Consider the following 57,671-nt stretch of genomic DNA (forward strand, 5'->3'; position numbering starts at 1 on the left):
GGGGGGGGGCGGGCTTGGCCCCTGGGGCTTTTTTTGGGGGGGGGGGGGGGTGTGTGGGGGGGGGGGGGGGGGGGGGGGGGCGCGCCCCCGCCCCCCCCCCCCCCGCCCGCCGGCGGAGCGCTGTTAGCCGCCGACCTGGGCCGCCGCCGGCTCCGCCTTCGCGGCGGCTGCCTCGGCGGCCGCGGTCGCAGCCGCGCCGCGGGCCCGGGCCCGCTTGGCGTAGGCGATCGTCCAGCCGATCAGCAGCGCGGTGACGCCGTACGAGAGCACGGAGTTGAGGGTCACCATCGTGCCGGTGTCGAGCGCGTACGACAGGGCGACCCGGACGACGGCCTCCAGCAGGTACGCCACACCCCAGCCGATGGTCAGGTGGCGCTGCACCCGGCGGAAGCCCGCCAGCTCCCACAGGCCGTTCCAGCGCTCGACGCCTTCGGGCGTGCCATCGGTGCCGAACTTCCGGCCGAAGTAGAACATCAGCGGCCGCGGCGCGGCCAGCGAGGCGAGGCAGACCACCCCGAACAGGCCGGTGATCAGCGAGTCCTTGACCAGCAGCAGACGCGCGTCCTGCGGGCCGACCAGGGTGACCACCAGGGTCAGGCCGAGGAAGAGCAGCGAGATCGCGGCGAACTCGTCGATCCGGCGGCGCCATGCCAGGTACACGGCCAGGTCGACGACCGGCCAGAGGGCCGAGGCCAGCAGGGCGGTGGGCTCGCTGAAGCCGTGCTCGGCGAGCTGATTGTAGGTGATGACCGGCGCGACGACGTTCAGGCCGATGGTGAGCACCCAGCCGAGTGCGGCAGAGCCGCCGCCTCGACCGGTCGCGGGCGTGTCCGACACGAATTCCCCCGATGATCTTGATGGATTGTCGAAACCGGACGATATCGGATCACCTGTCAGGCGCACCACACGCGAGCAAGGTTGAGCCGAAGGAGTGCGCGTCGACCTGGTCGCGCCCGAGGCCGACGCCGTCGAGGACCACCACCTGCCGAACCACCTGGCCGCGTTCGAGAAGAACCTCGCCAAGTCCGGCTGAGCCGGCGGCCTGCGTGGCCGTTCCGTGTGCGACCGTTCCGCCCGGCCATGCTGTGCTCGGCCGTTCCGTGCGCCACCGTACCGTGCCCGGCCGTGCTGTGCGCGGCTCTACCGGGCCTGGTGCCCGGCGACCGCCACCGGGCGGTGGCGCAGCGCCCAGGCGGCGGGCAGCGCCGTGCACGGCACGGCGATGAGCACGCAGGCGGCCGCGGTGCCGCCGACCGTGCTCCACGGCACGGTCAAAGAGGTGCTGACCCCGAGCAGCGCCAGAGCGCCGTGCATCCCGGCCAGGTTCACGGCCGTCACCACGCAGCCCAGCACCGTGCCGGCCGCCACCACCAGCAGCGCCTCGGCCGTCACCAGGCGCACCACCTGCCCGCGAGTGGCACCCGTGAGCCGCAGCAGCCCCAGCTCCCGCCGCCGGTCGGTGGTGGCCATCACCAGGGTGTTGGCCAGGGCGATGCCCGTGTAGGTGAGCGCGAGGCCCATCACCAGCACGCTGCGCAGCCAGGCCGTCCGATTGGTCGCCGGGTACGCGGCCGACAGCCAGGCGTCCCTGGTGGCCAGTGCCACGCCGTGGGCCTGCGCAGCCGTCCGCAGGCCCACGGCGGTCGCCGCCCGGTCCGCTCCGGGCAACAGCCGTACCTCGATGCGGTCCACCCGGGCGCCGGGTGCGTTGCGCGGGGTGACGTACAGGCCGTTGTCGCCCATCCCGTCGCGCAGTACGGCGGCGATCCTCAGGGTGGTCCGGCCGCCGTCGGGGCGGACGACCTCCACCGGCTGTCCGACGGTGTGCTGCTCCCACTCCTCGGCCAGGATGATGCCGTCGTCGTCCAGTGCGGCCACCGACCCCGCCAGCACGGGCAACCGGGAGACGACCGCCAGCGCTGCCGGATCGGCCGCCCGGGCCTCGGACCGCACCACGTTGCCGTCGGGCTCGACCACCGACAGCGTGGTGGCCGCTGTCGCCGACACCACGACCCCCGGCACCGCGCGCAGCGCGTCCACCAGCCCGCCGGCGCCCGTTCCCCCGTACGCGCCCCCGTACGCACCCGCGCTTGCTCCCGTACCCGCGCCCGGGCCCGGTGAGATCACGTAGTCCGCACCGCTCCGGGCCCGTGCCTCGCCGGCCTTCGCCGTGCCCACCGTCTCTACCGCCCCCGCGAGCGAGCCCGCCAGCGCGACCGAGACCAGCACCGGTGCCGCGATCGCGCCGGTGCGTCGCAGGCCCGCCACGGCGTTCGCGCGCACCAGCCGCCCGCTGTACGAGGTCCAGCGGGCCGGCAGCCACGCCAGGGCGCGCAGCAGCGGAGGCGTGAGCACCGGCGCCAGCAGCCCGCAGGCGGAGACCAGCAGCATCGGCTGGGTGGTGTAGGTCTTGCGCCTGAGCAGATCTCCCGGGTCGGTGGCCAGGGCCAGCACCACCAGCACCGCGGTGGTGAGCAGCAGCCCCAGGCCCCACACCCACCGCCCGGCGGTCATCACGCCCTCGTCGACGTCCGCCTCGCGCAGCGCGTCCAGCGGCCCGAGCCGGCCGGCCCGGCGTGCGGCGGTGGCCACACCGGACAGCGCCACCAGCAGACCGGTCCAGAAGGCGGCGTGCAGCGGCCAGGCCGCCGTGCCGGGCGTGAATCCCGGCGGTGCCATCCCGACGTGCACCAGCCAGCGCGCCAGCAGCGGAGCGCCCACCCGGCCCACCGCGCACCCGACGCCGGAGGCGACCACCCCCAGCACCAGAGCCTCCGTCAGCACGGTGCGCCGGACCTGCCTGCGGGTCGCACCCGCCAGCCGCAGCAGCCCCAATTCCCGTCGTCGCTGCGCGACCGCGTACGAGAAGGTGGAGGCGACGACGAACGCCGACACGAAGCCGCTCACCCCGCCGGCGGTGCCGAGCACCGCGTTCAGGACGATCGCGTCCTCCCCGCGCGGCAGCGCGGCCGTCCCGGCCAGCCCGAGCGTCATCGCGGCCATCAGTGCGACCCCGAGCGTCAGCGCGACGAACGCCCCGATCAGCGACACCCAGCGGACTCTCAGCGACTTCACCGCGAGCCTCGTCATCCTCATGCTCATCCTCATTCGCATGCCTCAAGCCAACCGCCGCCGCGCCGCGGGCACACCAGCCCTGGACCCACCGCCCGGGGTAGGGCCGGCCCTACCGCGCGGGGCGGCCGGGAGCCCTAGGGTTGCCCCATCCGGAGTACAGCGGCCGGTTGCGGTCCCGGAGTTCGGACCCGAGTACGGAAGGGGCAGGCCCGAATGAGTTCCCGCACCGCCTGGCAGGCGCTGAGCCGCCCGGGCTTCCTGCGCTCCGCCTGGCCCTGGCGGGCAGCCGGGTACCTGCTGGCGAGCGGCGTGGCGGGGCTGCTGCTGAGCGTCGGCCTGCTGCTCTGCGTGACCGTCGCGGGTGTGCTCGCCGTCGTGCTGGTGGGCCTGCCCCTGCTGGCCGCGCTGGCGCTGGCCGGGGTGCCGTTCGCGGCGCTGGAACGGCGGCTGCTGAGGCTGGTCGACGACACGTCGCTCAGCGACCCGCACCGGATGCCCGCCCGGCCCGGCCTGGCGGCCTGGCTGCGCACCCGCTACCGCGAGCGGGCGACCTGGCGGGAGCTCGGCCACGCGGTGCTCGCGGCCTTCGTGCTCTGGCCGATCGACCTGGTGGCCGTCGGCTTCGCCCTGGTCGTCCCCGGCCAGTTGCTGGCCTCGCCGCTGCTGCTGGCGCTGGACGGGGAGCAGGTGAACGTCCTGAAGGTCTGGCAGGTCGACTCCCCGGACACCGCCGCCGCCCTGGCCGTCGCCGGTGCCGCACTGCTGCTCGCGCTGGCGTACCCGCTGACGGCGCTGGCGGCCGGCCGGGCGACGCTCACCAGGCTGCTCATCTCACCCGAGGGCGACGAGCAGCGGATCGGTGAACTGGTCAGCTCCCGCGCGCGGTTGGTGGACGCCTTCGAGGCGCAGCGGCGCCGGATCGAGCGCGACCTGCACGACGGCGCCCAACAGCGCCTGGTGGCCCTCGCCATGACCCTCGGCCTGGCCCGGCTCGACGCCCCGCCGGGCAGCCCACTCGCGGCGCAGCTCGCCGTCGCACACCGGGAGGCCGGCGAAGTGCTCGCCGAACTCAGGGAGTTGATCAACGGCATCCACCCCCGGGTGCTCACCGACCGTGGCCTGCCCGACGCCTGCGCCGACGTCGCGGACCGCTCACCCGTCCCGGTCGACGTCTCTTTCGATCTCCCGGGGCGGCTGCCGCCGCCGGTCGAGTCGGCCGGCTACTTCGCCGTGTCCGAGGCACTGGCCAACCTCGCCAAGCACAGCGGCGCCCGCACGGCCCGCGTCGACGGGCGCTACGCTGAAGGCCTCTTGACGATCGAGGTGTCCGACGACGGCTGCGGCGGCGCCGACCCGGCCGCCGGCAGTGGCCTCACCGGACTGGCCGACCGGGTGTCGGTGCTGGACGGCGCCCTGACGGTGAGCAGTCCGCCCGGAGGCCCGACCCTGTTGCGCGTGGAGATCCCTTGCATCCCGATACGTCGAACCGGCTCCGCGTAGTCCTCGCCGAGGACGGCGTCCTGCTCCGCGAGGGCCTGATCGGCCTGTTGGCCCGCTTCGGCCACCAGGTCGTGGCGGCGGTCGGCGACGCCGACGCGCTGCGGGCGGCCGTCGCCGAGCACGCCCCGGACATCGTCGTCACCGACGTCCGGATGCCCCCGGGCCAGAGCGACGAGGGCCTGCGGGCGGCGGTCGCGCTGCGCCAGGAGCACCCGGGCCTGCCGGTGGTGGTGCTGAGCCAGTACGTCCAACGCTCCTACGCCGCCGAACTGCTGGACTCCGGGGACGGCTCCGCCGTCGGCTACCTGCTCAAGGACCGGATCGGCCAGGTCGAGGACTTCCTCGCGGCGATCGCCGCGGTGGCCGGCGGCGGCACGGTGGTCGATCCGGAGGTGGTCCGTCAACTCCTGCGCCGTCGCCGTGATCCGCTGCAACGCCTCACCCCGCGCGAGCGCGAGGTGCTCGCGCTGATGGCCGAGGGCCGCTCCAACGCGTCGATCTGCCGCGAACTGGGGGTGTCGGAGGCCGCGGTGGGCAAGCACATCGGCAACATCCTGATGAAGCTTGACCTGCCGCCCGCCGAGGACACCCACCGCCGGGTGCTGGCCGTACTGGAGTACCTCCGCGGCTGACCGGTGCCGCCTCGCGGCGAGCCCCACCCTTCCAAGCGCGTTCAGCACGCCGGGCGCCTGCTCGGCGGCGCTGCGGCCCCGGCTCTGCGGCAGGCGCGGCGAGGAGCCCGTCACGATCGGCGCAGGCACCAGGTACAGGTCACGGGGCGCGTTCGGATGGCTCATGCCTGCCCGGTCACGGCCAGCGGGACGCCTACTGCGGGGCGACCCCGGCGGCATCGGCGCGAACCCGGGTGAGCAGGCAGGTCGTACTGCCGTCGTCCTCCTTGATGTCACGGACGTGCCGGAAGCCGATCTTGCCCAGCAACGCCAACGAGGCGAGATTCGACTCCGCAACCGTCGCGTGCACCTCGGCCAGTCCCAGGGCGGTGAAGCCGTGGTCGACGATCGCGTCCGCCAGTTCGGTGCCCAGGCCGCGGCCCCACGCCTCCACGGCCAGCGCGTAGATGAGCTCGAAGCCGTCGACCTCCGTGGCGGGCTTGATCTCGGCGTGACCCACGAGACGACCGTTGTGCCGAACGGCCCAGACGTCGAACCGGTCAAGGCGTACACCTTCGTGAAGATGCGACCGAACAGGGCCCGATCCTCGGCCTCGGACTGCGGGCCGTCGCCCATCCACCGGGACACCTTCGTGTCCTGAAACAGCGTCACGAAGTCTTCTTCGTCCGCAGGGACGTACGGTTCGAGCAGCAGGCGCTCGGTACGCAGAGTCGGGGTCATGCCGGGCGACGGTACTCGCACGCCATTCGCCCGGCAACCGCTTTTGGGCAGTTCACGGCACCGATGGCCACCGCCATCGCGCCGCCCCACCCGCGGCGGCCGCACCGCGGGCTCGCGAAGGACCGACTACCCGGCCGAGGACCCGGGACGGGCTGCTCGGCGCAGGGACTTCGCGAGCCAGTGGTCGACGTGAGGGTCGTCGTTGAACGCGGGTACCTCCTCGTAGCCGTGCCGGGAGTACATCCGGCGGGCCTCGACCAGGTCGTCGCGGGTGTCAAGGCGCATCCGGGTCACTCCGAGCTCGCGGGCCCGGGCCTCCAGCTCGTGGAGGAGCAGCGAGCCGATGCCCTGCCCGCGGGCGGCCGGGGCGGTGTACACCCGGCGGACCTCGGCGGTGTCGGGCGGCAGCAGGAGCATGCCGGCGCAGGCGACCGCGGCCTCGCCCTGCCGCGCCACCAGGAAGACGCCGTGCGGCGGGGCGAGGCCGTCGTCGGGGGCGTTGTCCAGGGCGGTGTCGATCTCGGCGTCGGTGGCGCGGCGGCCGTGGGCCCGGCTGAGGATGTCCTCGAAGTACTCCCGGATCAGCCCGCTCGCCTGCGCGCACTCGGGGGACACGGCGGCGACGGTGACGGCGACGGCATGCGAAGACTGGATCATGCGACCAGTCTCGCCGGTGACCGACCGTCACCGGGAGCGGGGTACGCGCGAGAGCCGAGCCCTCGCGGCACCGTACGTGCGGCGCGCCGGCCGCCGCTGGTCCTCCCACCCGACCGGAGCGGGCACAGGATGTCGGGTACGGCAGGGTGGGCCCTTCCTAGGGTTGGTGATCAAAGGGAAGGAGGCCGGGGTGCTGGAGCTGCTGAACCGGGCCATGGAGCACATCGAGGACCGCCTCGACCAGGACATCGATGCGGCCGAGCTGGCGCGGATCGCGGTGACGTCGGAGTACCACTTCCGGCGGCTGTTCTCCGCGCTGGCCGGGATGCCGCTGTCGGAGTACATCCGGCGCCGGCGGCTGACCGTCGCGGGCGCCGAGGTGCTGGCGGGGGAGCGGACCTTGCTGGAGGTCGCGGTGCGCTACGGCTACACCTCGGGGGAGGCGTTCGCGCGGGCGTTCCGCGCGGTGCACGGCGTCGGCCCCGGCGAGGCCAGGCGGACCGGTGCCGCTCTGCGCTCACAGCCCCGGATGTCCTTCCGCCTCATCATCGAAGGGAGCACCACCATGCGATACCGGATCGTGGAGAAGGACCAGTTCAACGTGGTCGGCAAGCGGGCGCGCGTGCCGCTCGTCCACGAGGGGGTGAACCCGGCCATCGCCGCGCACATCATGGGCGTCGGACCGGAGACCGTGCAGCGGATGGCGAGCCTGTCCGACCAGCAGCCGGAGGGCATCCTCTCGGTGGTCGAGCACCTCGGGGACAGCCGGGAGGAGGGCGTCGAACTCGACTACTACCACGCGGTGGTGACCGGCTCCGCCGCGCCCGAGGACCTCGACGTCCTCGCCGTCCCGGCGGGCACCTGGGCCGTCTTCGAGAACACCGGGCCCTACCCGCAGGCGCTCCAGCACCTGTGGCGGGACGTGTACACGCAGTGGTTCCCGTCCAACCCGTACGCCAGCCGGCCGGGCCCCGAGATCCTCCGGACCCGGCCCTCGCAGGACGGCACGGAGGCGGACAGCCAGCTGTGGATCCCGGTGGAGCGCACCGGGGCCTGACCCGCCGGCCCTTCCGGGCGGTGCGGCCCTTCCGGGCGGCATGACCGCCCGGAAGGGTGCGTGTCCCGCCGGGTCGGGGCGGCACCGGACGTCAGGGCCGCCGTCGAGCGGGGCGACTGCGGTGTGCGGGCCGCTCAGCGCGGAGCGTCCTTGTCGGGGGTGCGGTGGCGGACGGTGTTCTGGGATTCGACGTACTTCAGCATGAGGCGGGCGAAGTCCAGGCGTTCGCGTTCGGTCCAGTCCGCGGTGATGTACTCGAAGGCGGAGCGCTGGTGCCGGCGGAAGCGGGTCATCAGGTCCCTGCCCTCGGGGCTGAGGTGAAGGACCGTGCGGCGGCCGTCCTGCTGGGAGGCGGAGCGGACGAGGTAGCCCGCGGAGATGCTGTCGGACACCATGCGGCTGGCCACCGAGGGGTCCACGCCCAGGTGTTCGGCCACCGCGCCGACGGTCACCTCCCGGTCGTCGTCCTGTTCGGCCTCGAGGATGATGTTGAGGACCAGCGTGCGGCTCAGGTCCTTCTGGGAGATCGGGTTCTCGACCTCCAGGAGTGAGGAGCGGCGCAGCTTCCCGAATGCCGGGCCGACGGCGTTCAGCAGGTCATCGGCCGTTCTCGGCTCGTGCTTCGTCATGCCCTGATCGTACCTAGGTGACTCCCTGAAGGCATGTGTTGACATGCAAACGTGTGCATGTAAGCATGCATATGTCTTCAGCGATACTTCAGTAACGAACGGAGCCTCCCATGACCATCCTCATCACCGGTGCCCGCGGCAAGGTCGGCCAGGCGGTCATCAGCCGCCTGCACACCGCCGGCCGCACCCTCCGCGCAGCCAGCGCCAACCCGGCCGAACTCGCCGTCCCGGCCGGCGTCGAGGTCGCCGAGCTGGCCCTCGACCGGCCCGAGACCTTCGACGCCGCCCTCCGCGGGGTCCGCCAGGTCTTCCTCTACCCCCAGCCCGCCGGCATCCACGACCTGATCAAGGCCGCCGAAGCCGCCGGCGTCGAGCACGTCGTCCTGCTGTCCTCGTCCTCCGTCCTCGGCCCCGACGCCGAGAACGACCCGCTCGCGAGCCACAGCCTCCGGGTCGAGCGCGCCCTCGCCGACTCCGAGCTCGCCTGCACCTTCCTGCGCCCGGACGCCTTCGCCAGCAACTCCCTCGGCTGGGCCTACTTCATCGGCCGGTCGATGCCGGTTCAGCTCGCCTACCCGGACGCGCAGATCGCGCCCATCCACCCCGAGGACATCGCCGACATCGCCGTCGAGGCGCTCACCGGCGAGACCCTCACCGGCCGTTCGGTCACCCTGACCGGCGCCGAGTCGCTCACCTTCCGCGAGCAGCTCGCCCTCCTCGCGGACGCCATCGGCCGTGAGATCCCGGTCGAGCACATCACCCGCACGCAGGCGGAGCAGCAGATGGGCAACCACATGCCCGCCCACATGGTCTCCTCGCTGCTGGACCTGTGGGAAGCCGCCGACCACGTCCCCGCGGCCATCGCCGACACCACCGAGACGCTCCTCGGCCGGCCCGCCCGCACCTTCCGGCAGTGGGCCCGCGAGAACGTCGCCGCCTTCACCGGGCACTGACGGGACGCGCTCCACCGCAGGCGCGCCCACCGCACGTGCTCGACCGCAGGCACGTTCCACCGCAGACGCACCCCACCTCAGAAGGAAGAGGGCATGAAGCCCATCGGCTACTGGCTCAGCCGTACCGACCAGGCCCTCACCGGCTACATGGACGGCATGCTGGCCGAGTTCGGCCTGACCCGGCTCGCCTGGCAGGTACTCAACGTCGTCGAGGACGACCCGCAGGCCACCGACGCGCGCGTGCTGACGGCCCTGGCGGCCAACGCCACCGCGCCCCGCCTGGCCGCCGCCATCGAGACGGTCGTCGCCGGTGGCTGGGTGACGCGCCCGGAGCCGGCCCGCCTCGCCCTGACCGACGACGGCCGCGCCCGCCTCGCCGAGGCCGCCGGACGCGTCAACGCCTTCCGTGACCTGTCGACGGCCGGTATCACCCAGGAGGAGTACCGCACCGCGGTCACCGTCCTGGAACGGATGACCCGCAATCTGGAGATCGCGGCAGCGGAGCAGGGTCGCGCACGCCCTGACCGTTGACCGGCGTCCCCTCCGGGCCTCCCGTCCCTCCCGGGCCCCGCGAGCCGATGGAGGCCGACCATCGCGGCAGCGAGGGTTGCGTGGAACCGGCACGTACGCATGCCCACCTCGCCGCGGGCGGCCTGCCCGCCGGGCCGAGGCGACCACGAGGGCGCCGGGTCGGGCACGGCCGGCCGGCCGTATGCTGCGGGCATGGTGACGTTGGAGCGGCTTCGGGGCGACCACGCGATTGCGCTGTTGGCTTTCGAGCGGGAGAACAGGGAGTACTTCGCACGGTCCGTCCCGGACCGGGGCGACGACTACTTCGCCGAGTTCGCCGCCCGTCATGGTGCGCTGCTCGCCGAGCAGGCGACCGGTGTGATCCACTTCCACGTCATCGTCGACGACCAGGGCGACCTGGTGGGCCGCATCAACCTCGTCGACGTCGAGAACGGAACCGCTGAACTCGGCTACCGGATCGGCGAGCGCGCCGCCGGGCGGGGCCTCGCGACGGCCGCGGTCGGCCGGCTGTGCCACCTCGCCGCCGGCGCCTACGGGCTCGCCGCCCTCAGGGCCCGCACCACCCGCGACAACCCGGCGTCCGCGGCCGTGCTCGAACGCAACCGCTTCACCGCCGTCGAGGACATCGTCCTGGACGGTCGCCCCGGGACCCGCTACGAACGGGCACTCGGCGCTCCCAGCTGACGAGCCGTCATGGCCGTTGCGCCGGCCCGGACCCAGCCCGGACCCGGCCCCGGCGCGGGGCGCAGGGCCGGGCGTCGACGCGGGTCAGCGAGTGGCGCTCGAATCGCCGGCCGGCGTGCATGGCGTGGGAGTGGCATCGTGGTGGCCGCCGAGCCAGAGCCCGAGGAGAAGGCCGGCGACGGCAAGGACCTTGTGCCGGTTCTGCTTCCACCACGAAGGTGATCCGGCTGCCATGAAGCGCAGCTGCGTGTACTCCGGATGCTCCCTGGCCGGTACGTCCTTGAACAGTCCCATCTCTGGCGAACCTCCTTTCACATCAGGGGGTTCATGACCATACGCCCCACTGTGTCTTGATCGCCGGGAATTTCGCCCGCTTCTCCTCGTTCGCGCCCGTCGGTCCTTGGGTGGGGGGTGAGTTGACGAGCTTGCCGTGCTCGGGGACGGCGAACGAGAGCTCGGACGGCGGCGTGTCCGCCGAGCCGGGTGCGCGAGGCTCGTTCGAGGGGATCCCGCCCCTGGCCCGACGGGGGTGCGGGTGCATTCCATTCGGCCTGCCCTCTTGATCGGCAAGTACCGACCGGGAACCTGGAGAACCCCCTGAGTCCGGCGGTCGCGTACGTGCGGCTTCGTCTACCGCTTCCGGTAGCGCCCGGCGCCGTCGTACGGCCTTTGCCGTGTGGTCAGGTGGTCAAGCGGTCCGATGCTCCGATGTTCGGGCGATCAGGGTGAGGATTCAGGCGGGCGCCGTGCTGCGGCAGGACGTCCGGTCGGCGGTGACGACCGCATCGAGCAGGCCGGGGAAGGCCTCTTCGCTGTCGTCGCGCCGCAGAGTGTTCATCCGCGAGGTGCCGACGTAGTACTGCCGGATCAGACCGGCCTCGCGCAGGATCCGGAAGTGGTGCGTGGCTGTGGACTTGCTCACGGGGAGGACCCCGCCGGCGCCGGGACGCCTGCGGGGAGGGCGAGAACGCCGAACGCGGTGCCCGCCGGTGGGTCGGCGGGCACCGCGTCAGTGCGTCACCGCGCGCTGCGTCACATGCAGGCGCGCGAGGACCAGTGGCTGCACCAGAGCGACTCGACGATCGACTCGGACTCCTCGTGCAGACCCTGCAGGTCGAGGATGAAAGCCATGACACACCTCTTTCTCATCGGGGCGGATTCCCGGTCGGGATCCGGTGGTGCTGTGTTCACCGCGGCAGCGAGGCTCCGCGGTGGTCCAGGAGGGGAAGGGCGGTGCCCTTCCGGGTCGACGCCGCGTGCAGCGCCAGGAGGACACCGGCCGAGCCGGTGGCCAGGTCGGTGGAGAGCCGGTAGAGCTGGTGGCCCGGTACGGCGGCGCGGTCCTGATGACGGACCAGGTGCCAGGAGAGCCGCTCGACCTGCTGATCCAGCTGCGGGGAGTCGCCGGCGGCGAGGGCGCAGATCAGGCCGGCCCGGCCGTCGAAGAGCCCGGGCATCAGGAAGAACTCGGCCGCGCAGGCGTGGTCCAGCTGCTCGGCGGCCTCGGTGAAGTGCGGGTCCTGACGGTGGCGGAGCAGGGCGCGGACGGCGATCACCGCGCCCGCCGAGCCGGCGCCGAGGTAGGCGATGGACTGGTTGTCCTGGGTGAGCAGCAGGCTCCTGCCGTCCAGCCGGGAGGCGGCGAGGTCGCGGGCCAGGGCGGCTTCGGCCGCGTCCAGCCAGCGCGGCTCGCCGGTGTGTTCGTACAGGCGGACCAGGAAGAGGGCCAGCCCCGAGCCGCCGTGCAGCAGGCCGACGCGGCCCCTGCCCAGCGGTGGCCCGCCGGCGGTGGTGAGCTGTTCGCCGATGGCGAGTGCCTCGGCGGCCAGCGCGGGATCGTCGTGGCGGTCGGCGAAGTGCAGCAGGTTGAGGCCGATGCCCGCCAGTCCGCCGGCCAGGTCCGCCCCGAAGACACCGAGTTGCCGGCGGTGCCGGGTGAGGTCGCGGGCGAGGGCGAGGACCTCCAGGGCCTCGCCGGTACGGCCGGCCTGGTCGAGGGCCAGGGCCGCGCCGTGCAGGCCGTCGTAGAGACCGGGGCGCACCACCTTGGGATCGCGGGCGGCGCGCAGCAGCCAGTCGATGTGCTCGGCGGGTACGGGGTAGCCGGTGGCGGTGAGGGCGTAGATCACCCCGGCCGCGCCGTGGGCGAGGTCGATGCCGCCGCGGTTGAACTGTTCCGGATCGCCCGGGTGGAGGCGGTCGGTGCGCGAGGGCGTGGCGGCGGCCAGGATGCCCTCGGCGAGTTCGTCCATCACACGGCGCCAGTCGGCGGGCATGGACGGGATGTCGAGCGGTCGGCCGGTGCCGGTACGTTCGGTGGTGCCGGGCGGCAGGGTGCCGCCCGTGGCGGCGGACAGGTCGCGTACCAGCTCCTCGGCCCAGCCGGTGGGCAGCGCGAAGCGCTCGGCGGCGGCCTCGGCGAGGTGGGCGGCCTTGGCGGAGTCCAGATCGATCAGGAAGGTGAGCGGGAGGAAGAGGAACAGGCGCATGCAGGCGAGCGCGTAGTCGTCGATCGCCCGGCCGGTCCGGGCGGCCGGGGAGATGAAGCCCGGCGCGCCGAACCCCGGCGGGGTGCCGCCGTCGAGGTCGAAGGCGAGCTCGAAGTCGACCAGCGCCAGGCGCCCGTCCGGCCGGACCATCACATTGCCCGGGTGCAGGTCCCCGAAGACGATGCCGCGCTCGTGCAGGGTCCGCAGCATGGTGGTCAACTGCTCGGCGAAGTCCAGCGCCGTGGCGGCGTAATCGGCGAGCGCGGCATCGGCCGGCTCGGTGCTCAGCAGCGGGTGGCGGCCCGTGAAGAGGTGCCGTTCCAGCCGCTCGCCCTCGATGAACTCCTCGACCAGGTACTCGTGTTCCCAGACTTTCAGGTGCGCGAGGATCTGCGGCACGAAGTCCAGCCCGGCGAGGCGGCGCAGCACCTCGCCCTCGCGGTGCAGCCGCTGGACGGCATCCGCACCGTACTGGTCGAGACCGGCCAGCGGCCGGGCCTCACGCAGCACGACCACCCGGCCGTCGCGACGGTCCCTGGCCTTGTAGACACCGCCGCCGTTGGAGAAGTGCAGTGCCCGCTCGATCTCGTACGGGAAGTCCTCGGGGGCGGCCTGGGCCGCCCGGGCGTCGATCTGCTCGGTCAGGAAGTCCGGGACGTCCACCCAGTCGGGCACCGAGAACACCGGTCGGCGCAGGTCGGGTACCAGGGTGCCGGTGGCGTCGCGCAGCGCGGAGACCGTCTGGCCCTGCTCGTTGAGGCAGTACAGCTGACGGAAGGCGCCGTACCGGACGTAGAGCAGGCTGTCCCGCCAGCGCAGGTCGCTGAGAATGTACGGGCCGTGCCGGCCGGCCAGCAGCGGGGTCAGGCCGTCCAGGATGCGATGCAGTTCGTGTACGTCGCGTGGATAGATGGTCAGCAGCTTTCCGCTGGAACCGCGCGGCGCGTATTTCGAGTTCGCCTTGAGTACGGTTTGTGGGCTGTCCAGGAACTTCACGCTGAGCTGCTCGGTGCGACAGTATTCCAGGACGGTCTCGATGATTTCCAGCGCCTCGTCCGGGGCGCCGGAGACATGGACCTTCCAGCCCTGCTCGGGGAGCGTGGTGCCGTCCGGGTGCAGGTAGACCCAGACGGTGTCCCGGCTGCGCTGCCACCCGGCGGGCACCGGGCGGATGGCGGGCGGGTACAGGTCGGGCACGTCGTCGCCGGAGCCGGGGCGGTCGTAGAAGGCCGGGTCCGCCTGGCAGAACTGGCCGTAGTCCGATGGACGCACCTCGGGGATCCCCTTCACGCTCTCGACGGCCCGTGCGGAGTGCGCCCGGCCGTATTCCCGTGCCGAGCTGTCCGGCTCGGCGTGGGAAATGTATATCCGGGATCCGGAGGCCTGCTCAAGCCTTGCGGGAACAATTCCGGCGTGTTACGTGCGTGGCAGCCGGTGGCAATTCTGTCCGAATTGACGGCATTTCATGTTGGCCGAGAATCGGTGAACTCCCGATCAGGTGCGGTCCGTGGGTCGGGAGGGCCCACCGGGGTGCCGACCTGCGGGAACGGTGCCCGGCGCGGCCGCGAGGAGCGTGCCCGGCGGCCCGTCCCGGGCGCGCGGCATCGGCTTTCGGCCAACTCGGCGGGCGGGGGAATGTCGCTCCGGCTGCCCCGCGATTGCCGGCCGGTTGCCGGTTGCCGGTTGCCGGTTGCCGGGGCGGTCGGTGGTGTGCGTAGAAGGTCGAGGCCGAGAGCGACGGCTGCGCGCATCACGGTCGCCGCCCGGGGTGCCGGGCCGGTTGGGGCCGTCGGTCAGGAGGGGGTGGGTGCCTCCTCGGCGTGGCGGGTGAGGCCCGCTCGTACGGCGATGTCCAGGGTGGGTGCCGGGAGGAGTGGCGGGCGCTCGTCGTAGCCCGCGCCGGCGGCGGACCGCGGCGTCCAGGGGATCGGTACCCGTGGGGCAATCTTGCCCTCATGGTAAAAGTACTCTTGAGAGATCTGTTGTACCGTGCGTAAGTTATGCGTGTTGGAAAGTTCGTCCGAACCGACCATTGGTCGATTGCCATCCGGGGCGCCGGTCCGGGCCCGTTCCGACGGTCAAGCCCAGCCTGCTTGCCGCCGACCCCCGCTGACGCTCCGTCAGCATGCACGCCCCGTCACGTACCAGTCTTTCAATCCTCAGGAGATCCTTGAACGTCACCGCCTCCACCCTCTCCCTGACCGTCGCCGACGTGGACGCCTCCCGCGACTTCCTCACCACCCACCTCGGGTACCGGCTGGCCATGGCCGACGACGGCTTCGCCTCCCTGACCCGGGAGGACGCCGCCGTCGACGTCGTGCTGCTCCGCCGGGGTATCGAGGTCCTCCCCGCAGAGCAGCGCGATCAGCGGGCTGCCGGCCTGATCCTGGCGCTCACGGTCACCGACCTCGCGGCGGAAGAGGCCAGGTTGCGTGCCGCGGGCGCCCCGATCACCATGCCGCTGCGTGAAGAGCCGTGGGGTGAGCGGCTGTTCCAGCTGACCGACCCCAACGGCGTCGTCATCCAGCTCGTCGAGTGGGCCACGCCCACCGACCCCGCTCTCAGCACCGAAGAGGAGACCGCCGTGCACGTGATCACCCCCTCGCCGGAGAACGTCACCGTCTCTCCCAACGCGACCATGACCGGTCTGGCCGCCCCCAGCCGGGGAAGCTCCGAACTCAGCACCTGGAAGGTCGCGATGGAGGCGGGCGCCAGCGGTCCCGAGCACGCCGTCAGCCGCGAGCAGGTCTGGACGGTCACCGCCGGGGTCGTGGAGGTGACCTGCGCCGGCCGCACCGAGAAGGTCGCGGCCGGCCAAACCCTGGTCCTTCCGCCGGACGCGGTCCGCCGGATCCACGCCCCCGAGGCGGCCGAGGCACACGTCGCCATGCGGGCCGACGGCGTCGTCACCGTCCCCGGCACCGAAGGCACCCGCGTGCTGCCCTGGGCCCAGTAGCACCACGTCGGCCGCCACCTCGCGGCCGTGGGGGCGGCGGCCCGCGCTCGTGATCCGCCGGCGCTCCTGGTGCCGCACGCCCGGGCCGCACATGCGGCACATCAACGACGCGCTGGGCTACCGGCCGACGCACACGGCCCACGCGTACCAGCTCAGCCTGGAGGGCGTGCCCGCAGGGAGCGGCCGGCCACACCCGCCACGGGGTGTGGCCGGCCGCTCCGGCGTGCGGATCCCTCGCGGTGGTCAGGTGCAGGCGTGCGACCTGACGCTCGGGCATACCCTGGTGCGATGATCATCTCCCTGCCGCCGGCGAGTTCCGCGCCTACCTGTTCGACTGCGACGGCACCATCGCCGACTCCATGCCTCTTCACTACATCGCGTGGAAACAGGCCCTCGACGAGTGGGGTTGTGAGTTCCCCGAAGACCTCTTCTATGCCTGGGGAGGCCGGCCTGTGGCCGACATCATCGCGTCGCTCAACGAGCGCCAAGGGCTGGACATGCCGGTGGAAGCCGTCGCGCTCCGCAGGGAACGTCTCTATCGCGGGCTCCTGCCGCAACTCACCGCTGTCCCCGAAGTTCTGCAGCACATCGAGCACGCGCACCAGCGCGTCCCCTTCGCCGTCGTCTCCGGCAGCACCCGCGACTCCGTCACGGCCTCACTGACAACACTCGGCCTGCTCGACAGGTTCGACGTACTGGTCTGCGCCGGCGACTACACGAAGGCCAAGCCCGACCCGGAGGGATTCCTGCTCGCAGCCCAGCTCCTCGGCGTCCCACCACAGTCCTGCCTCGTCTTCGAGGACACGGACATGGGGATCCAAGCCGCCACGGCAGCAGGCATGGCTGCCGTGCGCGTCCCGCAGCCCTGGCAACGCTGAGGGCCACGCCCGACCCCCGAAGGACTTCCGGAGAACGGCCGCCCAAGGAGGGCGCGTCCTCGCGAGCGACGCCTACGCCCGGTGGCGGCGCCGGGCGTAGGCGATCGTGAGGGCGGCGACCAGCGGGCCCCAGGCCAGCAGTGGGGCGTAGCAGAGGTCCATCACCAGGCCGGCCGTACCGTGCGGGAAGTCGGGGTTGTCCAGCGGTCCCGGCACCAGGGTGACCGCCGCGCACAGCCCGGTCACCGCGACCGCCCCCACGGTGGCGGGTACGACCACGGCCAGGGGCGGGATGCGGCGGCCGCCCAATCGCGGTACCCAGGACGGGACCTGTTCGCCCCAGGGCCTCACCAAGCCCAGTGTCAGGCAGGCGGCCGCCTGTGAGGCCACCGACAGGATCAGCACGTAGACCGTGATCGACGTTCCCGTGTACAGCTCGCCCAGTCGGCCGGTGAAGCCGACGTCGACCCCGAAGCCGAGTGCGAGCCGCCACCCGCACGAGGGCACGGTGCAGAGCACCGTGGCCCAGGCCGCCAGGACGGACCATCGAGGGGTGGTGGCTGTCCGGTCGGCGTGGGACGGGAACTGAGTGGCCATCGGAGGCTCCGTGGGTGGGTGAGGCGGACCGACTGCTCGACGATGCCACCGGTCAGCGGGCGCCGGCATCGCCCGCTCGGCCGGAGCGGCCTCCCCCACGCGGGGGACTCGTACCTCAACCCGGCCGGGTCGGCCGACACCCACAACCGTCCCGGCCCCGCCTCGCCCCCCGTTCAGCCCTGGCTCAAACGAGCGGGCCCGGCGTCGGGCGACGGCGCCCGGCCCTCGGCGACGACGGAGGCGATGCCGTCGAGCAGCCGCCCCAGGCCGTACTCGAACAGCGACTGGATGCTGATGTCGACGCCGGGCCGCCGCCTGATGGCGGCGAAGGTGGGGAACAACCCGCCGGCCAGCAGGGCCGTCATGGTGTCCTCCTGGGCTTCGAGCCATTCCTCGCCGCCGACGCCGGTGTCCCGGGCGGCTTGCTCCTCGGCCTCCAGATCGGCCGCCGTACCGCGGACGTAGCCGAACAGGGTGATGGCCGAGTGCAGCACGGTGTCGTCGTCGAGGCCGAGCCCGTCGAGGGCGCGCAGGGCCCATTCGATGTGCAGCATCCCGTGGGGGACCAGCAGGGGCCTGCTGAGGCTCATCGCCCGGGCCAGCCACGGATGCTCGCGGTAGAGCCGCCACTGGGTCCCGGCGGAGAATTCGAGCTGCGCTCGCCAGCCGTCCCGGGGCTCGGGCAGGGGCGCCTCGGCGAAGGCCGCGTCGGCCATGAGGGCGACGAGCTCGTCCTTGTTCCGCACGTGGCGGTAGAGCGACATGGTCGCCACGTCCAAGTCGGTGGCGATGCGCCGCATGGTCAGCGCGACCAGGCCCTCGGCGTCGGCGATCCGGATCGCGGCCCGCACGATGCGGGTGCGGACGGTGTCGTCGGGGTTGCCTGCCGCCCCCACACGGGCCGCGCCCGCTGCGTCGGCCGTCGGCCGCCCGGTGCGGCCGGGCCGTCCCTGCCGCGCGGGCACGGCGGGGCTGACCACCGTCCCCACCCCGGGAACGGCCTGCACCAGACCTTCCTGACGCAGCGTCGTGAGCACCTTGGTCGCGGTGGCGATGGCCACGCCCCAGCGCTGCGCGATCTGGCGGGTGGACGGGACCCGCGCGCCGGGACGCAGTTCGCCGGCGTCGATGCGTCGGCGGATCTCGGCGGCGATGCGGGCGTACGGCGGCTGGTCGGTCATGGCGGACTCCTCTGCGTACTAGTGCGCCAAGCCTAGTGGACTAGTGCACTTCTTCCTCGCCTCCCATTGTTTGCAGTGCTACTCGATGAATACGTTGTACGCATCGCAGGCAACGTACAAGGGAGATCTCATGAACGTCCTCATCTCGGGCGCCAGCGTCGCCGGCCCCGCCCTGGCCTACTGGCTGCGCCGGCACGGCTTCACCGTCACCGTCGTGGAGCGGGCCGCGCAGTTGCGTGACGGCGGCTACGCGGTCGACTTCCGCGGCGAGGCACTGGACGTGCTCGACCGGATGGGCCTGCTGGAGGAGGTCTGCGCGCTCGACACCCACATGGGTGACGCGGCGCTGATGGACGGCGAGGGCGAGCAGTACGCGACGCTCCCGGCGGTGATCTTCGCGGGCGATCTGGAGATCCTCAAGGGTGATCTGACCCGCCTGCTCCACGAGGCCACCCGTGACGACGTCGAGTATGTCTTCGGGGACTCCATCGCGGCCCTGGAGCAGGACGACACCGGCGTGCACGTGACCTTCGTGCACGGCGAGCCGCGTACCTTCGACCTGGTGGTCGGCGCGGACGGCCTGCACTCGCACACCCGGGCGCTCGCCTTCGGCCCCGAGGAGCGGTTCATCCGTCACCTGGGCATCTACACCGCGATCTTCAGCCTGGACAACTACCTCGGCCTGCAGAACACCGGCCAGCTCTACAGTGTGCCGGGCCTGGCGGCCAACATCTTCAGCGCCCGCGACAACACCGAGGCCAGGGCCGCCCTGCACTTCGCGTCCGACCCGCTGGACTACGACCGGCGCGACGTCGCACAGCAGCGGCGCATCGTGGCCGAGCGCTTCGCCGGCGAGGGCTGGCAGGTGCCGCGACTGCTGTGGGAGGCCGCCCGGGCGCAGGACTTCTACTTCGACGCCAACGCCCAGGTGGAGATGGACCGCTGGTCCACGGGCCGGGTGGTTCTGCTGGGCGACGCGGGCTACTGCTCGGCACCGACCTCCGGCCGGGGCACCTCGCAGGCCCTGATCGGCGCCTACGTCCTGGCCGGCGAGCTGGCCGCGGCCGGTGGCGAGCACACCGCCGCGTTCGAGGCCTACGAGCGCGAGATGCGCGGCTACGTCACCGAGCACCAGCAGGCCGGCCGCGAGGGGGCGGAGCGGTTCTTCATGGGGACTCCCACCCAGGAGATGCTCGACATGATCGCGGCGAACACCCCTGAGAAGGCCCGGGCCCAGGTCGTCGGGCTGGGGGACTACCGGCCCGCCGCCCACCTCGGCCGGCCGGGCGCGGTGTGAGGCGGCTGAGACCGCGACGTCGGGTGCCGGCCCGGGGCGAGCGCGGACGCGCCCGGCCCGGGCCGGCGGGGTGATCAGGTGTGGTGGTCAGGGGCGGTGCTTCTTGTGGGCCGCCTTCCCAGGGTTGGTGATCACCAGACCGCCGCCGAGGGGTGGCTCCTCCCAGCGGGCGAGGGCCTTCTTGTTCCCGGCTGTCAGGATGTCGAATGCGGCTCGATACCGCTCCTGGGTCATTCCGAGCATCTGGGCGAGGTCGTGCGTTGCGTCGCGGACCTTGGCCTTCGCCCTTGCGTCGAGCAGCCCCAGGAGGGTCACGGCGTCGGCGTTGTCGGCGGCCCAGTCGGGCAGTGCGGCCACGGCGGGTGCGGATGCGCCCGCAGGGGCGGGGGCGGGTTCCGGTACGGCGACCGGCTCGGGACGGACGTAGGCGGCAGCACGTTGGGCGGCGTCGTTGCGGTACCTCTCCAGGGCGGCCTCGATCAGCTGCCCGTAGGCGCCGTCCTCGTGGTAGCCGGGTTCGCCGCTGAGCGGATGGGTGGGGCGGGACAGCGGGTCGTAGGGGACGCCGAAGTTCCGCGCCATGTCCATCACGAAGTGGAAGCGGTGGATGTCCGTGATGTCCCGGCGGTAGTCGGTGTACCAGAACGCGAACAGGGCGTAGGCCAGGGTCTTCTTGGTGGCCACGTCGGCATTCGCGGTGTGCGCGAGCCTGATCAGCTTGCCGGTGGTCCGCGACGGTCCGAGGGACACGGGGTAGCCGAGCCGGCCGGCGGTCCGCACGTGCGGGTTCTGCTGGTTGGGGGTGTTCTCCTTCCCGCGGAAGGGCTCTCCCGGGCCGCGCGACTGGACGGGTTCCCGGCTCAGTGCGGGCACGAAGGAGCTGGTGTCGAGGTGCTGGTCCAGGAAGGTCCAGCCCGGGAGGTGCGCCTCCGCGACGTCGTCCGGGGCCCCCGGGAGTACGTAGCCCTCGAATTCCTGATCGGACACGTTGACGTGCGACCGCAGCGCCTCCTCCTTGTACATGAGCTCGGCCACGTCGTGAACGGCCGCGACGAGGGTGGCGAAGGACTTCCCCTCGGGGTCGGCGAGGACGTTCGCGACCGTCTCGTTGAAGTCGACGTAGGGCAGGTAGAGGCGCTGCCTGTCCTGCGGGGGAACGTCGGCGGGGCGACGGGCGAGCTGAGCGCGCAGTCCCACGGTCTGCTGCTCGTGCTGCTGGAGCCAGGTGGCGAGGTCCGTACGGACGAAGTTCTCCATCCGGGCGCGGATCAGCTCGTCCCCGCGGACATGCGCGGCGAGACTCCTCTCGACCTCGATCATCGGCAGGGACTTCACCCGGTCGAGGACCGCCGAGGCGGCGTCCTGCTCATTGTCGTACCAGCGGGTCATGGCGTCCGGGGCGTCCGTCGGCCGACCGGTCCCGTCCGCGGGCGGGTTCTGCGGCGCGCGTGTGTTGATCCACTCGTCGATGACGTGGATGATCGCCGGCCGTAGCGCCGGATCCGTCCAGCGACGCGTGAGCGGTGAAGCGGTGCCGAGCCCGGTCTCGATCTGTGCGTGGACGGCTTCGGCCTGGCCTTCTCCTACGGCGGTCTTGCTCCTGACGTGCAGGACCCGGGGTGTCGGCCACCGGCTCGGCTCCGGGGCCGGTGTCTCGGTCACCGTGGTGGGCCGAGCGGTCGGGGTCGGGTCGGGGGCGGTGTTCGGGTGGTCGCGGAGGACGGTGGTGTGGTCGACGGTGCTCTCGATGACGTCCAGGTAGTGGGCGGGGAGTTCGCCGAAGGTGCGGGTGTCCGCCATCAGGCCCTGGCGGTGGACGGTGTTGCGCGGCTCGGTGACCAGGACCAGGTCATCGCCCCTGCGGCGCACCACGAGGTGGGTGTCGGTGTGCCGGAAGAGGGTGTTGCCGGCGTACTCGTCCTTGAGTCCGAGGTAGTGCAGGAGCTCGTGCACGACGATGGGCAGGTGGGCGGTGTCGTGGGCCGGGTCGACGGGCAGGTTCCAGGTGCGTTGGTCGGCGTCGACGAGGTGGTCGTGGCGCGTGATCGTGATCTCTTCGGGGTGGCCGTTGCTGGGCAGCAGTTTCACGTCCAGGTGGAACTGGTCGCCCGACCGGGGCAGGGCCAGGCCGGTGTTGAGGTGCTCGTCCACGGCCTGCTGGATGCGGCCTTGGACGGCGGTGAGTTCGGCCGTCGTGGGGACGCCGTCGGTGAGGCGGACGGGGAGCGAGAGTGTGTGGTGGCGTACCCAGGTGCCGTTGGCGGCCTGGACACGTCGGACTTCGGAGCGGATCAGGGCCTGGGTGCCCGCCAGCGTGCCGGGGGCGCGGTCGGTGAACGGGTGCCGGGCCGGGTCGAACTGCTCGGTGTGCACGGTGGCGGCCGGTGCCGTATCGAGCCGGCGGCGCCAGTCCGCTCCGGCCGGCTGCGGCACCCGCCGGGCCGGCTCCCGTACGGGGGTGTGGTCTTCGCCGGTGGTGTGGGAGATTCCGGTGGTGTGGGAGGGGGCGTTGGGGCTGTTCCAGGGGTGCGTCGGGCCGCTCCCGGGGCGGACTTCGTAGTGGTTACCGCTCAGCACCAGGTCGATCTGCGGCAGGCCGCCGGGTGCCTGGTTGAGGGGCACCATCTGCTGCACAGGGGTGCCGTCCTGATGGATGTTGATCACGATGCCGAGGGCGGAGGCCACCAGCGTGACTGCCAGATCCCCTTCGTGCCCGGCCCAGTCGCCGAGGGTCTCGACCAGGCGGAACAGATCCGCGACCTGCTCGCCGTTGTCGAGGGCCAGCTGATGCACAGGGCCGCTGTTCTGCTGCATCCAGTCGAACACATGCCGACGCAGCCTCAGGGCTGCACCGGAGGAGGGGGGCTGATTGAACCGCGCGACGTTGACGGCGTGGTAGAGGCAGTTGCCGTCCGGGGGAATGGACCAGTGACCGGTGGCCGGGCCGGGCTGAGGGTGTTCGGCCGGGCGGTCCGGGAGGGGCTCGCCCAGGTCCGGCCGAAGCCGCAGATTGATCTCCGTGGGCTTGCCACGTCCGCTGCCGTCGAAGGGGAGAATCCGACGGGGCGGCCGGCCCTCCTGCTCGACGTTGATCACCACGTTTCGCGTCGAGGCCACGAACCGGGCGGCCAGGTCCCCGACCTCGCCCCTCCAGGGTGCGCCGGTGCCGAGCAGGTTGAGCAGGGCGGGGAGGTCCACGTCGTCCCGCGAGAGCTCCTTGGTCACCAGCTCCAGGATCTTCGGACGCAGCACCCAGCGGAGTACGTCCGTCCTGAGTGCCTCGGCCTCCTTCCGGACTGCGTGGCGCTCCTTGAGGGCGGCTTCGTCCGCCGTGTGGGCCGTCGATGCCTCGCTCCGGAGGGACTGGGCCTCGTTTCGGAGGATTTCGGTCGCCTTGTTGAACGCCTTCTCCTCCATGGCGAATGCCGCGCGGTCGGGCTTCTTGCGCGCTGCGTCCGCCCTCTTACGCTGTGCCTCGGCCTTCGTGCGTTCTGCCTCGGCCTTCTCGCGTTCTGCGTCGGCAGTCCTGCGGGTGACCTCGTCGTTGTTCTCTGACGCAGTCTTCGCGCGCTCTTTGGCAGCCGTGCCTTCGGCCTCTGCCCTGTCGCGTTCGGCCTCGGCCTTCCTGGCCTTCCAGTAGAGCCGCTCGGCTTCTCGGCGGGCGGCGACGGCCTCCTTGATGAGGTCCGTGACCTCGGCGCGGAGCTGCCCGATCCGCTGGCGAAACACCTCGGGATCCCCGCCGACCCGCATGGGGGAGCTCTCCGTTCGGCGCCGTGCCTCAAGGAAGGCGTGATAGAGGTAGTCGCCCTCCGGGGGAATCCCGGCAGGTTCCGCGTGGTGGAAGCCGCCCAACGCCCTGGCGGCGGCCAGGTGACGTTCCCGAACCTCGTCGGCGAGCTGGATCGGCCCGAACAGCAGGTACTCGAAGCGGCGGCCCATCTGGATCACCGGTGAGTTTCGCGCCAGCGCCTGGGCGACCAGCGGCCGGTGGTCGGGCGAGATGCCGGCCGCGATGTCCTCGAAGGGCGCGGCCATGCGCACCGAGACGCCGTCCGCGAGCGTGTTGTGCGGAAGGGATCCGAGCTGCCGGGCGATGTCCGGCGGCAGGATGTTCGGCATCCTCAGCGCGTGGTTCGGCCGGCGGTGCTCCAGGGTCAGGTAGTCGACAGGATTCCTGCGCTGGTAGCTGTCACGGTGGGCGGCCAGCCTGACCCCGAGTTTCGCACCCCTGGCGTTGATCCCGGGTGCGTCATTACTGAACAGCCGGCCCTGCACCGTGTTCAGCGCGCGATGGCTCTGACGCAGGACACGCTTTCCCTTGTTGCTCTTGAGGAAGTCGTAGGCGAGGCGGGATAGGTCGGTGGCCACCGCGCCGTCGCGGGGGGCGTTGCGGAAGGCAGTACCGCGGAACGGCAGTCGGCCGTTCTCGGCGTCGGCCTTCACCTGCGCGCTCAGTTCATCCTGTCCACGCTGAGGGCGCACACCGGGGACCTCGTGCGACTCACTGGTACGGGGCATGTCGACCGTCGGTGGCAGCTCGCCCCAGGTGGAAGCGTGGCGACGGTGCAACTCCCAGGCGTTCAACCGGTTCAACCCGCGCCCCAGCCCTTCGAACTCGGCTCCGGCCGGGCCGAACCGGGGCAGCGGGCGACTGCCCTGGTGACGAAGCACGGCGGCGCCGTCGATGAACAGGTTGGGTTCGGGGGCGTACGGCAGCTGTGGATGGGACGCCGATTGGCCTTCCCGCGCCAGCATGTCGTCGGCGACGGCCGCCTGGAACTCGTCCAGGAACCTCACGGCCTCGTTGGGGTTCGTCAGTTCGACCGGCTTCGTCGCCAGGAACTTCACGAGCCGTTCGGTGGGGGCCTTCTTGGTGGGGTCCGACCTCCGCTCGGCCACGGCCAGCTTCTCTGCCTCGAACCGGTCGGTGATATCCCTGATCAGGCGCTCGCGTTGCGCTCCTTCGGCATGGCCGGGCACGCGGTAGCCGCCCGTCATCATCAGCGGCCGTTCGACCAGGGACTGCGGCTCGCCGGTGTCGATGTAGTGGTGGGTGTCGTCGAACACCTCGCTGTGGTCGCCGCGCGGTTCGATCTCCATCGAGTCGTGCTGCTCGTCGATGAGCTGCTCGAAGTACTCGAAGACGTGCCGACCGTCCGGCACGGTCCGCGGGCCGGTGTCGAAGTCCTGGATCGCGACATAGGGGTGGTGCTGGGCGTCGATGAAGTAGTGGACCGCTTGAGCGTGCTGCGGACTGTTCAGCAGCTCGTTTCGCATGGCCCCGAACGGGAACGTGCCGTTGAAGGGGGTCTGCTGAACCAGCACCACCTCGGGCATCATGGGTCCCATCCGTGCGCGGAGGTCCTCCGAATCGATCAGCTGCCGCGCGCGCTGCATCGCCGCGGGGAGCAGGCCTGCCTCGGCTCCCGGGGCGTTGATACCGATCACGACCACCACCCGGCCGCGGAAGCCGTCATCCAGCCCCGCCAGCAGGCTGCTGATCACCTCGGGGATCTGGTGCACCTGGCGGTGGCCGGCCATGGTGTTGACGACGAAGGCCAGCGGGCGGCCCTCCCTCGTGCTCCGTTCGACGAAGGTGAGGTAGCCGTGGTCGGTGGACAGGTCCGGCGCCGGTTCGAGACCCTCCGTGGCGTCGGTCATCTCCTCGTCCCCATCGTCGATTCTCTCGCCCGGCCTGGGGGCCTGGGCGGCGGGGTGGGTGAGCGGCTCGTCCGGTGGCAGCTTGTCGATGCCGGTGGGTGGGAGTGGTGGGTGGTCGGTCGTGGGTAGCGGGTGGTCGCGTAGGGGTGTGCCGTCCTCGCTGATCCGCTCGATCTCGTCGAGATGACGGTCGGACAGGGTGAGGTCGGGTTGGTGGTGGGTGCGGGCCATCAGGCCGTCGGCGCCGGGTCGGGGACGGTTGTGGGGTGTGTCGTGGTCGTGGTACTCGTCGACCAGACCGGCGTAGTGCATGAGCTCGTGCAGCAGGTCGGCATCGCTGTGGGCGAGATCGAGGTGGTGTTGGTCGGCTCGCTGCGGAGCCGCGGTGCGGGGGCCGTGTGGGCCGGTGAGGTCGATCGCCTGGGCGTGGTGGGGGGCGTGGGTGAACGTCAGCTCGATGTGGAGTTGGTCGCCGGAGCGGGGGAGGAGCAGGCCGACGTTCAGGTGTTGGTCGAGAAGTTGGCGCATCCGGGTCTGGAAGCCCGCGAGGTGCTGGTCCGTCACCCCCGGTCCGTAGCGGACCGGCAGGTGGAAGGAGATCAGGCGTACCCAGCGGCCGTCGTCCGCCTGGATCCGGCGGGCGGTGTTGCGGATGTAGACCATGCGGCCGGCCAGGAGGCCGGGCTGCCAGGCGAAGGTCTCGCGGGAGGGCCGGAACCGCTCGGTGTTGCGCGCTGCCGCCGGTGCGGAGTCGCGACGTTGCTGCCACTGGTCCGGGGTGATCGGAGGCAGGACACGGCGCTCCTGCTCCTGCTCGGGCTCCCGCTGGGCGGTGCCGCTCTCGTCCTGGATGGGCTCCGGGGCCGGTGTCTCGGTCAGCGCGGTGGGCCGAGCGGTCGGGGTCGGGTCGGGGGCGGTGTTCGGGTGGTCGCGGAGGACGGCGGTGTGGTCGACGGTGCTCTCGATGACGTCCAGGTAGTGGGCGGGGAGTTCGCCGAAGGCGCGGGTGTCCGCCATCAGGCCCTGGCGGTGGACGGTGTTGCGCGGCTCGGTGACCAGGACCAGGTCATCGCCCCTGCGGCGTACGACGGAGTGGGTGTCGGTGTGCCGGAAGAGGGTGTTGCCGGCGTACTCGTCCTTGAGTCCGAGGTAGTGCAGGAGCTCGTGCACGACGATGGGCAGGTGGGCGGTGTCGTGGGTGGGGTCGGTGGGCAGGTTCCAGGTGCGTTGGTCGGCGTCGACGAGGTGGTCGTGGCGCGTGATCGTGATCTCTTCGGGGTGGCCGTTGCTGGGCAGCAGTTTCACGTCCAGGTGGAACTGGTCGCCTGATCGGGGCAGGGCCAGGCCGGTGTTGAGGTGCTCGTCCACGGCCTGCTGGATGCGGCTTTGGACGGTGGTGAGTTCGGCCGTGGTGGGGACGCCGTCGGTGAGGCGGACGGGGAGCGAGAGTGTGTGGTGGCGTACCCAGGTGCCGTTGGCGGCCTGGACACGTCGGACTTCGGAGCGGATCAGGGCCTGGGTGCCCGCGAGTGCGCCGGGGGCGCGGTCGGTGAGCGGGTGTCGGGCGGGGTCGAACTGCTCGGTGTGCACGGTGGCGGCGGGTGCCTGATCGAGTCGGTGGCGCCAGTCCGCTCCGGCCGGCTGCGGCACCCGCCGGGCCGGCTCCCGTACGGCGATGCCGTCCGCGGCGATGGCGGGGGAGGTGCCGGGAGCAGGGGCATTCGGAGTGCGGTCTCGCCGAACCCTCTGGTGGGACCGGTCACCGTCGGGGTCGGTGCCGGGGTCGTCGCCGTCCCGAGGACGCTTCGAGATGGGCGGTGCGTCCCCGAGAGGAGCGGGAGGGGTAATCCGGTGGATCGGGTGGACCTCGTAGTGGTTGCCCCGGGTATGCAGCAGATGGATCTCCGGCATGCCGTCGGCTGCCCCGCCGATGGGCACCATTCGCTGTGGCGGGACGTGGTCCTGATGGATGGTGATCGCGATCCCCAGGGTGGAGGCGATCAGCGTCATCGCCACATCCCCCTCCTGGCCGGCCCAGTCCCTGGGGGTCCCCACCAGGGAGCGCAGGGTGTCGGCATGCGTGGCGTTGTTGTAGGCCAGCTCGTCCACGCGCTCGCGGTTCTCGGGTCGCTGCATCCATTCGAGCACCTGCCGGCGCAGGCCCCAGGCTGTCAGGGCGGAGGGCCGCTGATCGAACCTCGCGGCATTGACGGCATGGTAGAGGCAGTCGCCGTCGTCGGGGATGTTCCAGACACCGGTCCGGGGGTGGCGCCCGGGAGACAGCTCACCGCCGACCGGCGGGAGTTCCCCGATGACCGGAAGGTCCGGGCGAATCCCGTCCGGGTCGCGCTGAAGCCGCACGTCGATGCGCTCAAGGCTGTCGGGTCGGCTTGCAGCGAAGGGGACGATCCGACGTGGCAGCCGGCCCTCCTGCTCGACGTTGATCACCCGGTTTCGAGCCGAGGCCACGAACCGGGCGGCCAGGTCTCCGACCTCGCCCCTCCAGGGTGCGCCGGTGCCGAGCAGGTTGAGCAGGGCGGGGAGGTCCACCGTGTCCCTTGAGACCTCCCTGGTGACCACCTCAAGGTTCTTCGGACGCAGTACCCAGCGGAGTACGTCCGTCCGCAGTGCCTCGGCCTCCTTCCGGAGCGCGTGGCTCGCCTTGCGGGCGGCTTCGTCCCCCGTGCGGAGGGCCTCGGCCTCGCTCCGGAGGGCCTGGGCCTCCCTGCGGAGGGCTTCGGTCGCGTTGTCGTACGCCAGGTCCTCCGTGCGGAGTGCCTGGGCTTCGAGCTTCTTGCGCGCGGCCTCGGCCTTCCTGCGTTCCACTTCGGCCGCCTTACGTTCGGTCTCGGCCTTCGTGGCGTCCGCTTCGGCGCTCCTACGTGCGACCTCGTCCTTGTTCTGCGCCGCCTTCTTCGCGCGGACCTTGGCGTCCTTGTGTTCGGCCGCGGCGGCGTCACGCCTGGCCTCGGCTTCTCTGGCCGGCCTGCGGAACGCTGCGGCCTCTCCCCGGGCGGCGACGGCCTGCTTGATGAGCTTCTTGTTCTCCGCGTGGAGCTGCCCGGCCTGCTGACGAAGCGCCTCGGGAGCCTCACCGGAACGCCGGGCCGGGGAGGCCTCCGTGCGGTGCAGTGCCTCAAGGACAACGTGATAGAGGTAGTCGCCCTCCCGCGGGATTCCGGCGGCCTCCGCAGGACGGGAGCCACCCAGCCTGCCGATTGCGGCAAGGTGCCGCTCGCGAACCTCGTCGGCGAGCTGTATCGGCCCGAACAGCAGGTACTCGAACTGGCGGCCCACGTGGATCACCCGTGTGTTCCGCGCCAGCGCCTGTGCCACCAGCGTCCGGTGCTCGGGCGAGATGCCGACTGCGATGTCCTCGAAAGGCGCGGCCATGGGCACCGAGACGCCGTCCGCGAGGACGTTGTGCCGAAGGGATCCGAGCTCGCGGGCAACCTCGGGCGGCAGGACGGTCGGCCTCGTCAGCTCGTGGTTCGGTCGGCGGTGCTCGAAGCTCAGGTAGTCGACCGGATTCCTGGGCTGATAGTTGTCGCGGTGGTTCGCGAGCCTGACACTGCGCAGGGCTCCCCTGGCGTTCGCCTTGGGCGCGTCGTTGCTGAAGAGCCGGCCCTTCACCGTGGTCAGCCCGCGATGACCCTGAGTCAGTGCTCGCTTTCCCTTCTTCCCCTTGAGGAAGTCGTAGGCGAGGCGGGACAGGTCGGTGACTATCGCGCCGTCACGGGGGACCGTGCGGAAGGCGGTGCCGCGCAACGCCAGCCGCTCGTTCTCCGCCTCGGCCCTGACCTCCGAGCTCAGCTCGTCCTGTCCACGGTCGGGACGCACACCGCGGTTCGCGTTCCACACGTTGGTGCGGGGAACCTCGGCCTCCGGTAGCAGCCTCTCCCGGGTGGGAGCGTGGTGACGGTTCAACTCCCAGGCGTTGAGCCGGTTCAGTCCTTGCCCCAGCGCTTGGAACTCGGCGCCGGCCAAGCCGAACCGGGGCAGCGGGCGACTGCCCTGGTGCGGAAGTACGGCGGCGCCGTCGATGAACAGGTTGGGTTCCGGGGCGTACGGCAGCTGCCGATGGAACCGGGCCTGAGTCTCCCGGGCCAGCATGTCGTCGTCGACGGCCTCCATGAACTCGTTGATGAACTCCTCGGACTCCCGGGGGTCCGTCAGTTCACGCGGTGTCTTCGCGAGGAACGCCTCGAGCTTCTTGCCCGGGTCGGCCTTCTTCTTCGCTGCGCGTTTGGCCACGGGGGTGTCGCCGTTGTCCGGGTCGGCCGCCTTCTCCGCCGCGAGCCTCGCCGCGTCGGCCTTCTGTTTGGCCACGGCCCGCTTCTCCGCCTCGAACCGGGTCGTGATGTCCCTGATCAGACGCGCACGATGCTCCCCCTCCGATATGCCGGGAACCCGGTAGCCACCGGTCATCATCAGCGGCCGTTCCACCGTGGACTGCCGCTCGTCGGTGCCGACGAGCCGGTCGGAATCCTCGTCGAACTCCTCGTTGTCGTACCTGCCGGGCGAGTCGAGGTCCATGTCCATGTCCATGGAATCGCGATGTTCGCCGATGAGCTGCTCGAAGTACTCGAAGACGTGCCGGCCGTCCGGCACGGTCCGCGGGCCGGTGTCGAAGTCCTGGATCGAGACGTAGGGGTGGCGGCCGGTGCTGATGAACCTGCGGACCGCCTGTGTGTGCTCCTCACTGTCCAGCAGCTCGTTGCGCATGGTCCCGAACGGGAACGCGCCGTTGAAGGGGGTCTGGCGCACCAGTACCACCTCGGGCATCAGACGGCGAAACGTCGGGCCGAAATCCTGCGCGTCGATCAACCGCTGAGCTTCCGCCATCGCCGCGTCGAGCAGGTGCGCCTCGGCCTGCCTGGCGTTGAGTCCGATCACGATCACCAGGCGGTCGCGGAAGCGCTCATCGAGCCCGTCCAACAGACCCCTGATCACCCCGGGGATCTCGTCCACCTGATGGTGGCCGGCCATGGTGTTGACGACGAAGGCCAGCTGACGGCCTTCCCTCGTGCTCCGTTCGACGAAGGTGAGGTAGCCGTGGTCGGTCGACACGTCCTGCAGACCGAGGTTGGCCATGGCGTCGATCGGGAGCGCGACGTGCGCTTGCTGCCCGCTGGACGAGCTGGTCATCTCCTCGTCGTCGCTCCCGGAGCGCGACATTCCCTCCTCGTCGTCGTCGCCGACCGTGTAGGTGTGCTGTAGCCGTGGCACGGTGAAGTTGTCGCCGGGGGTCCGCCGTCCGGGCGGGGCTTGGGCGGCGGGGTGGGTGAGCGGTTCGTTCGGTGGCAGTCGGTCGGGGGCGGTGGTCCGGAGTGGTGGGTGGTCGGTTGTGGGCAGGGGGTGGTCGCGCAGTGGTGTGCCGTCCTCGCTGATTCGCTCGATGTCGGCGAGGTGGCGGTCGGAGAGGGTGAGGTCGGGCAGTTGGTCGGTGCGTGCCATGAGGCTGTTGGTGTCGGGACGGGTGGTGCTGCGGGGTGTGTCGTGGTCGTGGTATTCGTCGACGAGACCGGCGTAGTGCAGGAGTTCGTGCAGTAGGTCGGCGTCGCTGTGGGCGAGATCGAGGTGGTGTTGGTCGGCTCGTGGCGGAGTTGCGGTCCGGGGCTCGTGGGGGCCGGTGAGTTCGATCGCCTGGGCGTGTTGTGGGGCGTGGGTGAATGTGAGCTCGACGTGCAGTTGGTCGCCGGAGCGGGGGAGGCGCAGGCCGGTGTTGAGGTGCTGGTCGAGCAGTTCGCGCATTCGGCTTTGGAAGCCTGTGAGTTGTTCGTCCGTTACTCCCGGTCCGTAGCGGACCGGGAGGTGGAAGGAGATCAGGCGGATCCAGCGGCCGTCGTCCGCCTGGATCCGGCGGACGGTGTTGTGGATGTAGACCATGCGGCCGGCCAGGAGGCCCGGCTGCCAGGTGAACTTCTCGCGGGAGGGCAGGAAGCGTTCGCTGTCGCGGGTTACCGCGGGCGCGGAGTCGCGGCGGTCCTGCCACTGGTCCGGGGTGATCGGGGGCAGGACGCGGCGCTCCTGCTCCTGTTCCTGCTTCGGTTCGGCCTCCCGCTGCGCGGTGCCGCTCTCGTCCCGGGTGGGCTCCGGGGCCGGTACGTGCGTCGGCTCCGGTACGGGTGTCGATTCCGGTACGTGCGTGGGCTCCGGTACGGGGGACCGGGTCGGCTCGTGCACGGTGGTGGGCAGGTCCGGCCGCCGGACGGCGGCAGGTGCCGGCGCGGCCTGATCGGCGGGCCGGGGCGCGAGCATCGCGTCCAGGTCCGCGGTGGTGGGGATCGCGGAGCCGTCGAGGTCGGACCGCAGGGCGATGGGGTCGGCCTCGGTCTCGGTGTGGCTGCTGGTGTCGCTGTCCGTGTCGCTCTCGGATCCGTCGCGCTGCGCCCGCTGACGTTCCGCCTGCAACTGGGCCTGCTCGGTACCGGGGGCACGCCGGCTCCGGGGCCCGCCCACCGTCGGTGCGCCACGGTCGCCGGGCAGCGAGACTTCGTCCGAGTTCCGGGTCGGGGAGCCGTCGTCCGAGCTTCGGGGGCTCGGCTCGTGCGGGGGATGTGAGGGCTGCTCGGGCTTCGAGGGCTTCACCTGGTGAGGTGCCGGGCTCTCGCCGACGTCCGGCAACGAGCCGAGCAGCTCGTCCACGTTCCTCGGGGCCGGGTGCTCGGCGTCGGCGCCGCCCGGGCGCCCGTCGGTCGGTGGCAGCGCGCCGTTGGTGATCCGGTTCAGGCGGTCGGTGTCCTCGGGCCGCTCCAGCGGCCGGCTCCACTCCTCGCGCAGGCCGCGCGTCCGCTCGTCCAATGTCTGATGCCGCGTCAGCTGCTGCTGCACCTCCGCGATCCGGGCGGAGGTCCCGGTGGCGGCGTCCCACTCGCCGGCGGCCAGCTCGGCGGTGAACCGTTCGTTCAGCGAGTCGAGCTCGCGCTGGTCGGCGCCGATCCTGTCCTGACGGTCCGCCTCCTGCTGCCGCCGGTGTTCGGCGAGCAGGTCGAGTGCGCGCCGGCTCTCGGCGGGGGTGGTGGCGTCGAGCGCCTGCCGGCGCAGTTCGCCGGCTCGGGGGTCGTCGGGGCGGTCGATGAGCGCGTCCAGGCGCGCGCGCAGCCCGGCGTCCGGCTCGGGCGTCGACTCCGATCCCGGCCTGAGCCGGTCGAACCGGCGCTGGAGCTGCTGGAGGTCCTGGTGCTCCTCAAGTTCGGCGAGTGCTCGGCGGGCTTCGTCCTCGGTCCGGGCCTGGGCGATCTCCCGGTGCAGTTCGGTGGCGCGCGGGTCGTCGGGCCGGTCGGTCAGGGCGTCCAGGCGGGCGCGCAGCTCGGCGTCCGGGTCGGGCTTGGTCACCGGGTCGTTCTTCAGCCGGTCGAGCTGCCGTTCGAGGTCGCGGGTGGCGAGGTGCTCCGTCAGTTCCGACCTCAGCCGGGCCTCCTCCTCCGGACTGTCGGCGGCGAGCAGCTGCCGGCGGAGTTCGGCCTCGTGACTGTCCGGGCCGTCGAGGGAGGTGAGCGCGACCAGCCGCTCGCGCAGGCCCTCGTCCGTGACGGGGGGCGTGCCGGGGTCGTTCTTCAGTCGGTCGAGTTGCTGTTCGAGGTCGCGGGTGGCGAGGTGCTCCGTCAGTTCCGACCTCAGCCGGGCCTCCTCCTCCGGGCTGTCGGCGGCGAGCAGCCGTCGGCGGAGCACGGCCTCCTCGCTGCCGGGGCCGTCGAGGGAGGTGAGCGCGACCAGCCGCTCGCGGATGTCGTTCTCCTCGGTGAGCTCGGCCAGGCGATCGCGCAGCCGGGACAGCTCCTGCGGGTCCTGCACGGTGGCCAGCCGGCGGCGCACCTCCTCCGTGCGGGAGTCGAACGGCCGGGGTGCGTCGTCGCCCGTGAGGGCCCGCGCCGGCACCTGGGCCTCGACGTAGGCGGTGTACTCGCGCAGCCTGCTGCCCAGCAGCTCCGGGTCGCCGCTGTTGCGGGCCTCCTCGACCGCCTTCACCCGCTGCTCCCATTCGGGGCGGGAGGCACCCAGCGCTTCCAGCCGCTCGAACCCGCCGTCCGCGTGGGAACGGAAGCTGTCGTAGCGCTGGTCGAGCGAGCGCCGCTCGACCTCCAGCCGGAAGTCCTCCAGCCGGAGGCCGGCCGTCCGCCAGTCGTGCTCGCTGCCGGCGTCCTGGACGGCCCGGGTGAGGGTGCGGCGCTCCTCGCGCGTCATCCCGACGCCGCGCGCCGTCCGGTTCAGCTCGTCGAGGCGCTGCTTGATCGGGCCGGCCGGCGAGCGGAGCGGCGCGTCGGGCACGGCCGGGGCCAGGTCGATGGGGGAGTCGTCGCGCGGCGGGTGGGGCAGGTCGTCCAGCAGGCCCATCATCCGGGCCTCGTGCGCCGTCGGATCGGTGCCGCCGCCGGGCGGGGGCGGGGTGGTGGGGTCGCCGTCACCGAGGGGGTGGGAGGCGACGGTCAGCTCGTCCAGCTCCCGCTGGCGAAGCGTGTCCGTGTCGTGCGACGGAAGCGGCTCTCCGGTGGAGCCGAGGTGCCGCTCCGTGGCAGGGGCGGTGGAGTCGTGCGCCACGGGGCCGTGTTCGGCGTCGGTCGAGGTGCGGATCGCGGATGGGCCCGGGCGCTCGGACGCCGAGCCGCCGTTCGCCGACGAGTCCTCGGCGGCCCTGGGGCCCTCCGCGCTCTCGGTGCTGACGCGCGACGCCGACGGGCGGGACGACTCGGCGACGGACGTGCCGGAGCCGGCGTCGGAAGCGGTGCGCGGGCGGGTGCTCGGTGCGGTCTGGCCGGGTGCGGTCTGGCCCGGCGAGTTCGGGCCGGGCGCGGTCTGCCGCCCGGGGGCGGTCGACCCGATGCCCGCGTTGTCGCCGGGGGCCCTGCCCGTGCCGGGCGCAGTGCCGGGCGCGGTCTCGAAGCCGGGCAGCCCGGACGGCCGCGGGGCGGTGGCGGGCGGGGCGTGGGTGTCGGCGGCGGGATCGCCACCCGTGTGCGTGCGGCCCTCCGTCGCGGGGGTGCGCCCGGTGGTGGGGGTGGTCGCGTTGCTGCCGCTGCCGCTGCCGCTGCCGCTGCCGCTGCCGGCCGACGAGCCGGCGCGGCGGGTGCCCTCGGCGCCGGCCGTGCCGACCGCGCCGGTCGTGCCGGTCGTCGAGGCGGACTCGGTACGGTGGGCGGAGGCGCCGGTGCCGTGGCTGGCCTCGCTGCCGTGGCTGCCCTCGGCGCCGTGGCTTCCGCCGGCACCGTGACCGCCTTCGAGCCCGCCGCCGGCGGTCCGGCTCGGCGGACTGCCGGGCCCGCCGAAGAAGTCGACCTTCGGCGGCGCGCCCAGTTCGTGGAGCTTCGGCAGCGCCATGTTCGGCACGTCCGGCAGATGCAGGTCGAACTTGTCCTTGATCCCGCCGGGCTTCTCGCCCCTGAGGCCCCCGCCCCGGCCGCCACCCAGACCGCCGATCAGCCCGGAGGTCAGCGCGCCGAGGAAGTCGGTCTCCCCACCGTAGGCGGCGTTGATGACGACGGTGCTGACGACACCGGTGGCAGCGCCGATGAGGGCCCTGCCGGCGAGGCCACTGGCGAACTTCGGGGCGACGACGCCGCCGACACCGGCGAACAGCCCGCCGATCCCGCCCGCGATCGCACCGGTCTCCAGCGCCTGCAAGGTGGCTTTGGTGTCCCACTCCTTCCGGTCACCCTTGAGCAGCTGGATGCTCTGGATGATGGCGTCCAGGCCGAGGTTGAACGCCGCGCCGGTCGCGACCCCGATCGCCAGCCGCTTGAGGATCAGCTTGACGATCGCGCGGGCCGAGGTGATCGCCGGCGGGATCGCCTCCGGGGCCGGGCCGGCGAGCTGCATGATCTCGTAGGCCAGCCAGATGAGCTGACCAATGATCATGTACTTGGCGTACTCGACCTGGACGGCGGTGTGCCGGCTGAAGTCACCCAGCTTCCCGGCCGACTCCGACATCTGCGGCAGATTGGACTGCAGGGAGGTGGCGAACGAGCTGAACTGGGTGGCGACGTCGCCACCCAGGTTCGCCAGCACCCCGTTGGCCGTCGGGCCGATGTCGTTGCAGACGGAGGCCAGCTGGTGAGCGGTGTCGTCCCAGATCTCCCCGAGCGCCCTCAGATTGTCCTCCTGGCCCTTGGGCCAGGCTTGGCCGACTGCGAGGCGGGCAACCCAGGTCAGCTCGGGAGGTAGGTCGACACTCACTTCTTGCCGGTCCTGCCCTTCGGTTCGGTGATGTGCGGTCCGCCGTCGAGATTGCGGAGGGAGAAGACGTTGTCGCTCTCAAGCCGCTCGAAGTTGACGGCCATCGTGGTGACACCGTCGGCCGTGCTGTGCACGACCTCGCCGATTCCGCCCAGCGCGTCGATGATCCCGTCACGGGAGTTGGCGTACTGCTCGACGAACTCCTTGCCGGCGGGATCGTCGCCCCAGCACTCCCCGAGCCCCTCCAGCCGTGCCTGCAGGTTCAGATGGAGACTGAGGAAGCGCGTGGCCAGCTGCTGGAGGTGGGGCATCTGCAGGTGGAGACCGTCGGTGTCCACCGAGAAGGAACCGTCAGACACCGGAGCCTCCCGCGCCGCTCGGCCGCTGGACACCGGCGCCGGCCGGAGCGCCGTGGTCGAGGTAGTCACGCACCTGGTCGGGCATGCCCGGGGTCTCGGGCAGCAGCGCGGACGGGTCGACCCGGCCCTGGAGCAGGTCGGCGATGGTGACGCCCGGAGGCAGGGCGGGCGTGGTCAGCTCGCTCACCTGCTCCAGCGCCTTGCTCCGGGCCTGCCTGAGGGTGGTCAGCAGGACCTCGGACAGCTCCTTCGGCGGCATCCGGTGGTAGGCGCCGCTGGGGAACTCGATGGCTGTGACGTCGCCCTGGGCGTTCACCGTCGCCTTGACGGTCTGTCGAGGGGCTATGGCTGTCCCGGTGACCTCGTTGATCCGGCGTCGGGTCTCGACCGCCTCGGCGCGCTGGCGCTGGTAGAGCTCCAGCAGGTCCTCGATCTCCTGGTCGTACGGCGAGCTCATGTGTCCCTCCTCGGGTGGGAATGGTCGGCTGCGGTGCTGGTGCTGGTGGAGTTCGTCGTGGCGTCAGCCGAGGGCATCGGGACCCTTGAAGGTCGGGGATCCCCAGGCGTCCCGCTCCTGGACGAGCAGGTCGGCGATGCCGGGGCTCGTCGTCTCGGCCTCCTCCTCCTGCTCGGTCGGCTCGTCGTCCTCCTCGCTCTCCTCCCCGGGCGGAGCCTCCCCGCAGGAGAGCGAGACGGCGCCGGCGAAGGACACCCCTGCGCCGGTCGGGTCGACGCGGCTCGGTTGCCAGGTCGCCCACTGCCGGCCGTCCGGTGCCAGCGATTCGGCGTCGGGGCCGTCCTCGGCGGCCCAGGTGCTCGGCGCCTCCCTCGTGCGGCCCGTGACGACGGTCTCGGGCTCGTTCTCGGTGGGGACGGACCACAACAACGGGACGAAGGACGCCGCTGCCACGTCCCAGTCCGCGCTGGACCCGGGGTCCTCGCCACCGGTCGGGGCCGGTACGGGGGCCAGGGGGTCGGGCCCGTCCGGTGCAGGCAGCGGACGGCCGTCCGAGCCGACCGCCGGACCCGGCTGCTCCGGCTGGATCGGCTGCTCCGGAAGTGCGGACTGTGCCGCCTGCGGGGACTCCGTCGACACGGGCGCGGCCTCGGGCGCACTCACAGGCACGGGGTTCACCGAGGTGAGGTCCAGGCCCTCGGCCGGAACGCCGACCGCTGCGGGCCGGCCTCCGGTGCCGTCGAGGTCGTCGAACTCGCCGGTCCAGGGCTCGTTCCAGACCTCGCCGGCGGTGTTCGGAGAGGCGGCGCTCTCGCTGCGTTCCGCAGGTGCGGCCCGGCCCGCTGCGCCGGCGACGGCCGACGCGCCCGCGGCCATGCCCAGGCTCACTCCGATGCCCAGGCCCGTGCCCACTGCCTCGACCGCTTCCTCTGCGGTGAGTTCGGTGGCGAGCTGCGCCCCCGGGAGTTCGAGGACCGCGCCGCCCGCGGTCGCGCCGAGCTCCGAGCCGACCTCGTCGCCCGCCTCCGGCAGACCTGCCCAGGGCTTGCCGTCCGCGTCGAGCAGGCCGGAGGCGTCGCTGCGCTCGTTGGGGGTTTGCTGGCCGCCGCCAGCGCCCATGCCGGGCATCATCGGCATACCCGCGCCGCCCATCATCCCGGCAGCGCCCGGCGCCGCGGCGGCGTTCGGGCCGGCGGACGCCAGCGTGGTCGTCTCCAGCGGTGGGCGCTCCTCGTTCTCGGATTCGGTGGGTTTGCGGCCCGGGGTCGCCGGTACGTCGCTGACCAGTCCGCCAAGGCCGGGGAACCTGCCCACGCCCTCGGCGCTGACCCTGCCCGGAAGGCCGCCGGACAGCCCGCCCCTGCCGAAGGTGGAGGCCCCGGAGGTCAGCCCGTTGCCCAGGCCCAACCCGGTGCCGCGCGGGTTGAGTGCCTGGTCCAGCCCGGCCAGGCCGAGGGTCCCCGGCAGGCCGCCCAGGCTGGTGCTGCCTGGGAAGGGCAGCAGGGAGAACGGCGGGAGCGAGCCACCGGTACCGAGCTCGGTGCTGCCGGGGAAGTGCAGGCTGGGGAGGGGGGGAAGCTTACCTCCGGTACCGCCCTTGGAACCGTCGTTGCCCCCCTTGGAACCGCCCTTGCCGCCTTTGGCACCGCCGAGGTCCAGGCCGTTGGGGAAGGGCTTCGGGGTGGCGTGTGTGCCGGGCGGCGGGGGCGGCGCCGCGCTGAACTTGGGGCCACCGGATCCTGAGCCGCCCGTCCCGTCCTTCCCCGTGCCGTCCTTCCCCGTGCCGTCCTTGCCCGTCCCGTCCTTGCCCGTCCCGTCCTTCCCGGAGCCGTCCTTGCCCGTCCCGTCCTTGGGAGGCTCCTTGACCGGCGAGGTGACCGGGCCGGGCGGCCGGATGTCGTCGATGGTGACGGCGTACTCGCCGGCCAGGTTCCTGAGCACGACCCGCATGTCGGCGGTCATCATCTCGACCAGCTCCGGCCGCTTGCTGATCGGGACGAGGCCGTCGACCGGCGCGGTGCCCAGCTTCTGCGCCTGCTCCGCGTACCACTGGTCGATCTCCGCGATCTTGGTCTGCGCGTGCTGGAGGGTCAGCGCATTGTCCGCGAGTTGCTGGTAGACCGAGTGGGTGCCCAGCGAACCGCCCGACAGGACGTCAGCGGTGGCTGCGACCTGCTTGGAGAAGGTCTCCATCATGGCTGTGAAGGCCTCCGCTGCGGCACCCTTCCAGGGCCCGTCGGTGCCGGCGAGCGCCTTGGCCTGATCCGTGAGGCTCTTCGCGACCTGGGACAACACGCTGTGGACGTAGTGGAAGACCTCCGCCGCACGGCTCAGCGACGCGGGGTCGGCGACGGCCTTGGCGTGCGCGAGGTTGGAACTGCTGTTAGTGCCGGCGGCCATCCCGACGATGGCGGCCTCGATCTTCTTCCAATCCCACGAGTCGTAGTCGTCGACCGAACCGGGAACCTTCGAGACGGTGCCGAAGACCGTGCCGTTCTCGTCCTGGGTGAATCCGTCGCCGTTGTAGTTGGCCATGAGCTCCTGATCCTCCTGTCGTTGGGCTGTCCGTGGTCACCGACCACGACCTGTGGGTGCATGACGGTGACCACGGAGCCGCGTTACCGTCAGGGAGCGCCCGTGCCGGGCGGGGCGGGGGGCGGAGCGCCGCCGCCGCTGGGTTTGGGAATGTCACCCAGCATCTTGCTGAAGTCGCCCTGGACCCTCGTCATGATGTTCTGCAGGTCCGTGGAGGTGATCGAGTTGAGGTCCTCGATCGACTTGTACTTGGTGCTCAGTTCCACGATCCCGTCGTGCAGGTCGAGAAGTGCCACCCCGAGGTCCCGGAAGACCTTGATGTACCACTCCTTCAGGCCGTCGTCGCCGTTGGCCCCGTTGATCTTCAGGCGCATCTTGTTGGCGTGGTAGAAGGACCCGGGCCGAATGTCGACCTCCTGCAGGAACTTCTCCGCCACGGGTGTGACGCTCTGGAGCACCTGCATGTTCTTCGCGAACAGGTCCATCGACGGTGTGGCCACGCTCGTACCCTTGCCGCCGCCCTTGGATGACGGGACCTCCGGCGGCCTGAAGTAGTACGTCCAGGGGTCCGTGTGGTGCCCCTCGTCGACGTTGGTGCCGCCGGTGTACTGATGCGGTTTCGGGGGCGTGAAATCGGGGTCGTTCTGGGGCTTCTGCCCCGGCGGCAGCGGGGTGTGGCCCTGGTCGTCGTGGATGCCGGGTTGTGTGACCATCGTTCCTACCCCCAGAGCTGAACGCCTTGGCGCTCACCGTTGGCGTAGAACTCGTTGATGGTTCCGAGCATGCTGACGGCGGCATCGGACTTCGCCGTCATGTCGGCGGCGGCGGCGTCCCACTGCGCCTTGACCTGCTGGTAGGTCTGCTGCGCGTCGCTGGTCCACTCCGCGAGGTGCGTCTTCGCCTGGCTCTCCAGCTGGGCCAGCGTCTGGTTGATCTTCTGGGTGATGGCGTGCATCTCGCCGACGATGTAGTCGACCTGCTCCATCTGGACGGTATAGGTGGCCATGCTGTGGGCTCCTTCTGGAAGGTGGTTCGGGTCGGAGGAGGGGGCAGGGATCAGGTGGGGAAGCCGGGCAGGCCGCTGACGCCCGAGCCCATGATCTTGGCCAGGTCGCCGGCCGCCCGGTTGGTGTCCTCGTGGGTGTTCGCGTACACCTTGGTGTTCGACGACAGGTTCTCCAGCATGGTGGCCAGCGCCTGGTTGACCTTCTGGAAGTCGGTCAGCCAGTCGTGCATCGCCTGGGTGTAGATCTTGGCCGCGTCGCCGGACCAACTGCCCTGCAGGGTCTCGATCTGGCTCGCCATCTGCGCGTACGCGCCGCTGCCTTCGTCCAGAGCGTGCTGGAATGCGCTCTGGGCAGTGGTCATGCCCTGGATTTCGACGGAGGTCAGTGCCATGGGTCGTCCTTTCTTCGGGAGGCCGGCCTGAGGGCCGACCGGTGCGGGATGAAGGGTTCGGGGGCGGGGGGGTTCAGGGGCGGTGCCGCCGAGCGGCGTGCTCGGGTGGCCGACCGGGTCGCCGACCGGGTGGGCCCCGGGCGGGCCTCACGAGTGCACCAGCGGAGCCGCCGGGGCAGGAGCCGCCGCCGGATCGGGCGGCAGGTCCTCGATGTCCACGGTCCGCGACCGGGCCGAGCGGGCGACGGAGCGCGCCAACCGGTGGATCTCGTACGCGCCGCCCGGCGGTGGACGCTCGGTGTAGCGGAGCGTCAGCACGTCGGCCGCCTCATCGTCCAACTGGAATCCCAGTGAGTGAAGACGGCGACGGACCAGTTCGGTGGCCTGCTCGCCGGTGTAGTCGGCCAGCTGGACGTACTCGGCGAACGCCGAAGCCAGAGCGGGGCGTTCGCCGAGCAGCTCGATCAACTGCGGCGAACTGCCGGTCAGCGCCAGCGCGGTGTCGTGCAGGTTCTCCCGCAGGGCGACGGCCAGGTCGGTCAGCGCGTCCAGGACGGCGGCGCGCTCGGCGGGTGCCCGCCGTTCGAACGCCGGGTCCAGGTCGACCAGCAGGAGCCCGCCCGCGGCCTCGCCCCGGGCCGCGTCCAGCGGGTACCAGGGCTGCTCGGCCCAGCGGGCCGGCACCGCGGAGAGCACGACGTGATGCGTCGCGCCGGTGCTCAGCAGGCCGAGTTCGGCCAGGCAGCGCCCGTAGAGCCGGGCCAGTGTCCGGCGTCCGCTGCCGGGCGGGCCCTGCAGCACGACGTTCGCCAGGCCGCCGGTCCGCTCGCCGGAGCGCCGGAGCTGGGCGAGGTTCGCCAGGCGCAGTCGCAGGGTCTGCCGGGCGCCGTCGAGTCCGGTCAGCGCGGCCAGGGCACGCTGCGCGGGGGTGTCGCCCGGCAGGGGCTCCGCGAGTTCGGCCACCGCCGCGCCCGCCTGATCGGACGCCTGGTCGCCCACGTGATCGGCCGCCCGGTCGCTGGCCTGGCGGTCGTCCCCCGGCTCGCTCGCCGGAGCGGTCGCCGGATCGGTCGCCCGGTCGCTTGTCCCAGCGCCGCTCTGCGCGCCGCTCCGAACGCCCGCCTGGTCGCCCGGCAGGCTGAGCACGTCGGCACCGGTCAGGCGGCTCAGTTCGGCGTCGTCCCGGGGAGGCCGGGTGGCGAGCCGGGACGCCTGCCGACTGATCATCTCCTCGAAGATCTGCCGGGCGACCCGGCCGTTGCCGAAGGTGTCCCCCTTCGGCACCTCCTCGAAGTAGCGGTTCAGCGCCGCCAGCGCGCCCTCGTCCAGCTCGTAGTAGTGCTTGGCGCACAGGCCGCGGACGATGGTGACGAGCTCGGCCGGGCTGTAGTTTGGGAACTCCACCGAGCGGGCGAACCGGGAGGCCATGCCGGGGTTGGAGGCCAGGAACTGGTCCATCTGGGCGGAGTAGCCGGCCACGATGACGACGATCTCGTCACGGTGGTCCTCCATCAGCTTCATCAGCGTCTCGACCGCCTCCTGACCGAAGTCCGGTCCGGTGCCCCGGGACTGATTGGTCAGGGTGTACGCCTCGTCGATGAACAGCACGCCGCCGAGGCCCTTGTTGAACACCTCGGTGGTCTTGATGGCGGTGCCGCCGATGATCTGCGCGACCAGGTCGGCGCGGGCGACCTCGACGATGTGGCCCTTGCTGAGGATGCCCAACTCGGCCAGGACCGCGCCGTACAGCCGGGCCACCGTGGTCTTGCCCGTTCCCGGCGGGCCGGCGAAGACCAGGTGGCGGCTCATCGGCGGCATCGGCAGGCCCATCTCCTGACGCCGCTGGGTCATCTTGTTGAGGTTGATCAGCCCGGTGACCTCGCGCTTGACGCTCTCCAGCCCGACCAGGGACTCCAGTTCGGCCAGCGGGCCCGGGCTCGCCTGCCGCTTCGCCTCGCCGTTGTGCGCCGGCTCGCCCCCTCGGCCGGGGGAGACGTCGCCGGGGTGCGAGGTCCGGTCGCCGCCGCCGCCGGAGCCGGAGGGCGTACCGGAACCGCTCCCGTTGTCGTGGATCTGGCAGTCGTTGACCAGGACCTGCTGGTCGATGCCGCCGTGCACGCCCTCGCCGGCGTTGTCGAAGACGGTGCAGTTGTCCAACTGCGCGCGGGAGGAGGCGTCCACGCTGAGGCCGTGACCGCGGGCCCCGGTGATCCGGCAGCCGACCGCCGTCACCGAGCCACCGCCGGCCACCCGGATGCCGTCGGCGTCCGCGTCGCTGAACTCGCTCTCGAAGGCGGTGAGTTCGGCCTTGGAGTCGATCACGGTCCGGCAGCCCTGGAGCACCGAGCCGGTCAGCTCGGCACGGGAGGCGCCGCCCAACGAGAGGCCCAGGCCGCCGGCGGAGCGCACCCGGACGCCGGACAGCCGCGCCCGGGAGCCCTCGTCGAGTGCGATGCCCGGACCGCCGAGCAGCGCGAAGTCGGCGTCGTGGACGGTCAGCTGTCCCTGGCCGGTGACCCGGGCGGCCGCGGCGGCGGCGCGGACGGTCAGCGCGACGCACTCCGCCTCGCTGCCCTCCTCGACCAGCAGACCCACCGGGACGGCACCGATCCGGCAGCGTTCCAGCCGCGCGCGGGAGCCGCCGGTGATCCGCAGCGCGCCGGTGGCGGCGGAGTCGATCACGCAGTCGCTCAGCAGCGGGGCGGCGCCGTCGCCGATGTGGACCGACTGGCCGCCCGCGCCGCTGAACGAGCACTCCGCCAGCACGATCGCGGCGGGGCTGGTCAGGTAGGCGTCCAGGCCGGCGCTCGCGGTGACGGTGACGTCGCGCAGGTCGGCGCTGCCGTTCTGCTCCACGGCCAGCGCCGGCTTGCCGCTGCCGTGGACCCGGCTGGCCTCGACCACGGCTGTACCGTGCCCGTTGACGCAGATTCCGTTGCCGCGCGGCCGGTCCAGGGTGCAGTCGCGCACGGTGAGGCGCCCGTGGTCGGCGATCACCACGGCGGACGAGCCGACCTCGGTGATCTCGCACCGCTCGACCACGTTGCCGCCGCCGGAGGTCACCACGATCCCGGCGCCCCCGGTGTTGGCCACCCCGCAGTCGCGCAGCGCCAGGACGCCGTCCTGCCAGGCCAGTACGGCGGCCCAGGCGTCGCCGGAGATCCGGCAGTCGTCCAGCGCGGCCTGGCCCCGCCGTACCTCCAGCACCGGTGCCTGCCGGTCGGCGCCGGTCAGCAGCAGACCCGACAACTGCGCGGCCTCCGCGTCGAGGGTCACCGTGCTGCCGGCGTCCGCGTGGACGTGGACGGTACCGTCGGCGCCGCCCTCGGCGGCCAGCGTCACCGGCCTGGTGATGGTCAGGGACTCGTCGTAGCGGCCGGCCGCGATGGTGATCAGCGCGCCTTCGGCGGCGTCGGCCAGCGCCGCGGTGATGGACCGGTGGGCGCCCGGGCGATCCGCGGAGACCAGCAGGACCTGTCGGCTCACGGGGCCACTCCCTCGGCGCTCGCGACCGTGCCGGCGGCGGTGCGGGTACGCGGCCTGGACGCGCTGACGATCAGCCCGGGCGCGGTGCCCAGCAGCGGGATGGTCGGCGCCGCCGCGGACGGCGGGGCCGAGGCCGCTGCGGCCTGGGCCCAGGCCAGGACCTGGACGGCCTGTTCGAGACCGTCCAGGGCGATCTCGTCTAGCGCCGGGCGCCGGGCGCCGGCTCCGCCGTGACCGCCGTCGCCGGCGCCCTGCGCCAGCTCCGAGACCAGCAGCTCGCGCAGCAGCACCGGACCGTCGTCGTCGGAGCCGGCGCGCAGGACCTTGAACGTGGTGCCGGGGGCGAAGACCACCCGATCGGGCGCGGTGGGGTCGAGCAGATCGGTCCGCCGGGCCGTCACCGACCAGATCAGGAAGTCGGTGCCGTCCTCCGTCCCGGCGTGCGCGGCGGCCTGTGCGGTACAGAACGCCCACTCGGTGGTCGTGCGCCCCTTCCGGTACCAGGCGTGCTCGGCGTGGCTGACCCGCGACCGCAGCAGCGCGGCCCCACGGTAGGAGGGCAGCCGGCGCAGGCCGGCGGCCACACAGCGGGCCAGGGGTACGTGGGGCCCGACGGTGGCTCCCCGGACGGCGGCGTCCACCGCGGCACTGTCGCCCTCCAGGTAGAGGCAGACCGCGACCAGGTCGGTCAGGGTGTCGCCCTCCGACGCGCGTGAGTCGCCGCGCAGGCCCGGTGCCTGCGACAGCACCCGGGAGACGGTGCCGGCCGCCGCGTGGTAGCGCGCGCCGAACGTGCGGCGGACCCACTCGCGCTCCTGCGCGATCCCGCGCTGCGGTGGCACCGCGCAGGCCGCCAGGGCCGGTACGGGCTGCACCCGTACACCGGGTGCGGTGGCCTCGATGGCCTCCGCGGGGCCGGGCAGGGGGACGGTGTCCGGAGCCGGCCCGGACGGCGCCGCGGCGGGCTCGTGGCCTCCGGGCGCGCCGGACTCCAGCCGGATGAGGGGCACGTCCGGCGAGCGCGGCGGCCGGGCCGGCGCCGGGGCGGCCGCGGGTGCGGCGGGGGCGGATTCGGGGATCATCGGCCGGCCTCCTTCAGGGTGTCGGCGGCCGCGCGGGCGTCCAGCGTGGGGCCGTGCGTGAGGCCGCCGAGGATGCTCTCCGGCAGGGCCGTCCTGGGCCCGCCGACCAGGCCGAGGGCTGCCACGGCGTTGCTGTCGCCGAGCGGGTAGGCGATGCCCTGATCGGTGATCAGGAAGGTCTGCGCGGTGGTGTCCGGCTTGGCGAGCTGGTCCAGGTTGACGGCCAGGACACCGGTGGTCGGCGGGATGAGCAGGTTCCGGCCGCCGGTGGCGGCCGGGCCGCGCTCGATGACCGGCTGGCTGGTCAGCTTGGTCCCCTCGGCCTGCTGGCGCAGGCAGACCGCCTGCCCGGCCGAGGCCGCGGACGGCGCGTCGAGCACGTCGGGCACGGCGGTGAGCAGGGACTGGTCGGGGGAGAGCTGGGCGGTGGCGATGTCGGTCGGGCTGACGCGCAGGACAGCCGGGGCGCCGGAGCGGGCGGCCAGCAGGGCCGCCTCGGTGGCGCTGGTCGGGGCGATGCCGGTGTTGGTCATCACGTAGTGGTGCTTGGCGGCGGCCGCGTTCCCGCTCGCGCGGTCGGCGGCCGGGGCCGTCTCGAACTGCTGCCCGACGGTGACCTGGTGCCCGGCGACCTGCCCGGCCGCCCGGCCGCTGTCGGCGATCGTGGCGGCGGCCAGCGGGTTGCCGGAGGGCAGCGCGGCGAGCCAGTTCGGCAGGGCCGGCAGCGCCTGGCCGCCGTCCAGGCCGAGCGCGATCAGTGCGGCGTTGTCGGGGACGGGGTACTTGACGCCGCGCCACAGCACGAACTTCTGCCCGTCGGGCCCGGCCAGCAGGACCCGCCGGTCCACGGGGATCACCCCGGTCTGCCCGGCCGGGTTGAGGTCGAGCAGCTGGCCGCCGGGCAGGTCCGGGCGCAGGCACCAGGTCCACGGCCCCGGCAGCAGCGCGGTGGGCGCCGGCAGCGAGTCGGGAGCCCCGGTGATGCCGATCGGGCCACCGTGCGGCGTGCTGCCGAGGTCCTTCGCGGAGACCTGGCGCACGGTGGCGCCCTGACCGGCCAGCAGCAGCGCCGAGGCGTAGTTGCGTACGGGCCGGAGCGTGCCGCCCAGGAACAGGTAGCGGTTGCCGGTCTGCTGCTCCACCACGATGGAACCGGGCTTGCGCCAGCCGGTGTCCTCGCCGGGCGAGATCAGCCCGTAGGCCGCGGATCCGCCGCAGAGCAGCAGCACGACGCCGGCGCCGAGGAAGGTGCCGAGCGAGGCCCGCTTGGTCGGACTCTCACCCCGGCCGGGATCACCGCTGACCAGGGCGGTGGCCAGCCGGCCCACGGCGAACCGGTGGGCCTGGACGTGGTCGCGTCGAGTCTGCATCGTCAGCCGCCCGCTCAGCCGGCCAGCGCACGGATGGCGGCGTACACGTGCAGCAGCTGGAGCAGCAGCGGCAGCACGGCGATCGCGGCGACCAGCTCCAGCACGTCCCCGGTGTGACCCCAGATCGGCAGCAGTCGCCCGCTCAGCCTGGGGGCCCACACCATCAGCAGGACGGTGGCGGTGAGCAGCGCCGCCAGCACCGCCACCCGGTCCCCGGTGCCGCCCGCGCCGGCCCGTACCAGCAGTACGGCCAGGCCCAGGACACCCGCGACCACCATCGGCCCGCGCTGGAGGACGCCGGTCAGCGCCCGCGAGCGCAGCAGGACGGCCGTGCTGAACACCAGCGGCAGCACCCAGCCGATCCAGCCGCTCTCGTGCGCGAGGGCGAGGAACGCCGCCGCGTACACCACGGCGGAGGCCAGGACCAGGGTGTTGAGGTAGGTGTTGGCCGCGGTCACCCTGCGCTCGACCCGTTCCTGCGGCTCGGGGGTGATGTCCTGCTGCAGTTCCTCGGCGTTGTGCGGCAGCAGGGGGGCGCGTACGCCGGCCAGCCGCAGCGCCAGCCGCGGCCCGACGTGGCCCAGCACGAACAGCGCCACGGCGACGGTGGCGGCCGCCTGGCCGATGCTCCAGTGGAGGGTGTGCACCAGGCCCGCGCCGGCCGCGCCGGCGAGCGCGGTCAGCAGCGCGGTGCCGGGCACGATCGACGGCAGCGGGCGCAGTGTCAGCAGCACGCCCGCGACCACGGCCACGCCCCCGGCGGCGACCAGCACCGCGGTCGGTCCGGAGGAGAAGCCGCCGTGCGGCCCGGCCCTGAGCGCCAGTCCCTCCAGCGCGCCGTGGGTCAGCGCGCCCAGCGCGGCGATCAGGACGGCGCCGCGGTCACCGTCCGCGCGCGAGGCCACCACGCAGGCGGTCATCAGCAGGACGGCGGTGATCACCCCGGCGCACTTGGCGGAGAACGGACCGGGGTCGGCGCTCAGCAGCGAGGCGCTCAGCGCGGCCAGTACCAGGACGGCCAGTGCCAGCCCGAGCCGGCGGCTGGTCGAGGGCTGCCAGCGGTCCGGCCGGCCGCTGATGACGTGCGCGACGCCGTCGGCGAGGTCGTCGAAGTGCAGGGCGGGCAGCGCCGCGTCGGCGGGCCGCAGATGGAGCTCGTCGCCGTGCCGCAGCCCCAGGCTCTCGGGGGTGCCGTCCGGGTCCAGCGGCTCCTCGCCGAGCCGCTGCAACACCTGTGGCGTGCCGCGCTCCTGCGGCGACTGCGGGAGGTGGCGCAGCAGGGCCGGCAGCAGCGCGCGGACGGGGGTGGCGAACGGTACCGAGACGTCGCAGCGGCCGGCCGGGTGGACGATCGTGAGCCGGCAGATCTCGGTGTCCGGTGACACCGCGGGCGCGGCGCTCGACATGGTGCTCCTCTGCGGCAGGGCGGGGGTGGGGGCGGCGGACGGGGCGTGGGTGGGCGCGGTGCTCATGCGGGAGGCACCAACCCGGTCTGGACGAGCCGTACGGAACGGCGGGTGACGACCTGGGCACGGCCGGCGGGCAGCGTGCGCGGCTTGGCCTCACCGAGGAACTTGCCCTCCTCCTTGGGGTAGGAGAAGAGCAGCGCCGGGTTGCCGAGCTCCCACAGGCGGCGCAGCATCGGGTCCATCAGCGCCCGCATCGCCCCCGAGGTGCTGCGGGCGACCACGAGGTGCATGCCGATGTGCTGTCCCTGGGCCAGTAGCGGGACCAGCGGGGCCATCGGGGAGGGCGAGCCGGCGGCGCCGGAGACCAGGTCGTAGTCGTCGACGACGACGAACAGCCGCGGGCCCTGCCACCAGTCCCGCCGGGCGAGCTGCTCGGGGCTGATGTCCGGCCCCGGTACCCGCTTGCCGACCGAGACGGCCGCGTTGGCGGCGAGTTCGGCGAGCGCGTCGCGCTCGACGGCGTAGCCGACCCGGTACGCCTCGGGCACCGAGCCGAGCAGGCCGCGACCGGGGTCGGCGATCATGATCCGGGCCTGGTCGGGGGTGTAGCGCGAGGTGATGGCACTGATCACCAGGCGCAGCGCGTTGGTCTTGCCGCTCTCGGAGTCGCCCATGACCATCAGGTGCGGCGTGGCGGCGAAGTCGTGCCAGGAGGGTTCCAGGCGCTGTTCGTCCCAGCCCAGGCAGACCCGCAGGTCACCGGTGGCCGGCGGGAGCTGGTCGACCGGCAGCCGGGTGGGCAGCAGTCGCACGCCCGGGGCGGCCTGCCCGGTCCAGAAGGCGTCGATCTCCGCGACGGCCGCCTTGGTGGCCGTGGTCAGGTCGTCGGTGGCGGCGGAGCCGTCCAGCCGCGGCAGCGCGGACAGGAAGTGCAGCCCGGAGCCGGTCAGACCGCGTCCCGGCTGGTGCGGCACGGTGGCAGCGATCCGCGAGCCGACCTCGGACTCGGTGGCGTCGCCCAGGCGCAGCTCCAGCTTGGTGCCGAGCAGGTCCCGCACCCGCGGCCGGATCTCCGACCAGCGCACCGCGGAGGCGATCAGGTGCAGCCCGAACGACAGCCCGCGGGCGGCGAGTTCGAGGACGCGCGGTTCCAGGTCCTCGTAGTCCTGGCGCAGTGTGGACCAGCCGTCCACGACGAGGAAGACGTCGCCGTACGGGTCGTCGATCCCGCCGCTCGCACGCAGCGCCCGGTAGGCCGCCATCGACTCCAGGCCGCGGGAGGTGAACTCCTGCTCGCGCCGCTCCAGGAGCTGGTCCAGCTCCGCGATGGTGCGCAGCACCCGGTCGCGCTCCAGCCGGGTCGCCACCGAGCCGACGTGCGGCAGGCCCGCGGTGGACACCAGGCCGCCGCCGCCGAAGTCCAGGCAGTAGAACTGGACTTCGCGCGGGGTGTGGGTCAGTGCCAGCGAGAGGATCAAGGTGCGCAGGGTGGCCGACTTGCCGGTCTGCGGGGCACCCACCAGGCCGACGTGGCCGTCGGCGCCGGACAGGTCGGCCACCAGCAGTTCCCGCAGCTGCTCGAACGGGCGGTCCACCAGTCCCAGCGGCACCCGCAGTGAGCCGAGCGCCGGATGGTCCGCCGGGCTCATCCCACGGACCGGGTCGGGCACGATCCCCGGCAGCAGCTGGTCCAGGCTGGGGGAGGAGGTGAGCGGCGGCAGCCAGACCTGCCGGGCCGGCGGCCCGCTCTGCGTCAGCCGGTCGACCAGCACCTCCAGCAGGCTCGCGGTGTTCGGGTCTCCCGCCGCGCCCGGCTCGACGCCGGTCGCCGCGGCGGCCGGCTCCTGCCGGTGGGTGGGGAGCAGTGACTGCTCGGCCAGGGCCTGTGCCGCGAGTTCCGAACGCAGCGGTCCCTGCCGGGCGAGCCCGAAGGGGGTCAGCTCCGCCGGTGCGGCGGCCGGCAGCGCCGACCCGTCGAGCGCACCGACCGGCTCCGGGGCCGCCCCCGAGACGTAGGCCGCCTTGAAGCGCACCAGATTGGTGGTGTCGATCTTGAGGAACCCGTTGCCGGGCGCCGAGGGGAGCTCGTAGGCGTGCGAGACGCCGATGACGCTGCGAGACTCCATCGCGGAGAAGGTCCGCAGGGCGATGCGGTACGACAGGTGGCCCTCCACCTTGTGGATCCGGCTCTCGTCCAGGCGCTGCGAGGCGAGCAGCAGGTGCACGCCCAGACTGCGTCCGAGGCGGCCGATCGACACGAAGAGGTCGACGAACTCCGGCTTGCTGGCGAGAAGTTCGGAGAACTCGTCGACGATGATCAGCAGCGAGGGCAGTGGCGCCAGGTCGGCGCCGGCCCCGCGCGCCTTCTCGTACTCGAACAACGAGGAGTGGCCGGACTCGCGCAGCAGCTCCTGACGGCGGATCAGCTCGCCGTTGATGGCGTCCCGCATCCGGTCGACGAGGTGGATCTCGTCGGCCAGGTTGGTGATGACGGCGGAGGTGTGCGGCAGCCGGTCCATGTTCAGGAAGGTGGCGCCGCCCTTGAAGTCCACCAGGACCAGGTTGAGCACCTCGGAGGAGTGCGTGGCGACCAGACCCATCACCAGCGTGCGCAGCAACTCGCTCTTGCCCGAGCCGGTCGCGCCGATCAGCAGGCCGTGCGGGCCCATGCCGCCCTGGGCCGACTCCTTGAGGTCCAGCTCCACCACCTCGCCGTTCTCGGTCACCCCCAGCGGCACGCGCAGCCGGGCCGCCTGCGGCTGCCTGGCCCGCCACGTCGCCGCGACGTCGAAGCCCCGGGGATCGCGGACGCCCAGCAGGGTGACCAGATCGAGGTCCGACTCCAGCGAGCGCTCGGACAGGTCCACGCTCCCGCCGGTGCGCAGCGGCGCCAGGGCCCGCGCCAGGCTCTCGGCACCCGCGGCGCCGAGCGCGTCGGCCTTCGCCGACACCGTGTCGTCGCCGGAGGGGAACTCCACCTGACCCTCGCGCGCGGTCAGCCGCAGCACCTTCGGGCCGCCGGTCATCGCCCCGGTCGCGTCGAGCAGCACCACGTTGCGCAGACCGCCGCCCAGCAGCCGGGAGGACGGGGGGATCCGCACGCCCTGGGCGACGACCACCACGAACGGTTCACCCACGCTTGGCGAGGCCGCCGGATCGTGCTCGGGACGGTCGCGGACCTCCTGGCCCAGCAGGTCCATCAGCGCGTCGACGTTCTCGGCGGCCAGGCGCACCGGCCCCGCCGCGTCCTGCTCGTCCGGGTGCGCGTTGTGCGGCAGCCACTTCAGCCAGTCCCACTCCGCCCGGGCGGACGCGCCGCCGAGCAGCGCCACGCGCAGCTCGTCCGGCGCGTGGAGGACGGCCAGCTGCCCGACCATCGACCGCATCAGGTCCAGTACGGAGCCGGCCTCACCGGCGAACTCGACACTGGTGAAGCGCTTCAGCGCCACCGGGACCGGCAGGTGCGGGACCGTCTGGTGCGCCTTGGTGAAGCGCCGCAGCGACACCGCCGCCAGCGGCTCCAGGTCCTCCACCGGCTTTGTCTGCGGCGGCAGGAACTCCAGCGCCGCCCGGCGGGTGCCCAGGCCGATCCGGATCCTGGCGAAGTCCTCGTGGCTCGGTCGGCGCTCCCACAGCCGCTCGCCGTGGGCGAGTGCCCACAGATCCCGCGGGTCCGGGTTGTCCCACAGCAGGGCCGCCCGCTGCTCGTCCGCGGCCTCCCGCGCCTGGCCGCGCTTCTGCGTCAGGTAGCGCAGGTAGTCCCGGCGTTCGGCCCGCAGCCGGCGCCGCCGCTCGCCCCCGGCCCGGCCGATCTGCGTCAGCGTCATGCTGACCATCGCGAGGCCCATCATCCCGGACATGAGGTAGGTGCCCTGGCCGGAGCCCTGCATCGAGAACATCAGCACCATGGCCCCTGTACCGAGACCCATCGGCAGGTACACCAGGGCCGAGCCGAAGTCCGCGGTGGCCGGCTCGCCCAGCACCGGTGGCTCGGCCAGCTCGACCTGCCCCTCGGGCAGCCGGGGGCCCTCGGCGCGTGGCGAGCGCTTGACGAGGACGGTACTCACGAGCGTCCTCCTCGGTGCTTGGGCATGCCGTACTCCAGCGACTACAGGGACATCGGTTCGACGGGCCGACCGGGCTGCACGGGAACGGCACTGCAACATCAGTCGAAGATGACACGGTGACGACCGGCCAGGAGGTTCAAACCGGTCGATCCGGATTCGCGTACAGGGCCGCACCGGCCGCGCCGCTTCGAAGGGGTCGCCGCAGATCAGAGGTGGTGTGCGGGGGTGCGAACCGGTTCGGCGGTGGCGGCGGGCCCGGGCGGCGCTGCTCGCTCCTGGCCCGCACGGCGCGTCCGGCGGGGGCGCCGGCGCGCAGGCCTGCGGTGTCATGGCTACGCGGTGCCGGAGATGCGCGGCGCCGGGGATGCCCGCCCGGAGCGAACCCGGTGGGTCGGGCGGGGCCCAGGCCCCGGGGCGCGGAGCGGGACGTCGCCGGTCCGTCCGTGGTGTGCCGCGCCTGACACCGGCGGGCTGCCGGGCGGATGAGCAACGGCTCGAATCCGCACCGATCCGAAGGACGGTCAGGCGGCTGCCGCGATGGTGCGGCCCGGGGATCTCCTCAGGAGGCCGGCTCGTACGGCCAGGCGCTGTCGGCCGCCAGGCCGAGGATCAGCGCGGCGATGTTCCAGGCGTCGTCCTCGCCGCGGTGGTGACGCCCCTCCAGCGGCAGCCCGGCGATGCGCAGGGCCTGGGCCATGCCGGGGCGCTTGCGCAGCCGGTGGGCCTCGGTGAAGGCCGCCTTGGCGTTGGTGTGCCGGCGGCCGAAGGGGTAGGCGGTGCCGGTGGCCCGGCACTGCCGGGTGAACTGGTGCCGGTCGTAGTCACCCCAGCTGGCCCACGGTCGTACGCCGGCCCGGTGCTCGGCCGCCAGCACCCGGCAGGCCTCGGCGAAGTCCAGACCGGTGTCGACCTCGGCCTGGGTCAGGCCGGTCAGCTCGGTGCAGAACGCGCTGACCGCCGACCGTGCAGGCCGGACCAGAATGCTGTGCCGCCCGACCCGTTCCCCCGTTCCGAGGTCGACGACGGCCAGCCCGATCTCGATGATCTCGCTGACGGCCCCGGGCGGCGGCTCGCCGTCCCAGCAGGTCGCCTCGACATCGATGACGTTCAGCAGTCCCTCGGAGCTCTTCACGCCGCCGAGCGTACGAGGACGGGGACCCCGAGGTCACCTCGATTTCCCCCTCCCCTCCCCTCCCCACCGCGGCCGGGCGTACCGTCACCGGCGGGTGGGCGTGCTGGGCGGAGGCCCCACCCTCCGTCCTCGGACGAGTTCGCCGCCCACGTCGTGCATCATGCGCCGGAGCACCCCGAGGCGGGCTCGTCGAGGAGGGCGCGCAGGTCGGTGATGCGGTAGCCGCGGGCGTGGATGGCCTCGACGATGCGGGGGAGCGCCTGGGCGTCGAGGTTGGGGCCGGGGTCGGCGCCGGTGCCGAGGTGCATCTGCAGGATCATCCCGGGTCGGAGGGCGTCCACCGCGCGTTGGACGGCCTTGTCGACGGTCATGCCGCCGTCGAGGCCGAGGTAGCCCTTGGTGTCCTGGGTGAACTCGATGTCGGCGTAACCCAGGGCGTTGACCTCGGCGATGGCATCGGGGGTGGTGTCGCTGAACGGGAACCGGTAGAAGGGCAGCGGCACGGCGCCGGCTGCCCGGCGGATCGCCCGGTCGGTGTCCAGGACCTGTGCCCGCAGGTCATCTGGGGTGAGGTCGGCCAGCTCGGGGTGGTCGTACGAGTGGTTGGCGACGCCGTGCTCCGCCGCGATGGCCCTGACGGCGGCGGGGTGGCCGTCGGCGAACTCCCCCGTGAGGAAGAACGTGGCGGGCGCGTGCTGCCGGCGCAGCTCCGCCAGGACCACCGCGAGCCCGTCCTCGTTCCAGGCCGCGTTGAACGTCAGCGCCACCAGCGGCTCCTCGGTCGGGATCCGCCTGATCTCGCCTCCGAAGAGCCGGTTCACCGGCTCGCAGTCCGGGTCCGCGTCGTCGGGTGCGGCCCGGAGGCCGGCCGCCGCGCCGGGGCAGGCCGGCCGGCGGTCGGTGGGGACGGCAGGGGCGGTGGTCGGCTGCGCGACGTTGCACCGCGTCACGGGCAGCGGCGGGCCCGACGCCCGGATGTCCCACCGCTGGGCCGGGGCTGCCGCTGCGCCCGGACCCAGCGTCAGGAGCAGCGCCGCCGCCACTCCGGCGATACCTCCTCGCACACCCACGATGGGCTCCTCCGCCGCCTGTCGCACTGTCGTACGGAGAGGCTGCGCAGCCCCGGCGCCGCGCCCCCGGGCACCCGGGCGGCAAGCCGGTGGCGCCCGGAATCCACCCGTTCCCCGGCCGCCGCCCGGGCCCGGGGCCGGGACGCCTGGGCCCGGCCCCGGGCCAGGGCGGCGGTGAGGTGCCGGCGGCTAGGACTGCGGCACAACCACGGTGATGGGCCGGGGCGTCGTCCCGCCTTCCGGTCGCCCGTCGTCGGTGTCCGCGCCCAGCGGGCCCGGCTCGCCGTCGGCCGGCTCGCCGTCGGCCGGCTCGCCGTCGGCCGGGTCGGCCGGGTCGGCGGTGTCGCCCAGGTCAGCCGGGTGTGCCCCGTCGGCCCGGTCACCCGGGTCGGCGGTGTCGCCCTTCCGCGGCGTCGCCAGCGACACCGCCACATGACCCGCCTGCCAGCGGTACTCGACCGTCAGGAGCAGGACCCGGGTCAGGGTCTGCTCCCACTCGATCATCCCGTTCTGGCGCAGCAGCCTGCGCGCCGCCAGCGTGTCTATCCCGGCCCGGACGCTGTAGGTCCGCGGGTCGGCGACGGTGGCCAGGCCCGCCAGGGCCTTCAGGCAGTACCGCATCAGGTCCGCCGCATGGGGAGGCGAGGACCGGACCAGAGCTCTGCCGAGTGCCACCACCTCGTCGAAGGCGGGCCGGGCGGGGAACGGTGTGCCGTCGGGGAAGGTGGCTGGTACGTAGCTCCAGAGCTCGGCGGCTGTCTCCTCAAGGCGGCTGACGGCGCGGGTGCGCAGGACAGCCCCCGTCGCTTCCAACGTTCCGGTCGCGGAATGCCGTGCATAAGAACCCATGGGACGTTCTCCTCCGACGATCGTGGCGATGTGGTTCGCGCTCCCTGCACCCTTCCAAGGCGGCGGAAGTGCCGAACCGACCGCCTTCATTGACGCCCCCTCGCCCATCGGGCGCCCGGCCGGTCGCCTGCGTTGCGCTGTACGGGCAACCGCAGAGACTCGGCACCGTGAGCCGGTTGGGGCCGTGTGCAGCGATGGTACGAGCGGATCGCGCCCGTTTGTCCATGCCTGGAGAGAGCCCTAACGGTCGCCTAAGGTGCCGCTCATCCTTTCGAGTACCCGTCAGTACGGCCGTCAGCCGCTGCGGTGACAGTGCTGCGGGCGGGGCGGGGCGGGGCGGGGCGCCGGGACGGAGGTCGGCGAGTGCGGCGGCCGTCGGCCCGGCTCAGCCGTTGAGGTTGCCCATGAGCTCCGGGGCGTAGCGGTCGCCGGACGCCACGCCCTGCGGCGCGACCGCTTCGAGCGCGGCGAAGTCCTCGTCGGTGACGATGACGCCGGTGGCGGCCACGTTCTCCTCCAGGTAGCGGCGGCGCTTGGTGCCGGGGATGGCCACCGCGCCCTGGCGCGTCACCCAGGCCAGCGCCAGCTGGGAGGGAGTGACGCCCTTGGCCTCGGCGAGACGTCCCACCTCGCGGACCACGTCCAGGTTCCGGGCGAAGTTCGCGCCCTGGAAGCGCGGGTCGGTGCGGCGGAAGTCGTCGTCGGCGAAGTCGTCGGGGTCGGTGATCGCCCCGGAGAGGAACCCGCGGCCGAGCGGCGAGTACGCGACCAGGCCGATGCCCAGCTCGGTGAGCGTGTCGACGACGCCGTCCGTCTCGATGCCCCGCTCGAAGAGCGAGTACTCGGTCTGCACGGCGGTGATCGGGTGGACGTCGTGGGCGCGGCGGATCGTCCCGGGCGCGACCTCGCACAGGCCGATGTGCCGGACCTTGCCCTCGGTCACCAGCTCGCCCATCGCGCCGACCGTCTCCTCGACGGGGACCTGCGGGTCGACGCGGTGGAGGTAGTAGAGGTCGACGTGGTTCGTGCCCAGGTGCCGCAGCGAACGCTCCAGCGAGCGGCGGACGTAATCGGGGCGTCCGTTGTGCCCGCGCAGCTCGCCCTCGTCGGTGAACTCGATGCCGGTCTTGGTCGCGAGGACGGCCTGCTCCCGTCGCCCGGCCAGGGCCTTGCCGAGGAGCTGCTCGTTGCGGAACGGGCCGTATCCCTCGGCGGTGTCCAGGAGGGTGATGCCGAGCTCCAGGGCCCGGTCCAGGGTGGCGAGCGACTCGCTCTCGTCGGTCGCGCCGTAGAAGGCGCTCATGCCCATGCAGCCGAGGCCCTGGACGGAAACGGTCAGGCCCTGGCTGCCGAGTGCGCGGTGCTTCATGATGGTGCTCCTCATCGGTGTAACTAACTGGTTAGTTCGACTGTGCGCCATCGATCCATGGATGTCAATAACCGGTTAGTTACCTGTACGCTGTGCGCATGGCCGGAGACTCCCGAGCAACCCGCGCGCGTCTGCTGGACGCCGCCTTCGCCGAGTTCGCCGAACACGGCCTGGCCGGCGCCCGGGTCGACCGCATCGCCGCCGCCGCCGGGGCGAACAAGCGGCTGATCTACGTGTACTTCGGTAACAAGGAGCAGCTCTTCGACCACGTCGTGGAGCGCTGCCTCGCGGAGGGGTCCGAGGTGGTGCCGTTCGACGTCACCGACCTGCCCGGGTACGCGGGGGCGCTCTTCGACCACCTGGTGGCCCGTCCGGACCTGATGCGCCTGGTCGCCTGGAAGCAGCTGGAACGGCCGGGCGCCACGGACTCCGAGGCGGCCTCCTACCGTACGAAGGTCGAGGCGCTCGCCTCGGCGCAGGCCGCGGGGCGGGTCGAGCCCGGCATTGCCCCGGCGGACATCCTGGCCCTCACGCTCGCGCTCGCCCAGGCGTGGTTCACGGCCGCCGGCGGCACGGGCGCCCTGCGGGGTGCGGACGCGCGGCAGGGCGCGGACGGCCCGCAGTCCGAGGCGTTCACCGCCCACCGGGCCGCGGTGATCGAGGCCGTCCGTCGGATGACGTCCACCGCCGCGCCGGCCGGCTGACCTTCGCCGTCCGCCGGGCGGTTGCGTCGATCGGGGTGGTCCCCGTTCAGGCCTGTTGCTCGCTGATGTTGATGAGCCAGGTGATGCCGAAGCGGTCCGTGCACATGCCGAAGACGTCACCCCACATCTGCTTCTCCAGCGGAACCGACACCGTGCCGTCGCCGGAGAGCTTGGCCCAGTAGCCCCGGAGTTCCTCGGCGTCGTCCCCGCTCACGCTCACCGAGATGTTGTTCCCGGGCTTGTGGTCCATCCCCGGCGGGACGTCGGCGCCCATGAGGGTGAAGCCGCTGTCCGTCTCCAGCATGCTGTGCATGATCTTGTCGGCGGCGTCTGCGGCACCCTTCTGGCCGAAGTCGCCGAAGGTGTTGAGTGACAGGGTGCCGCCGAAGACCCCCTTGTAGAACTCCATGGCCTGCCGGGCGTCGCCGTCGAAGCTGACGTAGGGATTGAGTCGAGAAGGCACGAAATCGTCCTTTCGTGACGAAGTGTCCGTTCTCGCAGACTAGGCGATCCGCTCCCGACGACCGGGTCGACTCGCCCCGCCCCGGGCGACCCCGGCTCGCGTTGGCGGGGGCGCCCGGGTCAGGAAGCTGCGAAGGCCGCGAGGATGAGCAGCAGCGCCAGGCCCGCCACGATCGACCAGCCGCGCCCGCCGGAGGGCCACCGCATGGGCTGGTGGTGCTGCCGGGGGCGGCTGTTCTGTCCGGAGTT

General features: G+C 72.5%; 36 protein-coding genes and 2 pseudogenes (1 of these 38 running past the window's edge). 10 read left to right on the top strand and 28 right to left on the bottom strand.

The window, feature by feature from the left end; translation table 11 throughout:
- Positions 1–123: 123 nt before the first annotated feature.
- Both ACIBH3_RS06615 and ACIBH3_RS06620 read right to left on the bottom strand, forming a co-directional pair.
- The gene (locus tag ACIBH3_RS06615) at positions 124–837 is read right to left on the bottom strand and encodes a VC0807 family protein (RefSeq protein ID WP_396310792.1); all 714 of its coding nucleotides are present in this window, start codon (positions 835–837) and stop codon (positions 124–126) included.
- A gap of 303 nt (positions 838–1,140) precedes the next feature.
- A complete protein-coding gene (locus ACIBH3_RS06620; protein WP_396310793.1) occupies positions 1,141–3,096 on the bottom strand; it encodes an FtsX-like permease family protein in 1,956 nt (651 codons plus the stop codon).
- A gap of 192 nt (positions 3,097–3,288) precedes the next feature.
- Between ACIBH3_RS06620 and ACIBH3_RS06625 the strand changes: the two genes are divergently transcribed.
- Positions 3,289–4,575: a sensor domain-containing protein gene (locus ACIBH3_RS06625; RefSeq protein ID WP_396310794.1), complete on the top strand. Its 1,287-nt coding sequence runs from the start codon at positions 3,289–3,291 to the stop codon at positions 4,573–4,575.
- On the top strand, positions 4,542–5,207 hold the full coding sequence (locus ACIBH3_RS06630; RefSeq protein WP_396310795.1) for a response regulator: 666 nt from the start codon (positions 4,542–4,544) through the stop codon (positions 5,205–5,207). The genes ACIBH3_RS06625 and ACIBH3_RS06630 overlap by 34 nt, the downstream gene beginning before the upstream one ends.
- Before the next feature lie 193 nt (positions 5,208–5,400).
- Here the strand turns inward: ACIBH3_RS06630 and ACIBH3_RS06635 are convergent.
- Positions 5,401–5,927, bottom strand: a pseudogene (locus tag ACIBH3_RS06635) (GNAT family N-acetyltransferase).
- A gap of 126 nt (positions 5,928–6,053) precedes the next feature.
- Positions 6,054–6,584, bottom strand: a complete 531-nt coding sequence (locus ACIBH3_RS06640; RefSeq protein WP_396310796.1) for a GNAT family N-acetyltransferase — start codon at positions 6,582–6,584, stop codon at positions 6,054–6,056.
- A gap of 190 nt (positions 6,585–6,774) precedes the next feature.
- On the opposite strand from ACIBH3_RS06640, the gene ACIBH3_RS06645 reads away from it, so the two are divergent.
- Positions 6,775–7,641 carry a GyrI-like domain-containing protein gene (locus tag ACIBH3_RS06645; protein WP_396310797.1) on the top strand — a complete coding sequence of 289 codons (867 nt, stop codon included), beginning with the start codon at positions 6,775–6,777 and terminating at the stop codon, positions 7,639–7,641.
- A gap of 134 nt (positions 7,642–7,775) precedes the next feature.
- Here the strand turns inward: ACIBH3_RS06645 and ACIBH3_RS06650 are convergent, their stop codons facing one another.
- Complete coding sequence (locus tag ACIBH3_RS06650) at positions 7,776–8,270, bottom strand: MarR family winged helix-turn-helix transcriptional regulator (RefSeq protein WP_396310798.1); 495 nt, start codon at positions 8,268–8,270, stop codon at positions 7,776–7,778.
- 110 nt (positions 8,271–8,380) lie between these two features.
- Between ACIBH3_RS06650 and ACIBH3_RS06655 the strand changes: the two genes are divergently transcribed.
- The 3 genes from ACIBH3_RS06655 (at position 8,381) to ACIBH3_RS06665 (ending at position 10,438) form a co-directional block, all read left to right on the top strand.
- The gene (locus ACIBH3_RS06655; protein WP_396310799.1) at positions 8,381–9,223 is read left to right on the top strand and encodes an NAD(P)H-binding protein; all 843 of its coding nucleotides are present in this window, start codon (positions 8,381–8,383) and stop codon (positions 9,221–9,223) included.
- A 93-nt stretch (positions 9,224–9,316) separates the two neighbouring features.
- Positions 9,317–9,754 carry a MarR family winged helix-turn-helix transcriptional regulator gene (locus ACIBH3_RS06660; RefSeq protein ID WP_396310800.1) on the top strand — a complete coding sequence of 146 codons (438 nt, stop codon included), beginning with the start codon at positions 9,317–9,319 and terminating at the stop codon, positions 9,752–9,754.
- Positions 9,755–9,946: 192 nt separating this feature from the next.
- Positions 9,947–10,438 carry a GNAT family N-acetyltransferase gene (locus tag ACIBH3_RS06665; protein WP_396310801.1) on the top strand — a complete coding sequence of 164 codons (492 nt, stop codon included), beginning with the start codon at positions 9,947–9,949 and terminating at the stop codon, positions 10,436–10,438.
- An 84-nt stretch (positions 10,439–10,522) separates the two neighbouring features.
- Here ACIBH3_RS06665 and ACIBH3_RS06670 read toward each other — a convergent pair whose 3' ends face one another.
- From ACIBH3_RS06670 to lanKC, 3 genes and pseudogenes are all read right to left on the bottom strand, one after another.
- Positions 10,523–10,732 carry a hypothetical protein gene (locus tag ACIBH3_RS06670; RefSeq protein WP_396310802.1) on the bottom strand — a complete coding sequence of 70 codons (210 nt, stop codon included), beginning with the start codon at positions 10,730–10,732 and terminating at the stop codon, positions 10,523–10,525.
- 439 nt (positions 10,733–11,171) lie between these two features.
- Positions 11,172–11,366 (bottom strand): annotated as a pseudogene (locus ACIBH3_RS06675) (winged helix-turn-helix domain-containing protein); the annotation flags it as partial.
- 259 nt (positions 11,367–11,625) lie between these two features.
- Entirely contained in the window at positions 11,626–14,217 is a 2,592-nt protein-coding gene (lanKC, locus tag ACIBH3_RS06680) for a class III lanthionine synthetase LanKC (RefSeq protein ID WP_396310803.1), read from the bottom strand.
- 880 nt (positions 14,218–15,097) lie between these two features.
- Between lanKC and ACIBH3_RS06685 the strand changes: the two genes are divergently transcribed.
- Both ACIBH3_RS06685 and ACIBH3_RS06690 read left to right on the top strand, forming a co-directional pair.
- The gene (locus ACIBH3_RS06685; protein ID WP_396310804.1) at positions 15,098–15,883 is read left to right on the top strand and encodes a VOC family protein; all 786 of its coding nucleotides are present in this window, start codon (positions 15,098–15,100) and stop codon (positions 15,881–15,883) included.
- Positions 15,884–16,242: 359 nt separating this feature from the next.
- Complete coding sequence (locus ACIBH3_RS06690) at positions 16,243–16,761, top strand: HAD family hydrolase (RefSeq protein WP_396310805.1); 519 nt, start codon at positions 16,243–16,245, stop codon at positions 16,759–16,761.
- Positions 16,762–16,833: 72 nt separating this feature from the next.
- Here the strand turns inward: ACIBH3_RS06690 and ACIBH3_RS06695 are convergent, their stop codons facing one another.
- A complete protein-coding gene (locus tag ACIBH3_RS06695) occupies positions 16,834–17,358 on the bottom strand; it encodes a hypothetical protein (protein WP_396310806.1) in 525 nt (174 codons plus the stop codon).
- A gap of 173 nt (positions 17,359–17,531) precedes the next feature.
- On the bottom strand, positions 17,532–18,539 hold the full coding sequence (locus ACIBH3_RS06700; protein ID WP_396310807.1) for a TetR/AcrR family transcriptional regulator C-terminal domain-containing protein: 1,008 nt from the start codon (positions 18,537–18,539) through the stop codon (positions 17,532–17,534).
- A 130-nt stretch (positions 18,540–18,669) separates the two neighbouring features.
- Here ACIBH3_RS06700 and ACIBH3_RS06705 point away from each other — a divergent pair, with 130 nt between their 5' ends.
- On the top strand, positions 18,670–19,836 hold the full coding sequence (locus ACIBH3_RS06705) for an FAD-dependent monooxygenase (RefSeq protein WP_396310808.1): 1,167 nt from the start codon (positions 18,670–18,672) through the stop codon (positions 19,834–19,836).
- Positions 19,837–19,923: 87 nt separating this feature from the next.
- On the opposite strand, the gene ACIBH3_RS06710 is transcribed toward ACIBH3_RS06705, so the two are convergent.
- From ACIBH3_RS06710 to ACIBH3_RS06785, 16 genes are all read right to left on the bottom strand, one after another.
- Complete coding sequence (locus ACIBH3_RS06710; protein ID WP_396310809.1) at positions 19,924–35,673, bottom strand: hypothetical protein; 15,750 nt, start codon at positions 35,671–35,673, stop codon at positions 19,924–19,926.
- Positions 35,670–36,032: a WXG100 family type VII secretion target gene (locus tag ACIBH3_RS06715; protein WP_396310810.1), complete on the bottom strand. Its 363-nt coding sequence runs from the start codon at positions 36,030–36,032 to the stop codon at positions 35,670–35,672. Before ACIBH3_RS06715 ends, ACIBH3_RS06710 begins: the two co-directional genes overlap by 4 nt.
- Positions 36,025–36,489: a YbaB/EbfC family nucleoid-associated protein gene (locus ACIBH3_RS06720; protein WP_396310811.1), complete on the bottom strand. Its 465-nt coding sequence runs from the start codon at positions 36,487–36,489 to the stop codon at positions 36,025–36,027. The genes ACIBH3_RS06715 and ACIBH3_RS06720 overlap by 8 nt, the downstream gene beginning before the upstream one ends.
- 63 nt (positions 36,490–36,552) lie before the next feature.
- Positions 36,553–39,024 carry a hypothetical protein gene (locus ACIBH3_RS06725; protein WP_396310812.1) on the bottom strand — a complete coding sequence of 824 codons (2,472 nt, stop codon included), beginning with the start codon at positions 39,022–39,024 and terminating at the stop codon, positions 36,553–36,555.
- Between the two features lie 89 nt (positions 39,025–39,113).
- A complete protein-coding gene (locus ACIBH3_RS06730; RefSeq protein ID WP_396310813.1) occupies positions 39,114–39,737 on the bottom strand; it encodes a hypothetical protein in 624 nt (207 codons plus the stop codon).
- Between the two features lie 5 nt (positions 39,738–39,742).
- Positions 39,743–40,030: a WXG100 family type VII secretion target gene (locus ACIBH3_RS06735; RefSeq protein ID WP_396310814.1), complete on the bottom strand. Its 288-nt coding sequence runs from the start codon at positions 40,028–40,030 to the stop codon at positions 39,743–39,745.
- A 50-nt stretch (positions 40,031–40,080) separates the two neighbouring features.
- Complete coding sequence (locus ACIBH3_RS06740; protein WP_396310815.1) at positions 40,081–40,422, bottom strand: WXG100 family type VII secretion target; 342 nt, start codon at positions 40,420–40,422, stop codon at positions 40,081–40,083.
- A gap of 147 nt (positions 40,423–40,569) precedes the next feature.
- Positions 40,570–43,908 carry a right-handed parallel beta-helix repeat-containing protein gene (locus ACIBH3_RS06745; RefSeq protein ID WP_396310816.1) on the bottom strand — a complete coding sequence of 1,113 codons (3,339 nt, stop codon included), beginning with the start codon at positions 43,906–43,908 and terminating at the stop codon, positions 40,570–40,572.
- Positions 43,905–44,990 (bottom strand): hypothetical protein, encoded by a 1,086-nt coding sequence (locus ACIBH3_RS06750; protein WP_396310817.1) that lies wholly within the window; start codon positions 44,988–44,990, stop codon positions 43,905–43,907. The genes ACIBH3_RS06745 and ACIBH3_RS06750 overlap by 4 nt, the downstream gene beginning before the upstream one ends.
- Positions 44,987–46,360 carry a type VII secretion protein EccB gene (gene eccB, locus ACIBH3_RS06755; RefSeq protein WP_396310818.1) on the bottom strand — a complete coding sequence of 458 codons (1,374 nt, stop codon included), beginning with the start codon at positions 46,358–46,360 and terminating at the stop codon, positions 44,987–44,989. The genes ACIBH3_RS06750 and eccB overlap by 4 nt, the downstream gene beginning before the upstream one ends.
- Positions 46,361–46,374: 14 nt before the next feature.
- Positions 46,375–47,832, bottom strand: coding sequence for a type VII secretion integral membrane protein EccD (eccD, locus tag ACIBH3_RS06760; protein WP_396310819.1), 1,458 nt, complete (start codon positions 47,830–47,832; stop codon positions 46,375–46,377).
- The gene (gene eccCa, locus ACIBH3_RS06765) at positions 47,829–51,836 is read right to left on the bottom strand and encodes a type VII secretion protein EccCa (RefSeq protein ID WP_396310820.1); all 4,008 of its coding nucleotides are present in this window, start codon (positions 51,834–51,836) and stop codon (positions 47,829–47,831) included. The genes eccD and eccCa overlap by 4 nt, the downstream gene beginning before the upstream one ends.
- Before the next feature lie 559 nt (positions 51,837–52,395).
- The gene (locus ACIBH3_RS06770) at positions 52,396–52,968 is read right to left on the bottom strand and encodes an exonuclease domain-containing protein (protein ID WP_396310821.1); all 573 of its coding nucleotides are present in this window, start codon (positions 52,966–52,968) and stop codon (positions 52,396–52,398) included.
- A gap of 158 nt (positions 52,969–53,126) precedes the next feature.
- Positions 53,127–54,038 carry a polysaccharide deacetylase family protein gene (locus ACIBH3_RS06775; RefSeq protein WP_396310822.1) on the bottom strand — a complete coding sequence of 304 codons (912 nt, stop codon included), beginning with the start codon at positions 54,036–54,038 and terminating at the stop codon, positions 53,127–53,129.
- Between the two features lie 189 nt (positions 54,039–54,227).
- Positions 54,228–54,887, bottom strand: coding sequence for a hypothetical protein (locus tag ACIBH3_RS06780; protein WP_396310823.1), 660 nt, complete (start codon positions 54,885–54,887; stop codon positions 54,228–54,230).
- 385 nt (positions 54,888–55,272) lie between these two features.
- Positions 55,273–56,256: an aldo/keto reductase gene (locus ACIBH3_RS06785; protein ID WP_396310824.1), complete on the bottom strand. Its 984-nt coding sequence runs from the start codon at positions 56,254–56,256 to the stop codon at positions 55,273–55,275.
- 98 nt (positions 56,257–56,354) lie between these two features.
- Here ACIBH3_RS06785 and ACIBH3_RS06790 point away from each other — a divergent pair, with 98 nt between their 5' ends.
- Positions 56,355–56,960, top strand: a complete 606-nt coding sequence (locus ACIBH3_RS06790) for a TetR family transcriptional regulator (RefSeq protein ID WP_396310825.1) — start codon at positions 56,355–56,357, stop codon at positions 56,958–56,960.
- Between the two features lie 46 nt (positions 56,961–57,006).
- Here the strand turns inward: ACIBH3_RS06790 and ACIBH3_RS06795 are convergent, their stop codons facing one another.
- The gene (locus tag ACIBH3_RS06795; protein ID WP_396310826.1) at positions 57,007–57,423 is read right to left on the bottom strand and encodes a VOC family protein; all 417 of its coding nucleotides are present in this window, start codon (positions 57,421–57,423) and stop codon (positions 57,007–57,009) included.
- A 119-nt stretch (positions 57,424–57,542) separates the two neighbouring features.
- Positions 57,543–57,671, bottom strand: partial view of a hypothetical protein gene (locus ACIBH3_RS06800; RefSeq protein ID WP_396310827.1) — the 3' portion only. Its footprint extends 27 nt past the window's final position; 129 of the gene's 156 nt are visible here — the last part of the coding sequence; its start codon lies off the right edge, out of view; it ends in the stop codon at positions 57,543–57,545.

The sequence above is a fragment of the Kitasatospora sp. NPDC050543 genome (assembly GCF_044457565.1).
Taxonomy (GTDB): domain Bacteria; phylum Actinomycetota; class Actinomycetes; order Streptomycetales; family Streptomycetaceae; genus Kitasatospora.

What these genes read in the sequence shown, in the direction of transcription:
- ACIBH3_RS06620 (WP_396310793.1), bottom strand. Translation starts at nt 3,096, where the DNA reads ATGAGGATGACGAGGCTCGCGGTGAAGTCGCTGAGAGTCCGCTGGGTG.
- ACIBH3_RS06625 (WP_396310794.1), top strand. Translation starts at nt 3,289, where the DNA reads ATGAGTTCCCGCACCGCCTGGCAGGCGCTGAGCCGCCCGGGCTTCCTG.
- ACIBH3_RS06640 (WP_396310796.1), bottom strand. Translation starts at nt 6,584, where the DNA reads ATGATCCAGTCTTCGCATGCCGTCGCCGTCACCGTCGCCGCCGTGTCC.
- ACIBH3_RS06650 (WP_396310798.1), bottom strand. Translation starts at nt 8,270, where the DNA reads ATGACGAAGCACGAGCCGAGAACGGCCGATGACCTGCTGAACGCCGTC.
- ACIBH3_RS06655 (WP_396310799.1), top strand. Translation starts at nt 8,381, where the DNA reads ATGACCATCCTCATCACCGGTGCCCGCGGCAAGGTCGGCCAGGCGGTC.
- ACIBH3_RS06660 (WP_396310800.1), top strand. Translation starts at nt 9,317, where the DNA reads ATGAAGCCCATCGGCTACTGGCTCAGCCGTACCGACCAGGCCCTCACC.
- ACIBH3_RS06665 (WP_396310801.1), top strand. Translation starts at nt 9,947, where the DNA reads ATGGTGACGTTGGAGCGGCTTCGGGGCGACCACGCGATTGCGCTGTTG.
- ACIBH3_RS06670 (WP_396310802.1), bottom strand. Translation starts at nt 10,732, where the DNA reads ATGGGACTGTTCAAGGACGTACCGGCCAGGGAGCATCCGGAGTACACG.
- ACIBH3_RS06690 (WP_396310805.1), top strand. Translation starts at nt 16,243, where the DNA reads ATGCCTCTTCACTACATCGCGTGGAAACAGGCCCTCGACGAGTGGGGT.
- ACIBH3_RS06695 (WP_396310806.1), bottom strand. Translation starts at nt 17,358, where the DNA reads ATGGCCACTCAGTTCCCGTCCCACGCCGACCGGACAGCCACCACCCCT.
- ACIBH3_RS06700 (WP_396310807.1), bottom strand. Translation starts at nt 18,539, where the DNA reads ATGACCGACCAGCCGCCGTACGCCCGCATCGCCGCCGAGATCCGCCGA.
- ACIBH3_RS06705 (WP_396310808.1), top strand. Translation starts at nt 18,670, where the DNA reads ATGAACGTCCTCATCTCGGGCGCCAGCGTCGCCGGCCCCGCCCTGGCC.
- ACIBH3_RS06720 (WP_396310811.1), bottom strand. Translation starts at nt 36,489, where the DNA reads ATGAGCTCGCCGTACGACCAGGAGATCGAGGACCTGCTGGAGCTCTAC.
- ACIBH3_RS06725 (WP_396310812.1), bottom strand. Translation starts at nt 39,024, where the DNA reads ATGGCCAACTACAACGGCGACGGATTCACCCAGGACGAGAACGGCACG.
- ACIBH3_RS06730 (WP_396310813.1), bottom strand. Translation starts at nt 39,737, where the DNA reads ATGGTCACACAACCCGGCATCCACGACGACCAGGGCCACACCCCGCTG.
- ACIBH3_RS06735 (WP_396310814.1), bottom strand. Translation starts at nt 40,030, where the DNA reads ATGGCCACCTATACCGTCCAGATGGAGCAGGTCGACTACATCGTCGGC.
- ACIBH3_RS06740 (WP_396310815.1), bottom strand. Translation starts at nt 40,422, where the DNA reads ATGGCACTGACCTCCGTCGAAATCCAGGGCATGACCACTGCCCAGAGC.
- ACIBH3_RS06750 (WP_396310817.1), bottom strand. Translation starts at nt 44,990, where the DNA reads ATGATCCCCGAATCCGCCCCCGCCGCACCCGCGGCCGCCCCGGCGCCG.
- eccB (WP_396310818.1), bottom strand. Translation starts at nt 46,360, where the DNA reads ATGCAGACTCGACGCGACCACGTCCAGGCCCACCGGTTCGCCGTGGGC.
- eccD (WP_396310819.1), bottom strand. Translation starts at nt 47,832, where the DNA reads ATGAGCACCGCGCCCACCCACGCCCCGTCCGCCGCCCCCACCCCCGCC.
- ACIBH3_RS06780 (WP_396310823.1), bottom strand. Translation starts at nt 54,887, where the DNA reads ATGGGTTCTTATGCACGGCATTCCGCGACCGGAACGTTGGAAGCGACG.
- ACIBH3_RS06785 (WP_396310824.1), bottom strand. Translation starts at nt 56,256, where the DNA reads ATGAAGCACCGCGCACTCGGCAGCCAGGGCCTGACCGTTTCCGTCCAG.
- ACIBH3_RS06790 (WP_396310825.1), top strand. Translation starts at nt 56,355, where the DNA reads ATGGCCGGAGACTCCCGAGCAACCCGCGCGCGTCTGCTGGACGCCGCC.